The organism is Allobosea sp. LjRoot9, assembly GCF_964252745.1.
GTDB lineage: Bacteria > Pseudomonadota > Alphaproteobacteria > Rhizobiales > Beijerinckiaceae > Allobosea.
This window is the reverse complement of the sequence record NZ_CAXUPC020000012.1, coordinates 56383-112899: the sequence shown is the minus strand read 5'-3', so window position 1 is coordinate 112899 and position 56517 is coordinate 56383. Positions and strand designations below refer to the sequence as shown.

The following is a 56517-nucleotide window of genomic DNA, read 5'->3' as shown; positions in this document are numbered from 1 at the left end:
GCCATGCGCCGCGTCGCATCAAACAGACCGTTGACCGCGTGGCGCAAGCGAGGTTCGGGCGCCAGCACCGGAAGCGTGCCTTGCAGTGCCGGATCATAGGCCGAGGTCGCCAGCGCCACGAGCCCGGCAACGATCGCGAGCAGCGGCAGGCTCATCAAGCCGAGCATGCCGGCCACGGACAGGACGACAAGAAGCAGCGCCCGAATGAGGCTGGTTGCGATCATCGTCGTCTTGAAGCGCCAGCGATCGGTCAGGACGCCGCCGAACAGACTGCCTGCGAGCAGCGCTCCCGCCTGCAGCGCCGAGATGTAGCCGGCATCGCGCCCGATCAGCGAGGTCGCGATCCACACCACCGCGACCATGTAGAACTCGGCCCCGGTCGCGGAGAACAATTGGCTGCCCCACAGCAAGGCGATGCGGCGCTCTGCGAGCGGTTTGAAGACGAGCATGGAATGGCCTTGGCAGCGTGGGGCCGCGACGTTTACACCGCAGCCGGGGCGCCGCCAGCGACGTTTGAAGCCGGCTCTCGCCTGGAATACGCATGACGCCGCGCCGGTGGCCGCCTGCCGGCCTGTCCCAGCCGGTCGGAGGGCGCTGGAACGCCGCACTCGTCGCCGCCACCCGCTCCTGATATAGAGCGCTTCAAATCAATGGCCGCGAGCGGGCTTCCAGCCCAGGTGAACCGTCCCCATGCACATCAAGATAGGCACGCGGCGCAGCCCGTTGGCGATGGCGCAAACCAATTACATCATCGGCCTGATCAAGGCGAAGCACCCCGAGACCGAGTTCTCGCTGCACCCGATCGCGACGATCGCGGACAAGGACCGCGTCTCCGAATTCCACCAGTTCGGCATCATCGGCGTGTTCTCGACCGAACATGAGGAGCAATTGGTCTCCCGGGAAGTCGATATCGTCGTCCACTCCCTGAAGGATCTGCCGACGACGCTGCGCGAGGGACTGGTCCTGGCCGCCGTCCCCGAGCGGGAGGATGCGCGGGACGTTCTCTGCGGCGCGACGCTGGACAATCTCAAGCCCGGCGCCAAGGTCGGAACCGGCTCCCTGCGGCGGCGCGCCCAGATCATGAGCCTGTGTCCTGATATTGAGGTCGTACCGATCCGCGGCAATGTCGGCCCCCGGCTCGCCAAGATCGACGGGGAGCACGGCCTCAGTGCCGTGATCCTGGCCCAGGCCGGGCTTCAGCGCCTGGGCTTGGCGGGCGCCACGACGGAATTGCTGGACCCGCAGCTCTTTCCCCATGCCGTCGGCCAGGGCGCGCTCGGTATCGAGGCCAGAGGCGACGACGCCGATGTGCTGGCGATCCTGAAGGACATCGAAGATCCGAAGGCCCGCGCCGAGGTCGATTGCGAGCGAGCGATGCTGCATGCCCTGGGGGCGGGCTGCAGCCTGCCTGTCGGCGTCTGCACCAGTTGGAAGGACGGGCGCCTCGCCCTGCACGCCCAGATCACCTCGCTCGACGGGCGAGAGCGCATCGTCGCCACGCAAGAGGACACCGCCGAACGGGCCGTCGAACTCGGGCTCGCCACCGCCGAGACCTTGCGGCTTCGCGGCGGCGTCGCCATCCTCGAATCATCCTACCGAAGCTTCGGCGGCCACTTCAAATTCCTCGGTGCGTAAAAACGTCGATGCTCCCCTTCAAGACAAAAGAAAAAGGCCACCCTTGCGGACTTATACCCAACATCGACATGGTTCGTGCGTCGGCGGGTAAATGGCCAATTGTGACAGCGGGTATAGCGCCAGACCGTGCGCTTCGACAGGCCGACTGCTCCGGCAATTGCGTGCCCGCTCGTACCCTCCACGCCGTGGCGCCAGAATAGATCGGCCGCATGGTGGGACACTGCCAGCCGTACCTCTTCGATTTTCAAGCGCTCGATAATGGTCTCGGTGTCAGTTAGTGCCCGATTTGCATATGGCACTAAGTGACACGCGGCGCAGGGCCAGTCAGGCGGCGCTCGACGGCTTCGCCAAGTTCTTGAGGGTTGTCTGCTCCCTGAACCATTCGCGGGCACGTCTGGCCGGCATTCCACCCCAGCGTTCGCCAGCCGGAATATTCCTCATGAATCCAGATGCCCCGGCCAGTTGAGCGCCCCGACCGATGTGGAGATGGCCCGCAATGGCGCTTTGCCCTCCAACGGCGACGCCATCGTCCAGAACGGTCGAGCCTGCGATGCCAACCTGCGCGGCGATCACGCAGTGGCGACCGATCCGCACATTGTGAGCAACCTGCACCAGGTTATCGATTTTGGTCCCGGCTCCGATGACCGTGTCCCGCCCGCTGCCGCGATCGACCGTCGTGTTCGCGCCGATCTCGACGTCGTTTCCGATCAGGACGCGGCCGAGCTGTGGCACCTTCACATGGCCTGAAGCGCTTAGCGCGAACCCGAAGCCGTCCTGGCCGATGCGTGCCCCGGGATGGATGATCACGCGGTCGCCCATGTCGCATTGCGCGATGGTGACGCCCGCGCCGATCGAACAATCCCTGCCGATCACGACATCGGCGCCGAGCACCGTATGGGCCCCGAGCCTCGTGCCGTCTCCGACGACGACCCCGTCTCCAATGACGACGCCGGGATCGAGCACAACCCCGACACCGACCTGGGCCCCGGGATGCACGAAACACCCGAAGGCCGTGCCGGCCTGGCCCAGAACAGGCTCGGGCCGCAACGCTTCCGGGTGCAGCCGAGCGAGCAGGTTGGCATAGGCCAGGTGCGGATCCCGGACGACGATGGCGACGGTCCCGGGCGGGACAATATCGGCGAAGCGCTCCGTCACGATGCAGACGCCCGCCAGGGTGGCCCGCAACGCCTCCGCGTAGCGGCCGTGATCCATATAGGCCACATGCCACGGTTCAGCTGTCTCGAGGCTGGCTCCTCCGCTCAGCCGAACCTCGGGATTGGCGGATACCGGAAGCGATAATCCAGCCTCTTCCGCGAGTTCGGCCAAAGTTATTCCAGTAGGCTCAGAAATTTGGATCGCAGTCATGATCGCCTTCCGATAGGTCGGTTTCGGTTCGATGCCGCGCCCGTGAAGAACGTGAGCCCGCCCGCGGATGACGGATTCTGTGAAGCGGGCTACTGATTCTGCCGAACGCCCCGCATGACTTGTGATTTGCACCGTGCATTACGACGTTCGATTGTTTGAAGCGTGTCCGACCGAAGGCTTGATATTTGGAAATGTTACTAAGAGGACAGCGTGAGAGACGCGGGCGCCGCGATTGCGGTGGTGATATCGAACTGCGTGCGGGACGAACCGCTGCCTCGCGCCAATAGCTGCCGTTAGCGCTCTGCCTGGAAGCGGACATTCCTGGCTTTTGCGGTCCTGGCTTTTGCGGCGACCATCAGCTTCCGGTGATTCACCGTATGGTTCCGATCTACCCGCGGCCCTATCGAGAGAAACATCTTGAGCCGTTGGCTTCTACGCTTGCATATCCTTTGGGTACTCGCACGGGCTTAACCTGAGCCATATGACGGCTCTAAGCCCCTCACTGAGGGGCTTGGAGAACGTTAAGGTCCTGCTTTTCACCAAACTATGTACAGGAAGCTGGATGGAATAACCCGCGGGTGGCCTTTCCTCTTTCTGCGATCCTGTGCCGCCGGCGCTTAGCGCGTGGCGCGACGCGTCTCGCGCACAACCGTCGGCGCCGTGATCGCGCCAGCCGCTCCGCCGACCACCGCTCCGACAGGGCCGGCGACGACCGCGCCGGTGCCCGCGCCCACCGCCGCGCCGCCGATGCGCTGTTCCGTCCGGTTGCCGCAGGCTCCCAGCGCGAGTGCGGTCACGGCAAGCAAAGTCAGGGTCAGGGTTTTCACAATGATTTTCCCAAAAGAGATCGATGGTTGGAAACGCCTGGCGATGCCGGAAAGTTCCCTTGCCTAGAGGTTGTTAGGGACTATGGGGGCGCCATGGTTGCGTCACGCGCATGCATGCCGGCCCGGCTGCGGGACGGATAACGCCGCCGTGCTGCTGAGGCTAGCATTGCAGCCCTGCCGCCCCGGAGCGCTTGCCATGCCCCGCTTCCTCTGCCGCCAATGCGGCGCGCGCTTTCCCGATGCCCCGACACCACCTCCCGGCTGTCCGATCTGCCTCGACGAACGGCAATATGTGCGCTGGGGCGGGCAGGACTGGCTGACACCAGACGAGCTGGCCGCCGATCACCATATCGCCTGCGCGCCGGACCATGGTGTGCTCGGCCTGCGCATCCAGCCCGCCTTTGCCATCGATCAGCGCGCGCTGCTCGTCGAGGCCGAGGACGGCAATCTGCTCTGGGACTGCATCGGCCTGGTCACGCAAGCCGCGCTCGATGCGATCCGGGCGCGCGGCAAGATCATCGGCATCGCGATCTCGCATCCGCACTACTACACCGCGATGGCGGAATGGGCGCAGGCGCTCGACGTGCCGGTGCATCTCCATGCCGACGACCGGGTCTGGGTGACCGAGCCCGATCCGGCTATCAGGCACTGGGACGGCGAGGCGCTGAAGCTTGGCCCCTCGCTCACCCTCCTGCGCTGCGGCGGGCATTTTGCGGGCGCGACCGTGCTGCATCACGCGGCGGGAGCGGGCACGCTCTATACCGGCGACGTGCTGCAGGTCACCCCCGACCGCCGCCATGTCAGCGTGCTCTACTCCTATCCGAACATGATCCCGGTCAACGCCGCGACGATCCGCCGGATCGCGGCGATCCTGGAGCCTTACGCTTTCGACAAGGTCTATGGCGCCTTCGAGGGCCGGGTCATCGCCGGCGGCGCCAAGGCGGCGCTGGAGCGCTCCTTCGAGCGTTATCTGGCGGCAATCGCCTGAGGTTTTTTGGTAGCTCAAGCCGGCTTCGCCCTTGCGATATCCGGAAAAATCCGTATACAGCCGGCATCGCATCAGCCGCACCATTCGCGTGGTCGATGAGGGCCGGTCTCCGGTTCGCGTCGGAAGGCTTAGTTTTTGACCGGTTTGCCCGCAAAGGCAGATCGACGGAGTTGAGACCATGAAGATCCGCAATTCGCTGAAGTCGCTGCGCGCGCGCCATCGCGACAACCAGCTCGTGCGCCGCAAGGGCCGCGTCTACATCATCAACAAGGTCCAGAAGCGCTTCAAGGCGCGCCAGGGCTGAGATTAGGCGCGCGGCGGCTTCGTCGCGCGGCTCTCGCTCCGGTTGGACCGCATGGCGGGGCGCCCTCGGGCGTATCCCGCCTTTTTGCGTTGTGGCCAAGTCTTTGCGCGTGGCCAAGTCGCCTCTCCGTGAATTGACGCGCGCAGCAGCTCCTTTACACTGCAGTGCATGATCAATTCGCGCATGCTTCCCGTCGCTTTCGCGCTGGCGCTGGCCGCAGCCGCGCCCTTCTCGGCCGCCCCGCTGCGCGCTCAGGAAAGTCCGCCGCAGCGCCCCGGCTTCGTCCCGCCCGCCGACAAGGACGATAATCCGGTTGCGCCCACACCCGCCCCGCCAAGGACACCGGCCGCCACGCTAGACCGTCTGTTCGAGCGCCTCGCGGCCGCCAAATCGCCCGAGGAAGCCAAGGGCATCGCCAATCTGATCCAGCGCCGCTGGGCGCGCTCGGGCTCCGACACCGCCGATCTGCTGATGACGCGCGCCCAGACGGCGTTGCGCGACAAGCAGACCGAACTCGCGATCGAACTGCTCGACCGCGTCATCAGCCTGGAGCCCGACTGGGCCGAGGCCTGGAACCAGCGTGCCAATGCGCTCTTCATCGCCGGCGACCCGATTCGCTCGATGCTCGACATCGGCGAGACCTTGAAGCGCGAGCCGCGCCACTATGGCGCGATGATCGGCCTCGGCTCGATCCTGCGGCAGCAGGGCGACGACAAGCACGCCATGGTGGCCTATCGCCGCGCGCTGGCGATCTATCCACAGCTGGAAGCGATCAAGAGCGCCGTCGAATCGCTGGCGAGCGAAGTCGACGGACGCGACGCCTGAAGCACTCATCTTGATTCCTGGCGAAACCGAAGCCGGCGCGGCAACGTAAGCAAAGCATGCTGATCCGCGCCCTCGTCACCCTCGCCCTTCTCCTCGCCACCGGCGGCCTGATGCTGCGAACCGAATGGTTCGGCGCCGAGGTCGCCCGGCTCTACCCGCCCAAAGGGGCCTTCGCCGCCCTCCCCGGTGGCCGGCTGCATTACCGCGAACTCCAACCCTCCGGCGAAAGCCATGGCACGGTCGTGCTGGTCCATGGCGCCTCCTCGGACCATGCCGACCTGCTGGCGACGCTCGGACCCGAGCTCGGTCATTACCGCGTCATCGCGCTCGACCGGCCAGGCCATGGCTGGAGCGACCGGTTGGAAGGCGCGGCGATGGCCGATCCCGCACGCCAGGCTGCGGCGATCATGCAGGCGCTCGACCAGATCGCGCCCGAGCGCTTCGTGCTGGTGGCGCACTCGCTCGCCGGCGCGCTCTCGACCCGCATCGCGCTCGACCGGCCCCAGCGATTGAAGGGCCTCGTCCTGCTCGGCGGCGTCACCCATCCCTGGCCGACTGGCATCGCCTGGTATCACCACCTCGCAACATGGCCCTTGATCGGCCCGCTCTTCACCAGGCTCGTCGCCTTGCCCGCCGCGAATCTCATGCTGGACGAGGGTGCGAGCAGCGTCTTTGCACCGCGTGCGGTGACGCCTGGCTATCTCGATACGGGCGAGATCAGATTGCTGCTGCGCCCGGCCGACTTCCAGGCTAATTCGCAGGATATCGCCGCGACCCTTGATTTCGTCACAGCGCAAGCCCCGCGCTATCGCGAGCTCAAGGTGCCGGTGACGGCGATCACCGGCGACAGCGACGCCATCGTCTCGCCGACAATCCATTCCGCCGCGATCGCGCGCGAGGCGCCGCAGGGCCGGCTCATCCTGCTGCCAGGCGTCGGCCATATGCCCCACCACGCCGCGCCGGAGATCGTCGTCGAGGCGATAGACCAGATGGTCGGCCCCCGATCGGGCCTGGCGCTGAACTGACCCGCGCGACGCGGGGTGTCCCGTTCAGGCCTGCTCGACATGCTCCTTCGCCACGAAGGCGATGCGCACCATATTGGTCGCGCCCGGCGTGCCGAAGGGCACGCCGGCCACCACGATGATGCGGTCGCCGAGCTTGGCGAAGTTCTCGCGCACCGCGAATTTGCAGGCGCGCGAGGCCATGTCGTCAATGTCGCTGGCGTCCTTGGTCACCACCGCATGCACACCCCAGACCAGGGTGAGGCGGCGCGCCGTGGCCCGGTTCGGGGTCAAGGCGATCACCGTCGAATTCGGCCGCTCGCGCGCGAGCCGCATCGCCGTCGAGCCCGAAGAGGTCCAGGCGCAGACGGCCTTGAGGTTCAGCGTGTCGGCGATCTCGTGGGCAGCCTTGGCGATGGCGTCGGCGCCCGTCGCCTCGGGCTCGGCCCGCTGCGATTCCAGGATGGTGCGGTAGACCGCCTCGCTTTCGACCTCCTCGGCGATGCGGTTCATCATCGTCACCGCCTCGACCGGATATTGCCCGGCCGCGCTCTCTGCCGAGAGCATCACCGCGTCGGCGCCCTCGAACACGGCCGTAGCCACATCCGAAACCTCGGCGCGCGTCGGCACCGGGGCGGTGATCATGCTCTCCAGCATTTGCGTGGCGACGACGACCGGCTTGCCCTTGCGCCGCGCCATCCGGACGATGCGCTTCTGCGTGCCCGGCACCTTCTCCAGCGGCATCTCGACGCCGAGATCGCCGCGCGCCACCATGATCGCATCGGACGCCTCGATGATCTCCTCCAGACGCAGCAGCGCCTGGGGCTTCTCGATCTTGGCGAGCGCCAGCGCCCTGCCCTGCACGATCTTGCGCAGATCAGCCATGTCCTCGGGCCGCTGCACGAAGGAGAGCGCAATCCAGTCGACGCCGGCGGCCGCCGCAGCTTCAGCGTCCGAACGATCCTTATCCGTCATCGCCGAGACCGGGATCGTCGTATCCGGCAGGCTGACGCCCTTGCGCGAGGACAGGCGGCCGGCGATCGTGACGCGGGTCACGGCCTGGGTTGGCGTCGCCTTCTCGACCACGAGCCGAATCTTGCCGTCGTCGAGGATGAGGTTGTGGCCGGGCTCCAGCGCGGTCAGGATCTCGGGATGGGGCAGATGCACCCGCTTGAGCGTACCGGGCGCGGGGTCGGAATCGAGCGTGAACTTCGCGCCCTTCTCCAGCATCACGCCGCCATCGCCGCCGAACTGGCCGACGCGCAGCTTCGGCCCCTGCAGATCGGCGAGAATTCCGACCGGGCGGCGGAACTTCGCCTCCAGCGAGCGTAGCATCGCGATCTTCTCGGGCAGGGCCTCGCGTTGGGTATGGCTCATATTGATGCGGAAGACGTCGACGCCCGCCTCGAACAGCTTTGCGCACATCTCCTCGGTCGCGGAGGCTGGCCCCAGCGTGGCGATGATCTTGATCCGGCGTTCCCGCTTCATTCTTCTTCAATCCCTCAGGGGCGTTGCGGCGCATTGCCGGTGGTGTCGGTGAGTTGGATCGTCCAGCTTTTCTGCTCGCCCGTATCGACCTCGAAGAAGCCGGCGCGGTCGAAACCCCGCGCCAGGCAATCCTCGATGCCACGGATGGTGAATTCCTTGTTGCGCGTGCACATGACGGATTTTCCCGTCCATTCGCCACCCTTGTCGTAATCGACCGCATGCACATAGTAGAAACGCGCCGCCAAGGTGCCGCGTAGCAGCGTCTCGCAGCCCCTTGGGCTGAGGTTCCACCAGCCCTCCGTGGTCCAACCCTGCGCGTCGCGATAGCCGATCGCAACGCCGACACGGCTGCCTGTGGTGTTGCACATGCGCAGATCGGCGAAGGCGGGCGAAGCCCCGGCCACGAGGCAGGCCGCCAGCAGGCATGAACGCAAGGTCGTCGGGCTGATGCGGGTCATCTCAAGGGTCTATCAGGATCACGCGGCAATCATTCACATTGGTCAAGGTCGGCCCCGTCCGCAGCAGATCGCCAAGCGGCTCGAAGAAACCCGTCGAATCGTTGTCAGCGAGCGATTGGGCAGGAACGAGGCCGAGCGCGGCAGCGCGCGTCAAAGTCGTGGGATCGATCACCGCGCCGGCCGGATCGGTCGCCTCGCCGCCGCCGCCATCGGTACCGTCTGTATCGCCCGAGAGCGCGACAATGCCCGGTTCGCCGGCGAGCGCGATGGCGAGCGCCAGCGCATATTCCTGATTCGGCCCGCCCCGGCCTTGCCCGCGCAGCGTCACCGTCAATTCACCGCCGGACAGGATAGCGGTGCGCTTACCCTGCGCCTTCAATTTGCACGCAAGCGCCGCATGGGCGGCGGCGACATCGCGCGCCTCTCCCTCTAGATCGGCGCCAAGATCATGCACCACATAGCCTGCAGCCTCTGCAGCCTCCCGCGCCGCCGCGAGCGCATCGGCCGGGCGGGCAATGATGCGGAATTCGTTGTTGGCAAAGGCGGAATGGCCGGGCTTGGGCGTCTCGCTGGCATCGTCGTCGAGAAGCACGCGCGCGGCACGCGGCAGATCGAGCTTGTAATGGGCGACGATGGCGCGGGCCTGCGCCATCGTGGTCGGGTCGGGTACGGTCGGCCCCGAGGCAATGGCGGTCGGCTCATCGCCGGGCACGTCAGAGACCGCAAGCGTCAGCAAACGCGCCGGAGCGGCGGCGAGCGCCAGCCTGCCGCCCTTGATCCGCGAAAGCCGTTTGCGGACGATGTTCATCTCGCCGATCGGCGCACCCGAGCGCAGCAGCGCCTTGTTCACCGCCTGCTTCTCGGCCAGCGTCAGGCTGCCGGCCGGCGCGACCCAATTCGCAGAACCACCGCCCGAGAGCAGCACGAGCACGAGATCATCAGCGGCCGCGGAGGCCGCCAGCGCCAGCGCCTTCGCTGCGCTGTCGACGCTGCCCTGATCGGGCACGGGGTGGCCGGCCACGACCATCGGGATGTGGCGGGTCGCCGTCTCATAGCCATGGCGCGCGACGGCATGGCCGGTGAGCCGGTCCTGCGGGAAACCTGAATCGAGATAATGTGCCTCGGCCAGCGCGGTCATGCTGCCTGCCGCCTTGCCGGCGGCGAGCAGGATCAGGCGGCCAGAAGCCGGAGGAACCGGCAGATGCGCCGGCAGGCAGCCGGCGGGATGGGCGCGCGCGACGGCGGCATCGAAGATCGCACGGGCGGTTGCGCGAGAGCCTGCCGTATCGTCACGTCTCGCCTGCACCGCCGCCCACCTTCCGCCCGAACTTTCATGTCGATTTCATCGACTTTCGTTGCTGATTCTTTTAAGTCGCGGCCGGGCGAACGTCATCAGCCTTTTCCCGATATAATCATACTTTTTGAGGGACGCATGCGGATCGATCCGGCCGAGACCCAACCGGCCAAGACCCGACCGGCCATAGCGCCGAAGCCGGCGGTGACCCGCGCACCCGGCGAGGTCGAGGTCATTCCAGGCGATCTCGCGAGCGGCATCCTGCTGATCTGCGACCACGCCACCAACGCGATCCCGCCCGAGCTGGCATCGCTGGGCCTGCCGCCGGCCCAGCTCGAACGCCATATCGCCTATGACATCGGCGCGGCCGAAATGACCCGCGCCATGGCACGGGCGCTCGATGCGCCTGCCGTGCTGAGCAATTTCTCACGCCTGCTGATCGACCCCAATCGCGGCCTCGACGACCCGACGCTGGTGATGCGCCTCTCCGACGGCGCGATCGTGCCCGGCAACCGCCATATCGATCAAGCCGGCATCACGGAGCGCGTGGCGCGCTACTACGAGCCCTATGACGCGGCGATCAATGCGGCGGTAGAGGCTGCACTCGCCGCCGGCCACCCGCCCGCGATCGTCTCGCTGCACTCCTTCACGCCGTTCTGGAAGGCAGCAGCTCGGCCCTGGCATGTCGGCGTGCTCTGGGACGGTGAAGGCGCATTGTCGCAGCTGCTGATCGCCGCCCTGCAGCGCGAGAGCGACCTCGTGGTCGGCGACAACGAACCCTATAGCGGCGGCCTGCCCGGCGACACGATCGACCGCCACGCCACGCGCCGGGGTTTGCACGAGACGCTGATCGAGCTGCGCCAGGATCTGATCGCCAGCGACGCCACCGCACGCGACTGGGGGGAGCGACTGGCCGCAATCCTGCCCGGATGTCTTGCCTCATTGCGCGCCGGCTGAGACATCGCGGCTGTTGAGCATCCCGCGCGAAGTGCCGCTTCGCGCTTGACGCCGGCCCCCGCGCGGTGCGAACCCTCCGGCCAAATTTCCCCACCGCTTAAGGATATGCAGATGGAAGATCCGGTTGCTGGCGACCAGCTCAAGAGCATCGTCGAGCGCATCGAGCGCCTCGAGGAAGAGAAGAAGACCATCTCCGACGACATCAAGGAGGTCTATGCCGAGGCCAAGGGCAATGGCTACGACGTCAAGGTCCTGCGCAAGGTGATCGCCATCCGCAAGCGCGACGCCAATGAGCGCGCCGAGGAGGAAGCCATCCTCGACCTCTACCTGCAAGCCGTCGGCGAGAGCGCCTGAGCCTTCTATCCACCCTCAACGTCATCCCGGATCGGCGCGGCTTGTGCCGCTTGTCCGGGATGACTGAGCGGGTGTTGCCGATTTCGGAGCGCGAAGCCCCCCCTCACAGCCAGCCATTCTTTCGGAAGCGCCAATAGAGCACCGCGCAGGAGCTGACGATCAGCGCCAGGACGGTGTGATAGCCGAATTGCAGTTCGAGCTCCGGCATGTTCTTGAAGTTCATGCCATAGATGCCGGCGACTGCCGTCGGCACCGCCAGGATAGCAGCCCATGAGGCGAGTCTCTTGGTGATCGCGTTTTCCTGGCTCTGGCCGATGAGCAGGCTCACCTCGAAGGCGAAGGCGAGCACTTCGCGCAGGCTGTCGATCTTTTCCTGAACCGTGCGGACATGGTCGGTCACGTCGCGGAACATCGGCGCGAGCGTCGGGCGCACCTGCGGCACATTGGCATTGGCGAGGCGCTGGCAGACATCAACCAAAGGCGCGGCTGCATTGCGCAAGCGCAGAAGATCGCGCCGCAGCATGTAGAGCCGCTCGATGTCGTCGCGGATCATCGGCTTCGCCAGCACCTTGTCCTCGATCTCCTCGACCTCCTCATGGATCGCCTCGAGAACCGGCATGTAGTTGTCGACGATGAAATCGAGGATCGCGTAGAGGATGAAATCCTCCCCCTTCGCGAGCGAGGTCGGACAGGTCTCCCAGTGCTGTCGCACCGTCTTGTACGAGGTGGAGGCGCCGTGGCGGACGCTGACGATATAGCCGTTGCCGACGAAGATATGCGTTTCGCCAAACGCGATGCGCTTGTCGACCAGTTGGGCCGTGCGGGCGACGACGAAGAGCGCGTCGCCATATTGTTCGAGCTTCGGACGCTGATGGGCGTTCGTCGCGTCCTCGACCGCAAGCGGATGCAGGCTGAACTGCTGCTGCACGCGGTGGAGCAGATCGGCATCGGGCTCGAGCAGGCCGATCCAGACGACATGCCCGTCCTTGCGGGCCCATGCGCCCGCCTCCTCGATGGGTATGTCGGCGATGCGCACGCCATGGGCATAGACGCTGGAGGCGACGACGCCGGTCTCGTGGAGATGGCCTTGCTCGTGCACCTTGGAGGGCTCGGGCGCGGCATGCGGAAAAGACAGGGTTTCGGCGACAGACATGGGCGCACCTCGTCTACCGTGGGGGCTTGCCCCGCAGGCTAGAGCAGGATGCGAAAAAGTGGAAACCGGTTTTTCGCATCCTGCTCCATCACACCCCGTGATGCGTGAAATCACGCGAATTTGCGTGGCTTCACGCCGGCCTCACGGCATTGTTGCGGCGCACCCGAACCGGAGACCGCCATGCTGCTCGTAGGAATGCTGGACAGCCCCTATGTCCGCCGCGCTGCCGTCACGGGAAGGCTCCTGGGGCTTGATTTCGAGCACCGCTCGGTCTCGGTGTTCCGGCACATGGAGGCCTTCGCCAAGATCAACCCGCTGATCAAGGCGCCCTCGCTCGTCTGCGACGACGGCACGGTGATCACCGATTCCAATCTGATCATCCAGCATTTCGAGGATGTCGCCGGCCGCTCGCTGCGCCCAAGCGATGCAGCCGCGCGGACCCGCGATCTAGGCCTGACCGGCATCGGCATCGTCGCCGCCGACAAGGCCGTCTCGATCGAATATGAGCGCAAGCGGCCGGACGCACAGCGCTACGTGCCCTGGCAGGAGCGCATCGTCGCCCAGCTCGACACCGCGCTCGACCTGCTCGATGCCGCGGCCAAGCGCGGCGAACTCGGCGCGGGGCCGAACCTGCGGCCCGGCGACATCTCCGCCGCGATCGCCTGGGGGTTCTGCCGCTTCGTGATCCCCGATTATGCGCCGGAGGAACGCTGGCCGGCGCTGGCGGCACAGGCGCGCGCTTGCGAGGCGCTCGACGTGTTCAAGCACTGGCCGATCGACCGCGAGGAACCGTAGATCGCGCTCGCGGTTCGTTCTGGCTAGAGCGTTTTCGAGCGAAGTGGATACCGGTTCGCGTGAAGAAAACGCGTTAAAACAAAGAGCTGGAGCTGTTGAACGATCCAATTGGATCGGAAACTGCTCTAGTCGGCTGGCGTGCGAGTCGGCTGGCGTGGTTGTCGAGAACCGGAGCGGAGCGGACTAAAGTCCGTGAGCACCGGAAGCGCAGACAACCGCGTCAGACGGCCGTCAAAACGAACTGCGCTCAGTTCTGGACGAAATTCGTCGGCAGCGGCCGAATCGCCGGGCCGCTGAACGAGCCCGTCTTGGCGTCGCTCGGCTCGGCATGGCTGAAGCCGAGAGAGGCCGCCGGTCCCGGAGCCTGAATCGGTTCGGCATTGTTCGCTGGCCCGGCTTTGGTGCGGGCGGTGGCGACCGTGACCGCCTTGCCGACGGTGGCCGGGCTGCGCACAACCGTCGCGAAGAGCGAATCGAGCCCCGTCCGGTCAGCATCATATTGCGCCACGATCGGGGTCGCCGGAGCCGGACTCGGCGCATGCCGGCTGACGGAGGGCATCGACGCCAGCACAAAGCCGTCATCACGCGGACGGCCAGGCGGCAGCGGATGCGTGATCGTAACCAGACGCCCGGCCGGCTGCGCCTGCGGCGTCTCGGCGGAGGCTCCCGTCCCGCCGCGCAGATCCGCGAGCACCAGATTGGCGAAGGCGGCGGGACGGGTCGGCGGCAAAGGCGCGTTCATCGGCCTGCCTTCCACCACGGCCTCGATCAGCGAAACCATCTGGTCGGGCCGGCGCGGCGGCAACGAGGCCAGGACAAGCTTCTGGTCCTCCGCGGCCGCGCCTTGCGGGGCGAAGGCGAGCGCGCCGCCGGAGGCCGGCAAGGCTGCGACCTGGATCGAATCGCCGGGCTGCAGCGGCATGGTCAGGCCGCGCGGTCGCGCCAGTGGAATCGGCGCGTCGATCAGTCTCGGCCGCTTGTCGTCGGCCGGCGGTGCCGGTGCAGCGGCGGGCGCCACGGCGACCTGCGCCGGCTGTGGCTCGACGATTCTCGGCGCCAGCCGCTCGGAGCGCTCGCGCACGACCGTGCGGGCGGTGGGTTCGGGAGCGGGAGCCTGCACGGCAACGGCGAAGCGCCCGCCATCATTGGAATTGCTATCATCCCGGGCGGGGGCGGCATAGGCCATGACCGTCGGCTGGGGCTTTGGCGAATTGCCGCGGCCGCGCGTCGGGCGCGCATCCGCCTCCTCGTCATCGCCACCGAAAAGGGCCGCCCACAGGCTCTTGCGACCAGACGAGATCACCGCGCCTTCATCGGAATCGGCAGTTGCGTAACCGGCGACCGAGCCGCCGCGCGACAGCACATCGGCCTTGGCCAGCTCATAGCCCGCGAGCGGATGGCCATCGGCCGGCAGATGCACTGTCTTCTCGTCCGGGAACAGCCGCACCAATTGATCGCGCGTCATGCGCGGCCAGGACCGGACCGAGCCGGCGTCGAGATGGACGAAGGGCGTGTGCGCGCCGGGATAGAACCCGACGCCGCCGCGCTGCAGCCGCATGCCGGCCTCGCGGATCTTGGCTGTGGGCGTATCCGGAAGATAGAAATCCATCGCCTTGCCGAGCATGTGCTGGCTGTTCTTGGCGACGGCACGCGAGCGTCGGCGCAGCATCGAATTGGTGCCCGGCGAGCGGTAGGCCGAGACGACGTGGAAGGATTCCTGGGAACCGACCGCGCGCTGCACCTCCCAGGCAAGGTCGAACAGGCGCGGGTCCATCCGGATCGGCTCGTCGGTGCGCCAGTCGCGCAGCGCCCAGTTCAGCTTCTCCAGCGCCGCGGAATCATAGCGGCCGTCACGCTTGAAGGTGACGGTCGTCTCCTCCTTGGTGTGCATATGCGTGATGGTGATGGTGCGCGTGTCGCCATTGGCGACGGCATCCTGCGTACCGCGCACGCCGAGCATCAGAGCCGTGGCCGCCACGCTCAGCGCCAAAAACTGGCGGAAGCCCGGCTTCGGCAGCACCGAAAGCCGTCTCGAACGCGTGGCGATAGATATGCCCAATCTGCTTGACCCGTCTCGGTGCACGCCTGACGCGGCGCGATGAACGTGAACGAACAGTTGCGGAGAAGAGTTAATCCAAGGTTACTAGGTCGGCAATCGCCATACCCCGACTTTTCCGCCGAATTCCGCTAACGGCGGAACGTGGCGAAACCGTGCCCAACCCGCCGGATGGGTTCAGCCGCGCTGCTCCAGCGCCTGCCGGACGAGCCGATGGAAGCCGTAGAGATCGTCGAAAACCGTCAGATGTCCGTCGGCGCCTACGACATAGGTATTATAGACCAGATGGATCGGTAATGGCTGCGGCAGCTTGATCATGCGCTCGCCCGAGCCGATCAGGCGCTTCAGCCGCTCATGCGACCAGTCCGGCCCGAGCACCTGATCCGCCAGCAGGAAGGGATTGTCGACGCGCACGCAGCCATGGCTGAACGCGCGGCGCTCGCTGGCGAAAAGCCGGCGGTTCGGCGTGTCGTGCAGATAGACGGCATGGTCGTTGGGGAACATGAACTTGATCCAGCCGAGCGCATTGCGCTCGCCCGGGGGCTGGCGGACGGAGATGTTGTTGCCGTGCCGCGTCACCACATAGCCGCGCTTGGCGGCATAGTTCGGATCAGCGGCGAGCCCCGGCAGGAACTCCTTCTTCAGGATCGAAGGCGGCACGTTCCAGGACGGATTCACGATGACGTGGTCCATCTTGTGCGAGAAGATCGGCGTCGCCGTATCGGGCTTGCCGACAATGGCGCGGGTCTCGTGCACGATCTTGCCGTCGCGCACGACGCGGACCATGAACTCCGGCACGTTGACGATGATGTGGCTCTCGCCGAGATCGGGCGGCAGCCAGCGCCAGCGCTCCATCTGGGCGATGATGTCCTGCTCGCCGCGCGCGGTCGCCGGCGTGCCCAGCGCAGCCAGCGTGCGCTCGCTGAGCACGCCATTGGCCGGCAGCCCGGCCTTCTTCTGGAAATCGGCGAGTGCCAGCGCGGTCGAATGGTCGAAGACCGGCTCCTCTGACGGGCCCAGGCCCAGTCGCGCCCGCACCAGCGGCACGCGCTCGTCGCGCATGCCGAGCTTCAGCGGCGGGCCAGCCGGAATGCGCACCAGCGGCGTATCGTCGAGATGCTCGCGCAACTCGGCGAGCTTGGCCTTGAGACGGCGATACTGCTCATGCGGCGGATTATAGGCAGCAAGCGCTGCACCGGGATCCTGCACCGCCGTCAGTTCCGACAGCACCTCGGTAGCCGAGGGCAGATAGAGCGTCGGCGTGATCAGCTTCGACAGGCGGCGCGGATCGATGCGGCCGCCGCGCGCGTCGCGGGCATAGAGCACGGCCAACGCCGAGAGCCTGACATCGGCTTCTGCGAGCTTGCCCTTGTCGCTCGCCTCGAACACCGGCAGCGGATAATCGGTCGGCCTCAGCCCGTCCTCAGCCGCGCGGCTGAGCTGGGCGACGAGATGCCTGGCGGCCTCGCTCCAGCCCTTGCCGTCGATCCAGAGCGGCCGGTTCTCCTGCGCCTGATAGGCGGCCAGGATCTCGTTGCGCTCACGTTCGGCCAGGCGCGGCAGCGCCAGCCCCTCGGTCATGCGCGCTGCGATATCACCGGCGAGAGTGGAGCCGGAGGGCAATTCGACCACGACCTTGGGCAGGTCCGGCGGGGGGATCGTGACCTCGCTGGGCGCAGCCGAGCGCAGCGGCGCGGGCGGCGACAGCGCCGGATCGAGCGGCGGCAGATCGACGGCCGGGATGTCGGTGGCCGGACTATCGAGCGCTGCGGGACGGTCATCGACCCCGGGCGTCGTCGCAGGCGCAGGCTGCGGCTCGGACGTCACGAGATTGTTCTGCGGCACCACTGAGGGAGCGACCGTTCCCGTCACCATGCCGGGCTCTTCCCGCGAGGCCTCGGCCGGCCGCTCGTCGCGCAGGATGACCAGGGCCGGCTGCTCCGGCAACGCGATGCCGAGCGTTGGGTCCATGGTAGAAGGCGCTTGGGTAGAAGGCGCTTGCGCGCGCGCTGCCGTCAGCCCCAGCGCAAGCGCCAGAACCGAGGCTGAACCCAAGCCCGCCCAGTGGCGACGACGCATGCTCGCTATCCTCGAATGTTCGCCGAGATCTCACCGCTTCTGCGTGAGTCAGCGGATTTGGACAAGATGCGGCGGCGCAACAGCCCCCGCTATTCAGACAGTGCCGATCGGCTTTAAATTTTTAGTGTGATCTCGGCCGAAACCGACCCCGCCATTCCCAAATACGGAGTCCCTGTTCGGCCTCCTGCGTCAGGCAGCATCCTCGCCTTCAGCACCCGACTCGTTCTCGATCAGCCCGTAATCCTTGAGCTTGCGATAGAGCGTCGAGCGGCCGATGCCGAGCTTGCGCGAGATCTCCGACATGTGACCGCGATAATGCGTCAGCGCGAATTTGATGATCTCGCGCTCGAGATCATCAAGCTTGCGCATGTCGGATCCCGCGACGAGTTCGAGCGAATTGGGATCGCGCACCGGCATCTGGATGATGCGCGGCGTGTCGTTGCGCATGTCCTGGCGCATCAGCGAGGCCGATACCGGCGGAATGCGGATATCGAAGCCCTCCATCTGGGCCGCGATCTGCGGGAACTCGGCCACGGTCAATTCGTCGCCATCGGCCAGGACCACCGCGCGGAACATCGCGTTCTCGAGCTGGCGGACATTGCCCGGCCAGTCATAGCCGCTGATCAGCCCAAGCGCCTCGGCACTGAGCCCGCGCAGCTTCTTGCCTTCCTCGGCGGCGAAGCGCGCCAGGAACCCGCGCGCCAGATCGGCGATGTCCTCGCGGCGCTGGCGCAAGGGCGGCAGCGTGATCGGGAAGACGTTGAGGCGGTAATAGAGATCCTCGCGGAACTCGCCCTGCTTCACCTGGTCCAGCAGGCTCTTATTGGTCGCGGAGATGATGCGGATATCGACGCGCACCGACTTCTTGGCACCGACGGGGTCGACCTCACCCTCCTGGATGGCGCGCAGCAACTTGACCTGCGCGTCGAGCGGCAATTCGCCGACCTCGTCGAGGAAGAGCGTGCCGCCATTGGCCTCGACGAATTTGCCGATATGGCGCTCGGTCGCGCCGGTGAAGGCGCCCTTCTCATGGCCGAACAAGATCGACTCGACGAGATTATGCGGGATCGCGCCGCAATTCACCGTGACGAAGGGCTTGCCCTTGCGATCGCTGGTGCCCTGGATCGCGCGCGCCAGCACCTCCTTGCCGACGCCCGATTCACCCTCGACCAGGATCGGGATATTGGATTTGGCGGCGCGCTCGGCCAGGCGCACCACACGCGCCATGTCGGCGCTCTTGGTGGCGAGGTCGCGGAAGCCGAGCGTGCCGGACACACGCCGCTTGATGTGACGCAATTCATGTTCGAGCGCGCCCAGCTTCAGCGCGTTCTTGAGCGATATCTGCAGGCGTTCCGCACCGACCGGCTTGACCACGAAATCGACCGCGCCGGCGCGTATCGCCGAGACGACGGTCTCGATCGAGCTATGCGCCGTCTGCACGATGACCGGCGTCTCGATGCCGCGCTCGCGCAGCGCCGCGAGCACGCCCATGCCGTCGAGCTCCGGCATGACGAGGTCGAGCACCACGGCATCGAATTTCTCGCCCTCACCATGGCCAAGCAGATTGACCGCCTCGCTGCCGCTCTCGACGACGACCACGTCGTAACCAAAGCGCTTCAGCATCGCGTCGAGCAGACGGCGCTGGACGGGATCGTCGTCGACGACGAGAACGGTGGCGGACATGAAACCTCGAAGGCCAGGCAGAGCGAAAACGACATCGCGAGACGGAATCGGCTGTTCCGTTCTGGGTCATCCTCGGCCAGAACGGTTAAGCGGCGCTTAAGCGCCACAGCCTGCGTCAAACCATCTCTGCCCGACGCTCCGGCGTTGATCGCAAACGCCGCTCCGCGCATATGAGTGGGGAAGGCCCATCAGGCCAGCGAGGTGTTGCAGAGATGAATTTCGCCGTGACAGGGATGGTCGAATCCGCCGCTTTCGCCACAGCTGCCGAGCGCTCGGCGCGCAGCACCAAGGCGCTGGGCCCGCTGCCGGAATGGGATCTGAGCCATCTCTACCCGGCGATGGATTCGCCCGCCTTCAAGGCCGACCTCGAACGCGCTTTGACCGAATCGCAGCGCTTCGCCGAACTCTATCGCGGCAAGCTCGGTCCGTTCGCCCAGCGCGAGGACGCAGCGTCCGTGCTGGCCGAGGCGGTCGCCGCCTACGAGACGCTGAGCGACCTGCTCGGGCGAATCGGCGCTTATGCCGGCCTGGTCTATTCCGGCGACACCACCGACCCGCAGCGCGCGAAATTCTATGGCGACACGCAGGACCGCCTGAACGCGGCCGTGACGGAATTGCTTTTCTTCGAGCTGGAGCTGAACCGGATCGAGCCCGCGCTGATGGCCCGCATCTCGGGCCAGGCGCCGCTTTCGCATTGGAAGCCCTGGCTCGACGACCTCGCCAAGGACAAGCCGCACCAGCTCGAGGACCGGATCGAGGAATTGTTCCACGAGAAGTCGATGACCGGGCAGGCGGCCTGGAACCGGCTCTTCGACGAGACCATCGCCTCGCTGCGCTTCAAGCTCGATGGCGAGGAGCTGACGCTCGAACTGACGCTGAACAAGCTGCAGGACGCCGACGGCGCAGTCCGCAAAGCCGCCGCCGAGGCGCTGAGCGAGGTCTTCCGCGGTCAATTGCGCACCTTCGCGCTGATCACCAACACGCTCGCCAAGGACAAGGAGATTTCCGACCGCTGGCGCAAATTCGAAGATGTCGCGGATTCCCGCCATCTGGCCAATCGCGTCGAGCGCGAGGTCGTCGATGCGCTGGTCTCAGCCGTGCGCGAAGCCTATCCGCGCCTGTCGCACCGCTACTACAAGCTCAAGGCCAAATGGTTCGGCCGCGAGCAGCTCGATTTCTGGGACCGCAACGCGCCGCTGCCACAGGTCGAGCAGCGCACCATTCCCTGGACCGAGGCGCGCGACACCGTGCTCGATGCCTATCACGCCTTCTCGCCCGAGATGGCGGGCATCGCGCAGCGCTTCTTCGACGAACGCTGGATCGACGCGCCCGCCCGCCCCGGCAAGGCGCCGGGCGCGTTTGCTCACCCGACTGTGCCCTCGGCGCACCCCTATGTGCTCGTGAACTATCAAGGCAAGCCGCGCGACGTGATGACGCTGGCCCATGAGCTCGGTCACGGCGTCCACCAGGTGCTGGCCGGCCCCAATGGCGCATTGATGGCGCCGACGCCATTGACGCTGGCCGAGACCGCCAGCGTCTTCGGGGAGATGCTGACCTTCCGCCGCCTGCTCGACGGCACCAAGGACGCCAAGCAGCGCAAGGCGATGCTGGCGGCCAAGGTCGAGGACATGATCAACACGGTCGTGCGCCAGATCGCGTTCTACTCCTTCGAGCGCAAGGTCCATGAGGCGCGCAAATCAGGCGAGCTGACGGCTGAGAATCTCTGCGAACTCTGGATGAGCGTGCAGGCCGAGAGCCTGGGGCCGGCGATCAGGCTGGGATCAGGCTACGAGCCGTTCTGGTGCTACATCCCGCACTTCATCCATTCGCCGTTCTACGTCTACGCCTATGCCTTCGGCGATTGCCTGGTGAATTCGCTCTACGGCGTCTACCAGAACGCGGCGGAGGGCTTTCAGGAACGCTATTTCGCCCTGCTCTCGGCCGGCGGCACCAAGCACCATTCCGAGCTGCTCGCGCCCTTCGGCCTCGACGCACGCGATCCCGCCTTCTGGCAGATCGGGTTGAAGATGATCGAGGGGATGATCATCGAGCTGGAAGGGATGGAGTAAGGCGATTGGCGAATAGCGAGTGGCGACGAGAAATCAGATAACCATTCGCCACCCGCCATTCGCCCTAAAACTGCACCCTCAACCCCACCTGCGCGACATTGGCGGTGTAGTCCGAGCCTTGGGCGGTCGAGTTCAGGCGCTCATGGGTGAAGCTCGCGCGTACCGAGAAGGTCCGGGTCAGCTTGTACTCGACGCGAGCGCCGATGCTGGAAAGGTCCTCGCGCAGGCCCTGCCCATCATATTCGGTGCGGCCGAAATTGGCGAAGCCGGTGAGGGTCAGGTTGCGGCGCAGCGCATGCGCGATTTCCAGCGAGACGCGCCTTGCCGTCGTGCCCGACGAGCCGGCGATGGTGGTGTCGCCGAGCTCCGAGGTGCCGCGCAGGGTCACTGTCGTCAACGGCGTCGGCGACCACAGGATCGCGGCGTCGCCGATGAAGCCGCGCAGGTTCTTCAAGCGGTCGTCGTCATAGGCCCGGTCCTGATAGCCGGCCGAGACTTCGCCCGTGACCAGGCGGCTGAGCTCGAAGGTCGAGCCGACCCGCCCCGTCAAGCCGTTGGAGGAGCGCTGATAGCCTGAGGAATCGACGGACTGGTCGAATTGCCGCGTGTCGATCTCGCCCTGGATGAAGGGCTTGAAGCCCGGCGTCAGCTCATAGGCCGCGCGCAGCCTGACGCCATATTGCGTCTGGTTGCGGTCCTTCTGGCTGAGCGTCAAGCCGCTGGTGAGCTTGCCGTCCTCATAGTCGCTGCGATCGACCGAGCCGCGCAGCGTCAATTGCAGGCGGTTCATGTCATGGGTCACGCCGGCCGAGGCGCCGTATTGATAGACCAAGGGCCGGCCGGTGACCGAAGCCGTCAGATCGGGCGAGCCCGGGCGCTGCGTGTCCAGCTTGAACCGGCTCTCGAGCAGGATGCGGGTGTCGCGCGTCGCGTCCAACCGCAGATCGAGCTTGCCCTCGCCATCGGGGCGCGAGGCGTCCCTGTCGCGGAAATAATCGGAATAGCCGGCGCGCAGCGAGCCCTTCAGCTCGTTGGTATTCCAGTCCGACTGGATGGCGAGATCAGCCTCATGGCGGCTGAACGGGGAGCTGTTGCGCGCCGCTCCGCTGACCCGCTCCGGATTGCTGTCATAGCCGATCGAATTGGTGAAGCCCGGCTTCAGCGTGACATTGCCGAGCCGCAGGCCGAGCGGTGCGTAGGGGTCTTCCTCGACAGCCGTCTTGCGCCTGCGTGGCGGCGGCGGTTCGGGGGCCGGCGGCAGGCCGGTGACGATGCGCTGCGGCGCGCGGACCTGGCGCTGCGTGACGCCGCGCAGGCCACGCGCCTGCACCGGCTTGCTCGCACGCGGCGGCAGCCGGCGCGACACCACCGAATTCTGGTCCTGGATCAGGACGGCGGGATCCGCGACACCGCTTGGCGCGCTCGGCAAGCCCGATGGTGATGGCGCGGCAGGCGCCTCCTGCGCGACATAGACCGGCGTCCCGGTTCGCAAGCCCGCGCGCGTCTGCGCCTGCACGCCAGCCGTGGCGAGCACGAGGCTCGCCGCAGCGACCCCCGACAGCAGCAGGATGATGACGCGGGACACGCGCAGGCTCTCGCTCCGGACAAGGGCGGGCGCACCGGCATGGCGCGCATGGTTAAGAGAGTTAGAACGAAGAGGGTTAATGGCGCGTCAATGCACCGCTCAGTGCGACGAGGAATGGTGGCGCGGCGGCCATTCCTCGTGCTAGAGCGCCGCTCATGACGGCCGACATCCGCGCTTCCGCGCTTCGCACCATCGCAACCGAGCGCTCCGGGCTCGACACGCTTCACGAGGCGCTCGCCAATGGGCTGGGCCAGCCCTTCGCGGCAGCCGTGGAGCTGATCCGCGCCGCCAGCGGCCGCGTCGTCGTCACCGGCATGGGCAAATCCGGCCATGTCGGGCGCAAGATCGCGGCGACCCTGGCCTCGACCGGCACGCCCGCGCATTTCGTCCACCCGGCCGAAGCCAGCCATGGCGATCTCGGCATGGTCCAGCCCGAGGATGTGGTGATCGCGCTGTCCTGGTCGGGCGAGACGGCGGAGCTCGCCGCCATCGTCGGCCATACCCGGCGCTTCCGCGTCGGGCTGATCGGCCTGACCTCGAATGCCGACAGCGCGCTCGGGCGCGAGGCCGATATTGCGTTGATCCTGCCCAAGGCGGCCGAGGCCTGCCCGAATGGGCTAGCGCCGACCACATCGACGACGATGCAGATGGCACTGGGCGACGCGCTCGCCGTCGCCCTGCTGGAGGCGCGCGGCTTCTCGCGCCAGGATTTCTTCGTCTACCACCCCGGCGGCAAGCTCGGCGCCCAGCTCAAGACGGTCGAGAGCATCATGCATCGCGACGAGGCGCTGCCGCGCGTCGGGCTCGATGCTGCCGTCGCCGACGTGGTCGAGATGATCTCGGCCAAGGGTTTCGGCTGCGCCATCGTCGTCGACCCCGACGGCCGGCTGGCAGGCGTGGTCACCGATGGCGATCTGCGCCGCAAATTGACCTCGGGCAACGTCACCGCGCGCCGCGCCCGCGACGTGATGACGCCAAATCCACGCCGCATCGCCCCCGATGCGCTCGCGGTCGAGGCGCTGGAGATGGTCAACCGCCTGCGCATCACCGCGCTGATCGTCGCCGATGGCGAGGACAAGCCGGTCGGGCTCGTCCATGTCCACGACCTGCTGACGCTGGGCGTGGCGTAGCCCCCCAACCGTCATTGCGAGCGGCAGCGAAGCAATCCAGTCTCATGGAGCGCTACGCCCCCTGGATTGCTTCGTCGCTGCGCTCCTCGCAATGACGAGAGGTGCGTAGTTCACGCCCGCTGATACAAAAGCCTTGCCCTGATCGTGCCGTCGAGCGCCGCGATCTCGCGCAGGATGTCGCGCGCTTCGGGGCCGACGCTGTCGGCCTCCATCACGACATAGCCGACCTCGCCATCGGTCTGGTAGTTCTGCGCGGAGATGTTGACCTCGCGGGCGGCGAAGACGTCGTTCAGGCGCCGCAGCATGCCCGGCACATTGCGCTGGACATGGATGAAACGCGTGCCGGCGGGACGCGGCGTGAGCTGGACCTGCGGGAAATTCACGGCGCCGACGGTCGAGCCGATATCGGAATAGTCGACAAGCTTGCGCGCGACCTCGGCGCCGATGCGCTCCTGCGCCTCCTCAGTCGAGCCGCCGACATGAGGGGTGAGGATGACATTGGCCAGGCCCTGCAGCGGCGAGACGAAACGCTCGGCATTGGAGGCGGGCTCGACCGGAAAGACGTCGACGGCTGCGCCCGCAAGCCGCCCCTCGCGCAAGGCCACGGCCAGCGCCTCAAGATCGACCACCGTGCCGCGCGAATTGTTGATGAGGTAGCTGCCCGGCCGCATCTGCGCGATCTGCTCGGCCCCGATCATGCCTGCTGTCGCCGGCGTCTCCGGAACATGCAGCGAGACGATGTCGGCATTGCCGAGCAGTTCGGCGAGGCTGTCGACCGGCTCGGTGTTGCCATGGCGCAGGCGGTCGGTCTGATCGAAATAGATCACCCGCATGCCCATCGCCTCGGCGAGCGTCGAGAGCTGGCTGCCGATATTGCCGTAGCCGACGATGCCCAGCACCTTGCCGCGCACCTCGAAGGAGCCATTCGCGGATTTGTCCCAGCCGCCACCATGGGCCGAGACCGAACGGTCGGTGATCTTGCGCAGCAGCATGACGATCTCACCGATCGTCAATTCGGCGACGCTGCGGGTGTTCGAGAACGGCGCGTTGAAGACCGGCACGCCGCGCCCGCGCGCCGCCTGCAGATCGACCTGATTGGTGCCGACGGAAAAGCAGCCGACCGCGAAGAGCCGGCTCGCCTGGGCGAAGACCGGCTCCGTGAGCTGCGTGCGCGAGCGGATGCCGAGCACATGCACGCCCTCGACGGCCTTGAGCAGCGCGTCATGGTCGAGCGCCTTGGGCAGGCGGACCATATTGGTATAGCCGGCCTGGACCATCAGATCGGCGGCGGAATCATTGATGCCCTCCAGAAGCAGGACCTTGATGCGGTCCTTGGAGAGGGACAGGCGTTGCGTGCGGAGTGTCATGGAACGATCGGGCTGACGACGGAGCGTTCGCTATAGACCCGCCAGCGCGCCGGACAACCCGATTCTTTGCCTGCCGGGCGCGCGAAACCGTCGCGGCCTCAGGCCTTCTCGACCACAAGCGTCGCGCCCTCGACCCGCACCACCTTGATTTCGCTGCCCGCCAGCAATTCCGGGCCGATGACGCGCCAGGAGGAATCGCCGACGCGGATGCGGCCCTCGCCGCCGGTCATCGTCGCCTCCAATCGGAAAACCTTGCCGATGAGCTGGCGGCCGCGATCGTTGAGACCCGTCGCGGCGTCGGGCTCCTCGTCCTTGCGCAGCGTCAGGCGCCGCCCGGTGAGCACGCTGACGACGCAAAGCGCAGCGAAAACCAGCGCCGCGCTCTGCCAGCCGATGCCCAAAAGCCCGACGACGACGCCCGTCAGCAGCGCGGCGAGGCCGAGCCAGATCAGGAACACGCCCGGCGCCAGCAATTCGCCGCCGATCAGCACGAGGCCGAGCACGACCCAAGCCCAGCCGCCAAGCGAAGAAAACCAGTCCAGCAGCATGACCGGCCTCACCCGTTCGTGCGGCCGGACGGCGGAACCGAGCCGGCGCGGCGTGTCGCGACCGCCTCCTCGCCGAAGACCGCGCGGGTCAGTTGTGCGATGCCGCCGACCGTCCCTGCAAGCGCGGCAGCCTCGATCGGCACGATCACCACCTTGCTGTTATGCGAGGAGGCGATCGCCTTCAGTGCGTCGGTATAGCGCTCGGCGATGAGGAAGTTCGCCGCCTGGATATCGCCCTTGCTGATCGCCTCCGAGACCATCGCAGTCGCCGACGCCTCGGCCTGGGCCGAGCGTTCGCGCGCCTCAGCGTCGCGGAAGGCGGCCTCCTTGCGGCCCTCAGCCGCGAGGATCTGCGACTGCTTCTGGCCCTCGGCCTTGAGGATCTCGGCCTGCCTCAGCCCTTCCGCCTCCAGCACGGCGGCGCGCTTCTCGCGCTCCGCCTTCATCTGCCGGTTCATCGCGCCGGCGATATCGGCCGGCGGCAGGATGTCGCGAATCTCGATGCGCGTGACCTTGACGCCCCAGGGCGAGGCGGCGGCATCCATGACGCGCAGCAAGCGCTCATTGATCTCGTCGCGATGCGAGAGCAATTGGTCGAGATCCATCGAACCGACCACAGTGCGGATATTGGTCATGGTCAGGATCATCAGCGCCTGGCCGAGCGAGGAGACCTCGTAGCTGGCCTTGGCAGCGTCGAGCACCTGGTAGAAGGCGGCGGCGTCGATGCGCACGCCGGCATTGTCCTTGGTGATCGCCTCCTGCGAGGGAATGTCGAGCACCTGCTCCATGACATTCACCTTGTGGCCGATGCGGTCGAAAAAAGGCCAGATCAGGCCGAGCCCCGCGCTGAGCGTGCGCGAATAGCGGCCGAAGCGCTCGACGGTATAGTTGTAGCCCTGCGGCACAGTGCGCACGCCGAGCGCGATCGTCAGGATGACGAGCGCCACCAGCCCCACGACGACGATGTCGAAACCGTTGAACACCATCGCGTCAGCCCTCCCCAGGCAGTGCGCGCATTTCGCGTCGCGGCCAACAACCTGACGATTGCGACGGGCTGATGCAAGGCCGCCCACGCTGGGCTGCTCTGCCAACCCGGAGCGTTCTGTTTTTGGACGGAACCGGAGGGATCAGAATGAGAGACCTTCCCTAGCCGTGGTTTTACTCTTGCTGGCTGGCTGCGACGACAGCCCCGGCGAATGGGCCGCGATCGTCTATCCCGATCAGACCAACCGCGCCAAATTCGACGTGACGGCGCGCTTCAAGACATTCAGCTTCTGCCGCGACGCCGCGATCGAGCGGATGAAGCTGCTTCAGACCAGCCGGGGCGGCGATTACGAATGCGGCTTCAGATGCCAGCTGTCGGGCGATCCTCACAGGATGAACATCTGCGAGGAGAAGCGGAAATGATCGCGGATTCCCGTAGGCCAGGCGGGAACGGGCAAGCCGGCGATCGCGCTGGCCCTGCCCCTGACGGCTGCTCAATCGTCATTGCGAGCGCAGCGAAGCAACCCAGGAGACGTGGAGCGAGGAGAACAGGCACGGTTTTCGTGGGCGGGAACAGGTGAGAGAGTTATCCCCGTTTCTCGAAGGCCGCGACGCTCCCTTCCCTTCTCCCCTGGCGGGAGAAGGTGCCCCGGCAGGGGCGGATGAGGGGGCGCAGTGCCTTTTACGGTTGGCGTCGTGTTCCGCTAGACGGTTGAGCTCACAGCGCCCCCTCATCCGTCTCGGCTGCGCCGAGCCACCTTCTCCCGCCAGGGGAGAAGGGCTTCCAGCGCCCCGCGCCTTTACCGTCTCACACAAACTGGCCGTGGCAGTGCTTGTATTTCTTGCCGGAGCCGCAGGGGCAGGCCTCGTTGCGGCCGACCTTGCCCCAGCTCGCGGGGTCGGTCGGGTTGCGGTCGAGCACCGCCGTGTCGCCCTCGATCGCCGCATATTGCAGGCCCGTGCTGCCGTAATCGCCGCCGAAGCCGGAACCGGCTTCATCCTGCGGCGGCAGGCTGCCCGGCTCTTCCGGCGCGTCGAAACGCACCTCGATGCGCATCAGATTGCCGGTGACCTGTTCGCGCAGGCGGTCGGTCAGCGAGTCGTACAACTCGAAAGCCTCCTGCTTGTACTCGTTCAGCGGATCGCGCTGGGCATAGCCGCGCCAGCCGATGACCTGACGGAGATGGTCGAGCGTGACGAGGTGCTCGCGCCAGAGATGGTCGAGCGTCTGCAGCAGCACCTGCTTCTCGACATAGGTCATCACCTCTTCGGTGTTGCGCTCGATGCGGGCCGCGTAATCCTCGTCGGCGATCTTGCGGATGCGGTCGCGCAATTCGGTGTCGGCGATGCCCTCTTCCTTCGCCCAATCCTCGATCGGCAGATCGAGATTGAGGAACTGCATCACGCCTTCCTTGAGCGCGGCGGTGTCCCACTGCTCCGGATAGGCCTCCTCGGGGATATGACGACTGACGAGATCCTCGGCGACGCCCTGGCGCATGTCGTCGATGGTTTCGCGCACGGTCGGCTGGCGCATGAAGTCGCGGCGCTGCTCGAACACGACCTTGCGCTGGGAGTTCATGACGTCGTCGTATTTCAGGATGTTCTTGCGGACGTCGAAGTTGCGCGCCTCGACCTTCCCCTGCGCCTTCTCGACCGCCTTGTTGATCCAGGGATGGACGATCGCCTCGTCCTCCTTGAGGCCGAGCTTCTGCAGCATGCCGTCCATCCGGTCGGAGCCGAAGATGCGCATCAGGTCATCCTGCAGCGACAAGAAGAACTTGGACCGGCCCGGATCGCCCTGGCGGCCGGCGCGGCCACGCAGCTGGTTGTCGATGCGGCGGCTCTCATGGCGCTCGGTGCCGACGATGTAGAGCCCGCCCGCCTTGATCACGCGCTGCTTGAAGTCGATCACCTCGGCGCGGATGCGGTTCGCCTCGGCTTCCCGCTCCGGCCCTTCCGCCATGCCGGCGAGATCGTGGTTGATGCGCATCTCGGCATTGCCGCCGAGCTGGATATCAGTGCCGCGGCCGGCCATGTTGGTGGCGATGGTGATGGCACCGGGCACGCCGGCCTGCGCCACGATATAGGCCTCCAGCTCGTGGAAGCGGGCGTTCAGCACGGCGAAGGCGTTCGAGGGCTTGCCGGCGCGGGCCGCGGCATAGATCGGCTCCAGCCCACTGGGGTCGCTGAAATCGATCTGCTTGAAGCCTTCCTTCGCCAGCATCTCGGCGACGAGTTCCGAGCGCTCGATCGAGGTCGTGCCGACCAGCATGGGCTGGCCGCTCTCCTGCGCCGCCTTGATCTCGCGGATGACGCCGCGGACCTTCTCCTCGAAGGTGCGGTAGACCTCGTCATCCTCGTCCTTGCGGGCGACCGGGACGTTGGTCGGGATCTCGACCACTTCGAGCTTGTAGATCTCGAAAAACTCGTCGGCCTCGGTCGAAGCGGTGCCGGTCATGCCGGCGAGCTTGGAATAGAGCCGGAAATAATTCTGGAAGGTGATCGAGGCCAGCGTCGCGTTCTCGGGCTGGACGGTGACGTGCTCCTTGGCTTCGAGCGCCTGGTGCAGGCCTTCCGAATAGCGCCGGCCCGGCATCATGCGGCCGGTGAACTCGTCGATGATGACGACCTCGTCATTGCGGACGATATAGTCCTTGTCGCGCTGGAACAGCGAATGCGCCCGCAGGCCCTGGTTGACGTGGTGGACCAGGGTGACGTTCTGGGCGTCGTAGAGATCGCCCTCCTTCAGCAGGTCGGCTTCGCGCAGCAGCTCCTCGATATGCTCGTTGCCGGCTTCCGTCAGCGAGACCGCACGCTGCTTCTCGTCGACCTCGAAATCCCCGGCCACCAAGCCCGGTAGGATCTTGTCGATCGCGACATAGAGATCGGACTTGTCGTCGAGCGGTCCGGAGATGATCAGCGGCGTGCGCGCCTCATCGACCAGGATCGAGTCGACCTCGTCGACGATCGCGAAATGGTGGCCGCGCTGGGACATCTGCGCGACCTCGTATTTCATGTTGTCGCGCAGATAGTCGAAGCCGAATTCATTGTTGGTGCCGTAGGTGATGTCGCTGGCATAGGCGCGCTGGCGCTCCTCATCGTCGATGCCGTGGACGATGATGCCGACAGAAAGGCCGAGGAAGTTGTAGAGCTTGGCCATCCATTCCGCGTCGCGGCGGGCGAGGTAGTCGTTGACCGTGACGACATGCACGCCCTTGCCTTCGAGCGCGTTGAGATAGGTCGGCAGGGTCGCGACCAGCGTCTTGCCTTCGCCGGTCTTCATCTCCGCGATGGCGCCCTCATGCAGCACCATGCCGCCGATGAGCTGGACGTCATAAGGCCGCTGGCCAAGCACGCGCTTGGCCGCCTCGCGCACCGTGGCGAAGGCCGGCACCAAGAGATCGTCGAGCTTGGCGCCATTGGCGAGCTGCTGGCGGAACTCGCCGGTGCGCGCCTGCAGGGCCTCGTCGCTGAGCGCGGCGATCTCGTTTTCGAGCGCGTTGATCGCCGCGACACGAGGGCCATAGCCCTTGACCCGCCGATCATTCGACGAGCCGAAGAGTTTCTTTGCGAGCGCGCCAAGCATTGTTGGGCCTTTCGATAGTGCAGCTTTCGCCTTGCGTCCGCGGTGACCCGCGCGCGGGCGAAAGCCCGATAATTCTCAATTCGACCGCGTGTTTAGACGCGTGCGGGGGCGGGGTCCAGCACCGCTTTGCACCAAGTGCGAGCCTTGTTTGCAGCAAGCACGAGCCTTGGCCGGCGGCGGAATTCGCAACCGATGTGGGGTTTTTGTCGCGCGGTTCCAAGGGAGCCGCGCCATCGAACTGCGTAAGCCGCGCAAAGGCCGGCAAAGCATCGCGCTGCGAAAGCTTTAAACGGCGCAGCTGCCTTGCCTTTGCCGCGTTCAACTGGCAGTGCAGCGCAAATGCCCGGTTTTTGCTGCTTGCGGAAGGTTTGACCCGATGACGCTGTCACGTCTCGCCATGATGTCTCTCGGTTTCGTGCTCGCCGCGACACCCGCCGCGCTGGCTCAAGCCGACAAGATCGTGGCCAAGGTCAACGGCATCGCCATCACCGAGCGTGACGTCGCGCTGGCGACGGAGGATCTCGGCGAGCGGCTCGCGCAGGTTCCCGAGGAGCGCAAGCGCGACGAGGTGGTGAATTATCTCGTCGACCTCAAGCTCGGCGCCAAGGCCGCCACCGACGCCAAGGTCGCCGAAGGCCCCGATTTCGCAGCCCGCCTCGCCTATAACCGCGACAAGGTCCTGCTCGACGAATATCTCCAGCGCGAGGCCAAGAAGGCCGCGACCCCGGAAGCCGCCAAGAAGCTGTTCGACGACACCGTCAAGGCGCTGCCGCCCGAGGAGGAGATCCACGCGCGCCATATCCTGGTCGAGGACGAGGCCCAGGCCAAGACCGCCGCCGAGCGCGTCAAGAAGGGCGAGGATTTCGCCAAGGTCGCAGCCGAACTCTCCAAGGACCCCGGCTCCGGCAAGGAAGGCGGCGATCTCGGCTGGTTCAGCAAGGAGCGCATGGTGCCCGAATTCGCCGAGGCCGCCTTCAAGCTGCAGAAGGGCCAGATCTCCGACCCGGTGAAGAGCCAGTTCGGCTGGCATGTCATCAAGCTCGAAGACCGCCGCACCAAGCCGACGCCGGATTTCGCCGCCGTCAAGCCGCAGATCGATCAGTATCTCGAGCGCAAGGCCCAGCAGGACATCGTGCTGGCGCTGCGCGAGAAGGCCAAGGTCGAGCGGCTGGACCAGCCCGCCGCTACCACGCCTGCTCCTGCGGCCGAGCCGAAGAAGCCCTGAGAGGCTTCGGCCACGACCATCCAAGAGACAAAGAAGGGCGACGCATGCGCCGCCCTTCTTGTTTTCGTCATCGGCCTGCGGCACATGGGCTTCCTCGATCTGGAGATGCTTTCATGGCTGGCAAGGATGTCCCCGTTTCCCCGCTCGCGCCCAAGCGCCAGCCCAAGGTCCCGGCCGTGCCGGGCGTGCGCTTCGCGACCGCCGAGGCGGGCATCCGCTATAAGGGCCGCACCGATGTCGTGCTGATTCTGCTCGATCAGGGCACGCAAGCCGCGGGCGTCTTCACCCGCTCGAAATGCCCCTCCGCCCCGGTCGACTGGTGCCGCGAGAATCTGGCGCAAGGCTCGGCCCGCGCGATCGTCGTCAATTCCGGCAACGCCAACGCCTTCACCGGGCTCAAAGGCCGCGACTCGGTCAAGCTCACCGCCGAGATCGCCGCCAAGGCTGCCGGCTGCAAGCCCTCGGAAGTCTTCATCGCCTCGACCGGCGTGATCGGCGAGCCGCTCGACGCGACGAAATTCGAGGGTGTCTTGAGCGACTGCGCCAAGCGCGCCGCGGACGGCCCCTGGATCGACGCCGCCCAGGCGATCATGACCACCGACACCTTCCCCAAGGCGCTCTCGCGCAAAGCCAAGATCGACGGCAAGGAGGTCGTGCTGGCCGGAATCGCCAAAGGCGCCGGCATGATCGCGCCCGACATGGCGACGATGCTCTCCTTCGTCTTCACCGACGCACCCGTAGCCGCGCCCGTCCTGCAGGCGCTGCTCTCGAAGGGCGTGAAGGGCTCGTTCAACGCGGTCACGGTCGATAGCGACACCTCGACCTCCGACACGCTGATGCTGTTCGCCACGGGCAAGGCGGCCGAGCGCGGCGTGCCTGCGATCACCCAGGTCAACGACGCCCGCCTCTCCGGCTTCAAGCGCGCGCTGAATTCGCTGCTGCTCGAGCTCGCCCATCTCGTCTGCAAAGACGGCGAGGGCGCGCGTAAATTCGTCGAGATTCGCGTTGCGGGAGCAACCTCCGCGCGCTCGGCCAAGCGCGTCGCGCTCTCGATCGCCAATTCCCCGCTGGTCAAGACCGCCATCGCCGGCGAGGACGCCAATTGGGGCCGCATCGTCATGGCCGTCGGCAAGGCCGGCGAGCCCGCCGACCGCGACAAGCTCGACATCTCCTTCGGCGAGATCATGGTCGCCCGGCAGGGCGCGCGCGCCCCGTCCTATGACGAGCAGGCGGTCTCCGCCTACATGACCGGCGAGCACATCGTCATCACCACCGATCTCGGACTGGGCCGGGGCAAGTCCACGGTCTGGACCTGCGACCTGACCAAGGCCTATGTCGAGATCAACGGCGACTATCGCTCTTAAGAATCTAGCCTGACCCGATCGCGTACGCGCCGTCATTCCGGGCGCAGCGGCGCGGTCCATGACATCGTCACCGTGACGGGTAAGGAGACAGATCCCGTCAACGTCATCCTCTCCGGACACCGACCCCAGCGTGAAACTCCTCCTCGTCGTCGCCTGCGCCTTGATCGATTCCGACAACCGCGTCCTTGTCGCGCAACGCCCCGAGGGCAAGGCGCTGGCGGGCCTGTGGGAGTTCCCCGGCGGCAAGCTGGAGGCCGGCGAACGGCCCGAACCCGCACTGATCCGCGAGCTCTCGGAAGAGCTCGGCATCACCGTGAAGGAAGCCTGCCTCGCGCCCCTGACCTTTGCGAGCTACGCCTATCCGGACTTCCACCTGCTGATGCCGCTCTATATCTGCCGGCGCTGGGAGGGCACTGCCATCTCGCGTGAGGGACAGGCCCTTAAATGGGTCCGCGCCGGCAAGCTCAGCCAACTGGCGATGCCACCGGCCGACGAACCACTGATCCCGCATCTGATCGACCTGCTGGGGGCTTGAAGCCGCCCATTCGCGTCAATGGCTCGCCGGCAAGCCGCGCATCTCCCACTGCGCGCGCGGAACCGGATCGCCGACGCGGAATTCGAAGGCCACGACCTGCTTGCGGTCGGGCGTGAACCCACATTTGAAGCGCAGTGCGTACCAGTGCTGCTTGCTGCGGAAAGCCGCGCCTTCGGCCAGCAGCTCACGGCCGGAAAGCTTCGTGCCGGCCATGGCATAGGCGACCAGCCTGTCGGGCTCGAACTCCGCCTTCCAGGCATGGATCTGGCTCATCGCCTCGAGGCCGCAAAGCTGCTCGACGCGCTCGTCCTCGGCGAGATGCGGAAGGGCTTCCCGCGCCTGCCGGCTGAGGGGGCTGGCGAGGGCCGCCGCCGCCATGAGCCGGGAGGCCTTGATCATGGCGCCGGGTTCGAGCGGCGGCTCATTCACCCGCGGCACGGCAGCCGCGACTTCCTTCTCCGGCGCCGTTTGCGGCGCGGGCGGTTGCGGCTTCGGCGTCTCCTCGACAGGCTTCGGCCGGATCATCGCCTCGAATTGCGGAGAGCTCAGCAGCTCGACATCGACGCTGCTTTCAAGGTGCGGAGCGATCTCCTCCCTGGGACGCAGGGCCGCCAGCCCGAGCAGCGACAACAGCACCAGATGCAACAGGAGCGAGGCAGGCAAGCCGCGCGCAAACGCCCGAGAGCATTGCGCGAAAAAGCGGGTACCGGTTTTTCGCAGAAGCAATGCTCTAAGCTTTTAGAATCGATCACGTTTCTCGCACTCGGACGGAACCGTCCGAATGCGACGTGATCGAGCCTGCGGAAGCGCCCATGCCGGCCTCATTCAGGGCGCCGCGTTTGCAATCAATCGCAGAAAGGCCAGGAACTTGCTTGAGCGCACGCCTTTCGACTTCTGCCGCAGATCGACCGTCTGGACCACGACCAGCCGCTTCGACGGGATGATCGCGATGATCTGCCCGCCAAAGCCCGATGCGATGACGGCACCCGCACCCCACTCCTCCGGCGACAGCACCCACCAGAGGTAGCCATAACCGCGCCCGCTCCGGTCGGTTCGGGAATAGGCGCGCGTCGCCTCCTCGATCCAGGCGGAGGGGACGAGTTGTTGCCCTTGCCAGCGGCCGCGATTGAGGATGAGCAGACCGAACCGCGCCGCGTCGCGCGCGCTCAGGCTGAACGGGTAGGCCGGATGGGTCGACGCGCCCTCCAGCACATAGGCGCCGTCGCTGATCTGGAAATCCTCCATGCCGACCGGCTTGGCGATGCGCCTGGCGAAGCTTTGGAAAAGATCCTCGCCCGTTTCCTGCCGGTAGATCGTGCCGAGCGCGTTGAAATCCCAGTTGTTGTAGAACCAGAAACTGCCGGGGGCGTGGCTGCCGCGCTCGGGCCGCTTCTCCCGCATCTCGGTCGTCTCATAGGCGGCCGGGTGGTAGATGCCCGAACGGGCCATGAGCAGGTCGCGGATCGTGGCCTGCTTCTCGGTGTCCGTCAGGCCAGGCGCCTTGTCGTCGATGCGCAGCTGCTCCAGCGTGCTGGCAAGGTTGATCCGCCCCTCCGCAACCGCAACGCCGTAAAGCGTGCTGAGGATGCTCTTGCGGACAGAGCGCATATTCACCTTGCGGCCGGTATCGCCCCAATTGGCGATGACCCGACCGTCCTGCACGATCATGATGGCGGTCGGGCCAAGCCGTTCGAACTCGGCCTGCGCGGCCTTCAACCCTTCGACAGACCAGCCGGAGCTTGCCGGATCGGCGTTCTGCCAGGGCCCTGTGGGCTCGGCACGCGCATGAGCGGCCAGGACAACGAAGACCATGGCAACGAAGACGATCGCGAAAAGGCTCGATCTCACCGGACGGCTCCATGCGCTTGCCGTGCGGCGTTTGGCAAGACGGCGGAAGAACCCGGCATTTTTGCGGCGGGATAGGCTATCGCCCCTCGTGCAGAGGGGCTCGTCATTGCAAGGAGCGTGAGCGACGGCGTCTAGGCGCGAAGCGCGGCAATGCTCTCCTCCTCGGGCGGCACCTCTGCGAAGGCTGGCTCGCTCTCGCTGCCGAGCGCGAGCTGGAACCGCTCGAAGCGCGCCAGCTCAACCTCGATCGCCGCCTTTGCGGCCGGCGTCTCCTCACCCGCAAGCCAGCTCCATTGCTGGATCAACAGCTTGCCGGCTGCGCGGTCGGTTTTCAGGTCGAGCACCGCGACGATCCGGTCCCCGAGCAGGACCGGCAGGGCGAAATAGCCATAGACCCGCTTCTCCCGGGGCAAATAGGCCTCGAACAGATGCTGGTAGCCGAAGAACAGGTTCAGGCGCTTGCGCTGGATGATCAGGGGATCGAAAGGCGAGAGGATGTGGACGAGGCCGGCCTCGGCAGGAGCGGCTGCATCCAGCGCCTCGGGGCTTGCCCAATGCGGCGCCTTCTCGGCGCCCTCGATCCGCACCGGCACGAGCTCCTTGCGTCTGACCCGTCCCGCGATCAGCTCGGCCACCGCCTTTTTGGCGGGGGCGTCGAGATGGCAGATCGAATCGAGGCTGACCACGCCCTGCGCCCGCAGCGCCCGGTCGAGCTTATAGGCAACGACCTGGCGCTCGCTTGCGGGAGCGGGCTTCTTCTCCCAGCCGAAATGCCGGTCGAACAATTCATAGGTCTTGAGCATGCCGGCGCGTGCCGAGATGACGAGTTCGCCATCGTAGAAGGCGCGCTCCAGCAGGCCCTTCGACGGCTTCTTGCTCGCCCAGAGATGGGCCTTCTCGACCAGCACGTCGGTGTCGATGTCGCGGATGGTGAGCGCACCCTCCTTGCGGATGCGCCGGAGCAGCTTGCGCGTCTCCTCGGGCGAGCCGACGGCCGACCAGCGCTTGGGCTCCTCGCGATGCGCCTTCATCGCACCGAGGAAGAAGCGGATATCCGCAGTCGGGACATAGGAGAGCGCGTGCGTCCAGTATTCGAAGACGCTCTTCTCCAGCGTTTGCGCCTGCGCGAGATCGGAGCGGCGATAGCTCGGGATGCGGCTGTAGAGGATGTGGTGGTGGCAGCGCTCGATCACATTGATCGTGTCGATCTGGACATAGCCGAGATGCGCGACCGCGGCCCGCGTCGCCTCGGGCCCGGCGCCGAAGGGCTCCGGCTCATCGAGGCGCTGCGCGCGCAGCCAGATCCGGCGAGCCTCAACGGCGGGGAGGAGGGGCGGTGATTTCGGACGTCTGGCCATGATCCGCGCAGGCTAGCCGCGTTTCGCCCTGCTGTAGAGCCGCCGCGGCGATCTCTGCTGACAGGCTGCGTCAGCGCCGAAACATCGGCCCGACACGTGGAAGCCGGGTTACGGAACGCCTGAGGCTCAGGGCGCGATCACCTTCTGGAAGCAGCTCGATTTCGTGTCGGTGTAGCCGAGATGCTCGTAGAAGCGCTTGACCTTGTTGTTGTCACCGCGAACGAGCAATTGCATCTTCCAGACACCGCGCCCCACCAGCCAAGCTTCGGCGGCCGCCATCATCGCTCGGCCGAGACCACCTCCCTGCATCGCGGGATCAGCGGCGACATAATAGACCCAGCCGCGATGCCCGTCCTCGCCGACCATGGCGCTGGCGACGACGCAGCCTTCGATCTCGGCGAGGAGGACGGTCGAATGCGCGTCGCGGCGGGCGAAGGCGATGTCGCGCAGCGGATCGTTCCAGGGTTTTGCGACGCCTGCCGCATGCCAGAGCGCGATCACGGCATCGATATCGGCATCAGTGATTTCGCGGATCAGGGGCGTGAGGCTCATCGATGACGTTCCAGGCGGAGACAAGCCGCCACGCCTCGCATGCCATGCGCCTGCGCGTCCAGTGCCTCGGTGCGGTTGCCCTCAGCCGGCCAGGGCCGCTGCGAGCATGTCCCGGGTCGCCTCGGCCATGGCGCTCTGCAGCTTGAACGCCCTCGTCTTCGCGCCGGGGTTCATCACCAGGATCACCGTCTCGGTGCCCGGGCAGGCCGGATCGGCGCAGAGGATTTCGTTGACCGCGATCACGGCATCTTCGGCCAAGCCGAGCAGGTCGCGGACATCGACCTTGATCCGCGTCGCGGCCTCAGAAGCCACGGCCTTGTCCGCAGCGCCTTTCCCGAACAGGCCAAAGCGCATCCCGGACCCTCAGCCGGCCGGCAAGGTGAGCACGCCGGCCACACCATCCTCGGTCCCGAAGGCCAGGCGCTTGCCGAGCTTGTCCCAGGCGAAGGCGGTGACGCCGCTGCCCTTGATCGCGGGCCGCACCAGGAGCTCGGAGGCGTCGGTCAACCGGATCATCAGGATACAGCCATCGTCATAACCGACGGCCAGCACCAGAGCTTTGGGATGGAAGGCCACCCGCGTGACCTTGGCGTGGCGCGCGCCGCATTCGCGCGGCGCCTTGCCGGTCGGCCCCTCCCCCTGGAACGGCCAGACGATCGCGGCATCCGCGCCCGACGAGGCGAGCCAGAGCCCGTCATGCGACCAGGACAAGGAACGCGGCTTGGCCGGGTAGCCCGTCATGCGCATATGCGTCGGCTTGTCGCCCAGCCGCCAGCCATGCAGCGCGTTCTCCTGCATCGAGGAGACGACGAAGCGGCCATCGGGTGACCAGATCACATCGAGATGCGAGCCCTTCCACTCCAGGAATTCGGGCTTGGCCTCGGTGTTGGGATACCACAGCGAGACACCGTTCATCTGGGCGACGGCGAGACGATAGCCCTTCGGCGCGAAGACCAACCCCTGCGGCGTCGTGACGAAATCGAGCGACTTGACCCGGCCTTTGTCGTCGCGGGAATGCACGGTCTTGCCAGTGTTCCAGGCAAGGCTGCCGCTGCCAGACAGCGTCACCGCATCGATCCAGCGGCGCTTGGGATCGCGCGCGATCTCGGTCGGTTCGCCCTCGGCCCCGATCGCGACCACACGCCCGTCATCGCCGCCGGTGATCAGGCGTTCCCCATCCGAGCAGGCGCTGAGGATGCCGCCGGCATGAGGCTCGACGCTCTCAACCTCGCCATCGCGCCAGCGCAGCACGCGCCCGTCGGCAAGCGCGAGCGCCAGCGTCGATTTGAGCCAATGCGCTGCGACGACATGCGCCCCGGCTTCGACGGGGACGACATGTTCGCGCAGCGAAACGGGTTTGGTGATCGTATCCATGAGCAACGCTTTAACTTCAGCAGAGTGTTTCGCAAACCTCTGTCATTCCGGGGCGGCCCGCAGGGCCGAACCCGGAACCCACGACCAGGTACGACGCGATCCACCGGCAGAAAGACTGGCCCGGTCGTGGGTTCCGGGTTCATCGCTGCGCGATGCCCCGGAATGACATCGTCTCACGCCGCGCAGGCCAAGAATCCCTTGCGCAATTCACCCTCGTCGAGATCCCGGCCGATGAAGACGAGACGGGAATTGCGCGTCTCATCCGCCTTCCAATCGCGCTGCAGATCGCCGTCCAGGATCATGTGGACGCCCTGGAAGACGAAGCGGCGCGGCTCGTCCTTGAAGGCGAGAATGCCCTTGGAGCGCAGGATGTTGGGCCCTTGCGCCTGGCTGATGTCGTTGATCCAGGGCATGAACTTGTCGGGGTCGACATCGCCGGGAATCGTGAACGACATCGAACGCACCTCGTCGGAATGATGATGATGGTGCCCGGATTCGAGAAAATCCGGCTCGATGTCGAGGATGCGGTCGAGATCGAAGGCATTGCGGTCGAGCAACTGGTCGATCGGCAGCTCGCAGCGCGTCGTCTTGTGCAGCTTGGCGTAGGGGTTGATGGCGCGGATCGCGGCCTCGACCTCGGCCAGTTCCTCAGCGGAGACGAGATCGACCTTGTTGACGATGATGACGTCGGCGAAGGCGATCTGGTTCTTCGCCTCGGGCGCATCCTTCAGCCGCTCGGTCAGCCATTTGGCGTCCGTCACGGTGACGACGGCGTCGAGCTTGGTCGCATCGCCGACATCCTGGTCGACGAAGAAGGTCTGCGCCACCGGCGCCGGATCGGCCAAGCCCGTGGTCTCGACGATGATCGCGTCAAACTTGCCCTTGCGCTTCATCAGGCCGTCGAGGATGCGGATCAGATCGCCGCGCACGGTGCAGCAGATGCAGCCATTGTTCATCTCGAAGACTTCCTCATCGGCGCCGACGACGAGGTCGCCATCGATGCCGGTCTCGCCGAACTCGTTGACAATCACGGCGAATTTCTTGCCGTGGTCCTCGGTGAGGATGCGGTTGAGGAGCGTGGTCTTGCCGGCGCCCAGATAGCCTGTGAGCACCGTGACGGGGATTTTCTCGGACATGGGTTCGACCTGGTTATTGAACGGACAAAGCCGGAGCGCTCGATATCCGCCCCGGCCTTGGAAACCTTCAGCCCTCATCCCGGGGAGCGATCCGTAGGGACCGCGTCTCGAAGGATGCTCCAGCACGCCTTGAACCATCCTTCGAGGTGCCGCTTCGCGGCTCCTCGGGATGAGGGCTGGAGATGAGGACCGACGCTCAGGCCGGACCGGCGCCGAGCGCCTTCTCGAACTGGCTTATATTGTGTTTCATCATCGCGATGTAAGTCCCGGCCGGGCCGGAGGCTTCCGAAAGCGCATCCGAATAGACTCGGCCGCCGATCTTGGCGCCGCTCTCCCTGGCGATCTGCTCGATCAGGCGCGGATTGGTGACGTTTTCGAGGAAGACCGCCGGAATCTTCTCGGCCTTCACCTGCCGGATGATACGCCCGACATCCTTGGCCGAAGCCTCGGCCTCGGTCGAGACGCCCTGGGGTGCGATGAAGTCGATGCCATAGGCCTTGATGAAATAGCCGAAGGCGTCATGCGAGGTGATCGCCTTGCGCCGGTCGGCCGGAATGCGCGCCACCGCAGCCTTGATCTCGCCGTCGAGGGCATCGAGCTTGGCGAGATAGGCCGTCGCATTGGCCTCATAGACCGCTTTTCCCGCCGGGTCGGCCGCGCTCAGCGCGTCGCGGATATTGGCGATGTAGACCTTCGCGTTGGCGACATTCTGCCAGGCATGGGGGTCCTCGCGGCCGGCGTGATCGTGACCATGGGTGTCCTTCTTGCCGGGCTCCTCCGCCGCGGGCAGCGCCTGCGGCGTGATGCCGGTGGTCGCGACCGCGACCGTGCCCTTGGCGGCGGAGGATTTGATCAGGCGCGTCATCCAGCCCTCGAATTTGAAGCCGTTGACGACGATCAGCCTGGCGCCGGCCATGCTCTTGGCGTCGGCGGGCGTCGGCGAATAGACATGCGCATCGCCATTGGGCCCGACCAGCGTCGCCACCGAGACGCGCTCGGCCCCGATCTCCCTTACGAAATCGCCCAGGATCGAGAAGCTTGCGACGACGGGGAGCTTCTCCTGCGCCAGCGCCGTCAGGGGAGCGGCAGCGAGGATCAATCCGGCAGCAAGGCCCGCGACGAGTTCGCGACGATTCGGCATGGCTTCTCTCCAGTCATATTGAAACGCTATAACATTACTAGCGCTGGAGATGGGGTCGAGGCAAGAACCGCCGTGCAAGGCCGCCCTGCGAGCCGATCAGGAGGGAGCCGAGATAGAGCGTCCCGGCGGCGAGGATGATGGCGGGGCCAGCGGGGAGATTGCTGCCCGCCGCATAGGAGACGACCAGCCCCGCATAGCCCGAGACCATGCCGAAACCCGAGGCGAGCAGGATCAGGCGCGTGATGTCGGCGGTCCAGAACCGCGCGGCGGCGGCCGGCAGCATCATCATCCCGACCGCGAGCAAGGTGCCCAACGCATGGAAGCCGGCGACGAGATTCAGCACCACAAGCGCGAGAAAGGTCAGATGGACCCAGCCGCCGGAACGGCTGACCGAACGTAGGAAGCCGGGATCGACGCATTCCATCACCAGCGGGCGATAAAGCGCCGCCAGCAGCAGCAGCGTCAGCGTCGTCACACCAGCCAGCAGGACGAGCACGTCGTCATCGAGCGCCAGCACATTGCCGAACAGCACATGGAAGAGATCGATCGCCGAGCCGCGCAGCGAGACGATAGTGACGCCGAGCGCGAGCGAAATCAGGTAGAAGGCGGCGAGCGACGCATCCTCCTTCATCACCGTCACCCGCGCCACCGCGCCGGCCGCCAGCGCGACCGCGAAACCCGCGACGAGGCCGCCAAGCGTCATGGCCGACAGCGAGAAGCCGGCGACGAGATAGCCGATCGCAGCACCAGGCAGAATGGCATGCGCCATGGCGTCGCCGGTCAAGCTCATCCGCCGCAGCATCAGGAAGACGCCGATCGGCGCGGCTGCGACCGAGAGCACGAAGATCCCGACCAGCGCACGGCGCATGAAGTCGAACTCGGCGAAGGGGCCGATGAAAAGGTCGTAGAGTTGCGTCATGGCTGGTGTGCCCGATCAGGCGGCGTCGCGCTCGCAAGGGGCGGCATGACTGTCGAAGGCCTCGACCATCTGGCGCGCCTTCAGCAGATTGGCGGGGGTCAGCACCTCGGCAGTGGCGCCCCAGGCGACAGTCTCGCGTGCCAGCAGCAGCGTCTGCGGAAAGGCGCGGCGGACCGTCTCGATATCATGCAACACCGCGACGACGGTGCGGCTCTCACCATGCCAACGCTGCACCAGAGCGAGCAGGTCCGAGGTGGTGCGTGCATCGATCGCGGTGAAAGGCTCGTCGAGCAAGATGATGTCGGCGTCCTGCAGCAGGAGCCTGGCGAACAGCACGCGCTGCATCTGCCCGCCGGAAAGATTGCTGATCGGCCGGCGCTCGAAGCCGGTGAGGCCGACGGCCGCGATCGCCTGCTCGATCCTAGCCTTTGCGCCAAAGCCGATGCGGCCGAAAATGCCGGCCGAACCCCACAAGCCCATCGCCACGAGATCATAGACATGGATCGGGAAGGAGCGGTCGAGATCGGCCGATTGCGGCAGATAGGCAAGCCGCTTGCCCTTGGCCAACGTCAGCCCGCCATCGAGCGGTGTCAGCGCGCCGGCGATGCCCTTGAGCAAGGTCGACTTGCCGGCGCCATTGGGGCCCACGATCGCCGTCAGGCTGCCTTGGGCGATCTCGCCGCAAAGATGATGCACCGCCGGATGGCGGTCATAGCCGAGCGTCAGATCGTCGAGGCGGATAGCGGGCACGGGTGCAAACACTCTCTTCACATGATCACGGCGAGCGTCGCCGCCCAGACCAGCGCGATCACGGCGACAGCCAAGCCAAGCCGGGCCACAGCCGACAGGCGCAGCAGCGACCAGCCCGGATCCTCCGAGACGACGCGACGGGCATGGCTGTGCGACTGGCTCATATGAGATGATATAATGTTACGAACAACGGCGAGCAAGCGGAGTCTATGGATGGTCCCGGTGCTCCACCGTCATGCTCGCCCTTGTGGCGAGCATCCACGTCTTGAACACCGCTATCGAAAGGGAAGACGTGGATGGTCGGGACAAATGTTTGCTCTTGAGAGATAGCCGACCGCCATGACGGCAAAGTCAAGCCAAAGCATTTTCGAGCGAAGTGGACACCGGTTCGCGTGAAGAAAATGCAATAAAACAAAATGTTAGAGCATTTCCGCAATTCGGAGAAATGCGGAAATGCTCTAAATCGCCTCCATCAGAACGGCAGGTACTGGTAGAGCCAGGTCTCGGTCAGCACCTTGTCGCCACCGCGCATGAAGCAGCGCATCTCCACCGGCTCATTGCCCTCGACGGTGAGGTCGAACTGCGCCCGCCAATGGCCGGGCACATCGTCCGGCACGGCTTCCGCGAAGACATAGGAGAAGGTCCCGCGCGAGGCCGAGAGCACGACCTCGGGCTTGACGCCGAAGGGGATCGTCTCCAGCGCCGGCCCCAAAAACTCGACCATGAACTTGCGCACGCCCCTGGGCCGGACCGTGCCGGGCTGGCCGCCATTGCCGAGCCGGGTCGCCACGACCCGCCCGAGCGCCGGCGGGAAGGGCTCGTCGGCGAGCCAGTGCAGCTTGTAGCGGAATTCGAAGGAGGCGCCCGCCTTGGCCGGCGCAGAGGGCACCCACATGGCGACGATGTTGTCGTGGATCTCGTCGTCGGTCGGGATCTCGATCAATTGGACCGCGCCCTTGCCCCAATCGCCCTGCGTCTCGACCCAGAGGCTCGGCCGGCGCTCATAGAACACGCCGTCGAGATAATGGCCGACCTCGCGGTCGCGCTGCAGCAGGCCGAAACCGCGCGGATTCTCGTCCATGAAGGCCGAAGCCGTGGTCCGGTGGGGATTGTTGAGCGGCCGCCAGGCGCGTTCGCCCGCCCCGGTCCAGAGTGCGAGCCCGTCGGAATCATGCACTTCGGGCCGCCAGTCGACAGCGGTCGATTTAGCCGTCTCGGAGTACCAGTACATCGAGGTCAGCGGCGAAATGCACAGACGCTCGATATCCTTGCGCAGATAGAGCGCCTTCTCGATCTCCATGGTGACGCCCTTGCCGCGATGCATGCGGAAGCGATAGGCGCCCGCCACGCTGGGGCCGGAGAGCAGGGCATAGACCACGACATATTCGGCGCCGGGCTGAGGCGTCTCGAGCCAGACATGGGTGAAATCGGGGAACTCTTCCGACTTGCCGGCCACCGCCGGATCGATCGCGAGCCCGCGCGCCGAGAGGCCGTATTGGTAGAGCTCGCCGATGGCGCGGAAATAGGATGCGCCCAGGAACGCGACCCAATCGTTCTTCTGCCAGTCGAGCTTCTCGCCCTTGCGGCCGGGATGGCCCGAGCGGCTTTCCTGGAAGCGGAAACCGGCAAAGCCAGCTCCCGTCGGCAATTCGCGCGCCGGGGAATCCGCCGGCATTTCGAAATAGCTCTCGTCATAGACGATCTCGCGCGCCTGGCCGGCGTCGAGGACATGCATGCGCACTGGCTTCTGGAAGTAGCGGCCGAGATGGAAGAAGGTCACCGGCCAGGGCGACGGGCCATTCGCCCACAGCGCCATCTCCGGCTTGAACTTGATCTTGCCATGCGCGTCATAGTCGATCCGCTCCAGCACATCGGCTCGCGGGGACGGCGGGGCCTGATAGGGCCGGGATGCGAAATCGCGCGCCCGCGCCTTCAGCCCCTCGAAGCCGAACGCCTCCGCCACACCGAGTTTCAGGCCCTGCTGCGCCAGCGCGGCTGGCGAAAAGCCGAGCGCAGCCAGCGTCGCGGTGGCGCTCGCCCCGGCAAGCAAGGTGCGGCGGTCGAGGGTGGGCGCAAGGGAAGGCCTTGCTGAGGAGCGATCCTGCATGTCTGGCGAGGCTCTTTGGCTGTGCGATGGCAAAGTTGGCGATGGCAAAGTTGGCGATGGCATGGGCTGTCCGGGCTAACCTGTCCCAGAGGCCAGAGCAACCGAGGAGAGGCAACTGGCGAGAAGCGGACAGTCGGAAAGGGGGGAGGCCGTTTCAATGCATGCCAAAAGTGGCGAAAGCATCACGCAACACCGACAAAAGTAGAAAGGCCCTGTATTCCTTTGGCTTTCCTTTTGCGTTCGGCCTGACCTACAAAAGGAATAAGCACGGCCGGCACGGCCGGAAAAAATCGTCTGGGAGGACATATGAACCGCTTCATTCGCGGCCGAAGGCTTGCAGGCCTCGCCACCGCTGTTCTGCTCGCCGCCGCGCCGGTGACGGCCCGCGCCCAGGATTTCATCAACATCCTGACCGGCGGCACTTCGGGCGTCTATTATCCGATGGGCGTCGCGCTCTCGAAGATTTATGGCGAGAAGATCCCCAATGTCCGCCCGACCGTGCAGGCCACCAAGGCCTCGGTCGAGAATCTGGTCCTGCTGCAGCAGGGCCGCGGCGAGCTCGCCTTCACGCTGGGCGATTCCCTCGACGCCGCCTGGAAGGGCGATGAGGAAGCCGGCTTCAAGACTCCACTCAAGAAGCTTCGCGGCATCACCGCGATCTACCCGAACTATGTCCAGATCGTCGCCGCGAAGGATAGCGGCATCAAGACCCTGGCCGATCTCAAGGGCAAGCGCCTCTCCGTCGGCGCGCCGAAATCCGGCACCGAACTGAATGCGCGCGCCATCCTCGCCGCCGCCGGCATCACCTACAAGGATCTCGGCAAGATCGAGTATCTGCCCTTCGCCGAATCGGTCGAGCTGATGAAGAACCGCCAGCTCGACGCGACGCTGCAATCGGCCGGGCTCGGCGTCGCCTCGATCCGCGATCTCGCGGCTTCCGTCGAGATCGTCGTCGTCGAGGTGCCCAAGGCGGTGATCGACAAGGCTGGCCCCCCCTTCGTCAGCGCGCCCATCCCCGCCAACACCTATGGCGGCCAGACCGCCGATGTGAACACGGCTGCCGTCGTCAACTACCTCGTCACCCATGAGGGCGTGAAGGAGGAGACGGTCTACCAGATGACGAAGAACATCTTCGAGAATCTGGGCGAAATCGGCGCGGCGCATTCGGCCGGCAAATCGATCAAGCTCGAAAGCGCGCTGGAGGGCCTGCCGGTGCCGCTCCACCCCGGCGCCGCGCGCTATCTCAGGGAAAAGGGCCTGAAGGTCGGCTCATAAAGCGCGCCATCCCGTGCGCGCTGCGGCACGAGGTGACGCGGCGCAGACACGGGACCGTAGGACGACGAGGCGCCTCTTTTCTGAATGCGGTCCCGCATCTGCGCAGCAGCACCTCGTGCCGCAGCGCGTGCGGGATGACACCGGCAGGACACCGCAATGACCGCCCAGACCGACCAGCTGCACGAACTCTCGGGCGTGCAGCCCGTTGAGATCGAAAACCCGGCGCTCGACAATTTCGAGCACGGCTTTCCGCCCGGCTTCGGCCCGGGACGCTGGGGCCTGTTCGCCTATGCGATCGCCTTGATCTTCGCCTGTTTCCAGATCGCGATCTCGGCCTGGCATGTCCTGCCGAGCCAGGCGGTGCGCGGCATCCATGTCGGCTTCCTGCTGCTCCTGACCTTCGGCCTCGTCGCCAATTTCAAGGCGAAATCCGAAACCGGGCGCTGGATCGGCTGGGCGCTGGGCGGACTCGGCTTCTGGCTTGGGCTCTACCAGCTCGTCTTCTACCAGGACCTGATCCTGCGCGACGGAGACCCGACGGTCATCGACCTCGTCACCGGCACCCTGCTGATCGTGCTCATCTTCGAGGCCGCGCGCCGATTGATGGGCAACGCCTTGCCGATCATGTGCGGCGTCTGCCTGCTCTACTGGTTCTTCGGGCAGTACCTGCCCGCCCCCTTCAATCACCGCGGCTATGATTTCGACCAGGTCGTCAGCCACCTCTCCTTCGGCACCGAGGGCTTCTACGGCGTGCCGATCTATGTTTCGGCGACTTATATCTTCCTGTTCATCGTCTTCGGCTCCTTCCTCGAGAAGGCCGGCATGATCCATCTGTTCAACGACGTCTCGCTCGGCCTCTTCGGCGGCGCGCGCGGCGGGCCGGCCAAGGTCGCCGTCTTCTCCTCGGGATTGATGGGCACGATCTCTGGCTCGGGCGTCGCCAATGTCGTGACGGTCGGGCAGTTCACGATTCCCCTGATGATCAAGTTCGGCTATCGCCGCGCCTTCGCAGCCGGCGTCGAAGCCACAGCCTCGATGGGCGGGCAGATCATGCCGCCGGTGATGGGCGCTGCCGCCTTCATCATGGCCGAGACGCTGGGCGTCGAATATTCGGCGATCGTCAAGGCGGCCGCCATTCCCGCCATCCTCTATTTCGCCTCGGCCTTCTGGATGGTGCATCTCGAAGCCGGGAAATACGGCCTGAAGGGCGTCGAGCGGCATTTGCTCCCGAGCCCGCTGAAGGCGCTGCGCGAGCGCTGGTATCTGGCCCTGCCGCTCGCCGTCCTGGTCTTCATGCTGTTTCACGGTTTCACGCCGCTCTTCGCCGGCACGATCGGGCTTGCGCTCACGGTCGGGCTCATCCTGGGCGCCGGCATCGCGCTCGGGCTCGCGACAACGACCCTGCGCGTGATCTTCTGGGTCGGGCTCGGCCTGATCTCGGCTGCCCTGTTCCGCGAGGGCATGGATGTCAGGATCGTCGCCGGGTTGATCGCCTTGCTGATCGCCATCAACGCCTTGACCATGGGCGGGCGGGCGACCTTGGTGACCTGCCGCAACGCTCTGGCCGACAGCGCCAAGACGGCGCTTCCCGTCGGCATCGCCTGCGCCATCGTCGGCACCATCATCGGCCTGATGACTCAGACCGGCATCGGCACCACCTTCGGCGCCTGGGTCATCGGGCTCGGTCAGACCAGCCTGTTCCTGGCACTGGTGCTGACGATGGTGCTCTCGATCCTGCTCGGCACCGGCATCCCGACGATCCCGACCTATATCATCGTCGCGGCGCTGGCCGCCCCGGCCCTTGAGAAGCTCGGCGTGCCGCTGATCGTGAGCCATATGTTCGCGTTCTATTACGGCATCATGGCCGACCTCTCGCCGCCGGTGGCGCTGGCGGCATTGGCCGCCGCGCCGATCGCCAAGGAGAACCCCGACAAGATCGGCTGGGAGGCGATGCGCGTCGCGCTGGCGGGCTATGTCATCCCCTTCATCGCGGTCTATGCTCCCGCCTTGATGCTGCAGCCCGGCGACCCGCTGGCAAATGTGATCGGCTTCTGGCCGGCGGTGGTCTACGCCGTGATCAAGGCCAGCGTCGCCATCGCACTCTTCGGCATGGTGGCCATCGGCTATCTCTTCGGCCGGCTGACCCTCGTCGAGCGGCTCGTGGCCTTCATCGCCTCGGTCTTCATCCTGGGGGAGTTCGCCTATAGCGACCTGCTCGGTTACATCCTTGCCGCAGCCATGGTCGGGCGGCATTGGTGGCTCGCCCGCAATCAGCTCACCGAGAGACCTGCGTGAGCCTGTGTCTGGCAGCCGGCGCGCTCGTCATCGCGCTCGGCAGCGACGAGATCACGCTGAGTTGGCGCCATTCCGTGCAGAAGACCGTGTGGGAAGAACTCTGGCGCAATGGGCCGGACGGCATGCGGTTGATCGAGGCGCGCATCCAGGGCTCGGGAGCCGGCATGGATCCGCCCGACGGCGCGAAGCTCGTCGACGGCTTCTGGCGCTGGACGCCGAAGCTTCCCGCATTGCCGGAGGTCGTGATGCGGCGCTCGGGCGCCACCGCTGACTGGCGCGTCTGCATCGCCGGTGCCTGCCGGCCGATGGGAGCCTATTTGCCCGATGACGCCGACCCCGTCGTCCTGAGGCCCTGCGGCTGAACTGCTTGTCTCAGTTGTCGCCGATCATATGCTCGACCTTGAGCACGCGGCGCATCAGGTTGATCATGGCGTAGCCGGCCACGACCGAGAACAGCGCCATCAGCACATAGCCGACGACATGGCCGAGATCGAGCAGGCCGGCGAGCGCCCAGCCCGAGGCCAGCGCGACGCCGAACAATTCGACCGCGATCAGGATGCCCAGCGATATCACCATGATCAGGGTGCGCCAGTTGGTGCGCCTTACGGCCATCGGTCCATTCCTCAAACGCTCATGCACGGGACGGCCTAGCGGAGGCCGCAGCGGCATGCAACAAAATCGCGCGCCCCGTCACAAGGCAGAAGCTCTGCTTTTGGCGAAATAGTCCCGACCGCCCAGCTTGAAAAGACCCCGATGATCGAGACACCCGTCTTTGGTGCCAGTGCCGCCGCCGCGCCCCACCATCTCGCCTCCGAGGCCGGGCGCGCCGTGCTGGCTGAGGGCGGCAACGCGATCGAGGCGATGGTCGCCATGGCCGCGACGATCGCGGTGGTCTACCCGCATATGAACGCCATCGGTGGTGACGGCTTCTGGCTGGTGCATGAGCCCGGCGGCAAGGGCCGAGTTCATGCGATCGAGGCCTGCGGCCCGGCCGGTGCGCTTGCGACGATCGAGCGTTATCGCGAGATGGGCCATGACACGATTCCCGCGCGCGGACCCGACGCCGCCGTAACGGTCGCCGGCGCGATCGGCGGCTGGCAGACGGCTCTGGAGCTCTCCAGGAGCCTGGGCGGCAGGATGCCGCTCAAGGACCTGCTCACCAATGCGATCGCCCATTGCGATGCAGGCTATGCGATCTCGGATTCGGAGCTGCGCACCTGGCCCCAGCAGGTCGAGGCGGCCAAGCTCGCGCCCGGCTTCAGCGAGTTCTTCTGGCCGGGCGGCGAGCAGCCCAAGGCGGGCGCGCGCCGCAAGCCCGAAGCGCTCGGCGCCACCTTCAAGCAACTCGCCGATGCCGGCCTCGACGATTTCTACCGTGGCGACATCGGCCGCGAGATCGGTGCCGACCTCGCGGCAATGGACGCGCCTGTGACGCGCCAGGACATGGCTGCCTTCAAGGCGCCCCTCGTCCAGCCGCTCGCCATCCAATTGCCGGGTCTGGCCGTCTACAACTTCCCGCCGCCGACGCAGGGGCTCGCCTCGCTCCTGATCCTCGGCATCTTCGAGAAGCTCGGCATCGAACGGGCCGAAGGCTTCGACCATCATCACGGGCTGGTCGAGGCGACCAAGCGCGCCTTCGCCATCCGCGACCGCTATGTCACCGACCCGGCGCATCTGCAGATCGATCCCGCGAGCCTCCTCAACGACACCGTCTTCGCCCGCGAGGCCGCCGCGATCGACCGCAAGCGCGCAGCAAGCTGGCCGTTCAAGACGGGTGATGGCGACACGGTCTGGATGGGCGCAATCGACGCCTCCGGCATGGCGGTGTCCTATATCCAGTCGATCTATTGGGAGTACGGCTCCGGCTGCATCCTGCCCAGGACCGGCGTGAACTGGCAGAACCGCGGCGTCTCCTTCTCGCTCGACAAGCGCGCGCTGAACCCGCTCGCGCCCGGCCGCAAGCCCTTCCATACGCTCAACCCCGCCTTCGCGCGCTTTGCCGACGGGCGCATCGTCTCCTATGGCGCGATGGGCGGCGACGGCCAGCCGCAATTCCAGGCGCAGATCCTGACGCGCTACCGCTTCGGTCAGAACCCGGCGGCGGCGGTCGATGCGCCACGCTGGCTCTTCGGCCGCAGTTGGGGGGCGGGCTCGCTCTCGCTGAAGCTGGAGAGCCGCTTCGACCCGATGCTGCTCGCCAGGCTGGCCGCCGCCGGCCACCCGGTCGAGGAATACAGCGAAGCCTATTCCGATCAGTTCGGCCATGCCGGCATGCTGGTGAAGCATCCCAAGGGCCATGTCGAAGCCACCCACGATCCACGTTCAGACGGCGACGCAAGAGGACTTTGACGCCTATGCCTATCGAAGACCCCTTCCGCTGCTTCGTTCCCTATCCGGATGCGCCGGTGAAGAACGCCGCCTTCGGCCCGCTCGCCGGGCTGACGCTGGCGGTGAAAGACCTGTTCGACGTCAAGGGCTATCCGACGGGGGCGGGCTCGCCGACCGTGCTGGCCCAGTCCGGCATCAAGACCAGGACCGCGCCGATCGTGAGGACGCTGCTCGATGCCGGAGCGCGCTTCGTCGGCAAGACCCATACCGATGAACTCGCCTTCTCGCTCAACGGCAAGAACGCCCATTTCGGCGCACCGATCAATCCGTCCGCGCCCGATCGCATCACCGGCGGATCGTCCTCGGGTTCGATGGCGGCCGTCGCCGGCCGCCTCGCCGATATCGCTATTGGTTCCGACACTGGCGGCTCGGTGCGTGCGCCGGCAAGCTATGGCGGGCTCTTCGGCATCCGTCCGAGCCATGGCCGGCTCTCACTCAAGCATGCCTGGCCGCTGGCACAGAGCCTGGACACGCCGGGCTGGTTCGCCCGCGACGGCGAAACCTTCGCCCGCGTCGCTGAGGTCGTCTTCGGCAAGGATCGCATCGCCCTGCCCGAGATCCCGCGCATGCTGCTGGCAGACGACATGTTCTCCCAGGCCGTGCCGGACGCCGAGAACATCCTGCGCAATGTCGTCCAGCGCGCCGTGCCCGCGCTCGGCCAGCCCGAAAGCATCAAGGTCGCGCGCGATCTCGACGCGCTCTATTGGACCTTCCGCTGGGTGCAGGGCCGCGAGGCCTGGATCGCCGATGGGCCGATGATCGAGCGCTTCGCGCCGCCGCTCGGACCAGGCGTCGCCGAACGCTTCGCCTTCTCGAAATCCGTGACGGACGCCGAATACGCCAAGGCCGAGACCACCCGGAAGAACTTCCGCGCCAAGCTCGCGCGCTGGCTTGGGCGGGATGGCGTGCTGATCCTGCCGACCGTGCCCGACATCGCCCCGCTCGTCAGCGCACAGGAGCCTGAGCTCGACGATTTCCGCAACCGGGCGCTGCGCCTGCTCTGCCTTGCCGGGCTGTCGGGCTTTCCGCAGGTGACGATGCCGGTGGCACAGCGCGAGGGCGCACCGCTCGGCCTGTCGCTGATCGGGCCGAAGGGCTCGGACAAATCCCTTATCGCCTTCGCAGTGAAATTCGAGCGGGCGGCGCGGATCCGGATCGCATGAGGAGGCGGCCATGAGCGGTCATCATCACCACCACGACCACGATCATGATCACGACAACCACTTCACCCCGATCGAAGCGCGGGTGAAGGCGCTGGAATCGCTGATGGTCGCCAAGGGCTATGTCGACCCGGCCGCGCTCGACGCGATCATCGACACCTATGAGACCAAGATCGGCCCGCGCAACGGCGCCCGCGTCGTCGCAAGAGCCTGGAGCGACCCGGCCTTCGCCGCAAGACTGAAGGCGGACGGCTCGGCGGCTGTCGCCGAGCTCGGCTATGGCGGGCGCGGCGGCGAACATATCGTCGCGGTGTTCAACACGCCTGAGGAACACAACCTAATCGTCTGCACGCTGTGCTCCTGCTATCCATGGCCGGTGCTCGGCCTGCCGCCGGTCTGGTACAAATCCCCGCCCTATCGCTCCAAGGCGGTGATCGATCCGCGCGGCGTGCTGGCCGATTTCGGCGTCACGCTTCCGCAAGGCCAGAACATCCGCGTCTGGGATTCGACCGCCGAGACACGCTTCATCGTCATCCCGATGCGCCCAGTCGGCACCGAGGGGTGGTCGGAGGAGCAGCTTGCCGCCATCGTCAGCCGCGATTCAATGATCGGCACCGGGCTGGCCGTCGCGGAGGCCCAGTCATGAATGGCGGGCAGGATCTCGGCGGCCAGATGGGTTTTGGCCCGGTCAGGCCCGAGCCGAACGAGCCGATCTTCCATGGCGACTGGGAAAAGCGCGTGCTGGCGCTCAATGTCGCCGCCGGCGCGATGGGGCAATGGAGCATCGACGAAAGCCGGCATGCCCGCGAGAGCATTCCCCCGGCCGATTATCTCTCCTTCTCCTATTACCAGATCTGGCTCGCGGGCTTGCAGAACCTGCTGCTGCTGCATGGCTTCGTCACGCAAGGCGAGCTCACCGAGGGCAAGCCCTCCGCGCCGCCAAGGCCGCCCAAGCGCGTGCTGAAGGGCGAGGACGTCGCGGCCGTGCTGCGGCGCGGTTTTCCCTATGAGCGCGAAGCGCAGGCGCCGGCGAAATTCAGCGTCGGCGACAGCGTCCGCACCATCGTGATCCATCCGCAGCACCATACCCGCCTGCCGCGCTATGCCCGGGGCAAGCTGGGGGTGATCGAGCGCGTCAGCGGCTGCCATGTCTTCCCCGACACCGGGGCACAGGGCCAGCCCGAGACGGCGCAATGGCTCTACACCGTGGTCTTCACCGGCCCGGAGCTATGGGGCCGCGACGCCGACCCGACCACACGCGTCAGCATCGAGGCCTGGGAGAGCTATCTTGAACCGGCCTGATCTCGTCGCTGCGCTGGCTGCCGATACGCCGATCCCGCGCGATGCCGACGGCCCGGTCTTCGCCGAGCCCTGGCAGGCGCAGGCCTTCGCATTGGTCGTCGCGCTGCAGAACAAGGGCGTCTTCACGGCCGATGAATGGGCCCAGGCGCTGGGCGCCGAAATCGCCGAGGCGGTGGCCGAAGGCGGCTGCCGCGACGGCTCGGATTACTACGAGCGCTGGTGCGAGGCGCTGGAACACCTGCTGATCGACAAGGGCCTGACCTCGCATGCGGGTGTCGATGCGCTCGCCGCCTCCTGGGCGCGCGCGGCGGAGGCTACGCCGCATGGCAAGCCGATCATGCTGGAGAATGATCCGGAGCGGGGGCGATAGCGGGCTGCGGTTCATGAGACGGATGGGCCCCATAGCGGTCACCAATGAAAATGAGTTGGCAGGACCAAACAGCTCCCAGCCTTCGTCGACGACCGCTCGGTCTTTGCGGTGGAACTCATAGAATACCGATCCTGCTTGAGAGCACACCTCTCGCCGGCTAATATCAAACCGCTTGGCGCTAAAGCGGTCGGGTGTCGCAGGCGCCGATGTCGTATGGGTGTCACCAGGAATCGGTCAGCCTGCCCTATGGCACTGGCGCGAGCGCTGCTCCGGACAAGGCCGCACAGCGGAGCCGGGAGATATCATGAAAACCGCCTTTGCAGGGCTACTCGGCGCAGCCGCCATCGCGCTCGCATATCCGACGCAAGCCGCCGATCCGGCGCTCAACACACTGATCCCGAAACTGACGCGCGCGACGCAATGGAAGCAGACCGCCGCGATCCCGATCCAGTTCCCGACTTTTCATCCGCAAGGCATGTTGAAGATCGGCGACGCCTTCTTCGTCTCTTCCGTCGATATCCGGAAGGCGACGACCCGCTATCCGGCCCTCCAGGACGGCTATGATCGCGATACCGGCGAAGGCGTTGGCCATCTTTTCAAGATCGACGCCGACGGCAAGCTGCTCCAGGACATCACGCTGGGCGAAGGGTCGGTCTATCATCCCGGCGGTATGGATTTCGACGGGAAAGACATCTGGGTGCCCGTTGCCGAGTACCGGCCCAACAGCCAGTCGATCGTCTACAAGGTCGACCCCGAGACGATGAAGGCGACCGAGGTATTCCGCTTCAAGGATCATGTCGGTGGCATCGTCCATAATACGGACGACAAGTCGCTGCACGGGGTCAGTTGGGGCTCGCGCCGCTTCTACGCCTGGCCGCTCGATGGGGCGGGCAAGGTGACCAACGCGGCAACACCGCCGGAGCAGCTCCGCGTCATCAATCCCGCACTCTATATCGACTATCAGGATTGCCATTTCATCGGCATGAGCCGGATGCTCTGCTCCGGGCTCAACAACTACCGTACCTCGCCGGATGGGCCGATTTTCCGCCTCGGTGGCTTCGAGATCGTCGATCTCAAGGACAACCGGCCCGTCTATCAGGTGCCAGTCGAACTCTGGTCTCCATCGGGGCTGCCGATGACCCAGAACCCGTTCTGGGTCGAGCCTATGGAGCAGGGCGTGCGGGCCTATTTCATGCCCGATGACGACAAATCGACACTGTTCGTCTACGAGGCCGCGACGAAATAGGCTGAACGGGCGGAGGCCAGGCTAACTCCCCGCCCCGCTCGCCCACATCCCGAGGAACAGCGCCGTCCCCATTACCACCTCGCATGCGGGTGTCGATGCGCTTGCCGCCTCCTGGCGAGCGCGGCGGAGGCGACGCCGCATGGCAAGCGATCCTGCTGGAGAACGATCCGGAGCGGGGCGGTAGCGGGCTGCGACTCCTAGGGCAGCCAACGAGCCCTGCCCGGCTTCGTCAGAACTCTTCCCAACCCGCGTCGTTGGCGCGCGCGTTTGCGACCTTCCTGGCGGGCGTCGGAGCCTGTCGCGGCGCTGTCGCTACCGTGGCAGGCCTGGGGCTCTGCCCGAAGGCGGCTTCGGCGAGCTTACGCAGGCGCGCGGGCTCCGAGCCATGACTGGCCGGTGAGGCAGCTGCGCCCTCAGGCCCCGTCCTGAAGGTGGCGACGAGGTCGTTGAGCTGGACGATGCGGCCCGAGAGCGAACCGGCCGAGGCCGCGCTCTGTTCGGCGAGCGCCGCATTGGCCTGCGTCATCTCGTCGAGATGGGCGACGGCCTGGCTCATCTCGTCGATGCCATTGGCCTGCTCGCCAGACGCCGCCGAGATCTCGGCGATGGTGGCCGCGACCTTTTGCGAGGCGGCCAGGATCTGGGTCAGGGCGTCGCCGGCCTGGCGGACCAGCGTGACGCCCGCGCCGACCTCGGCATTGGAGGAGGAGATCAGGCCCGAGATGTCCTTGGCGGCGGCACCCGAGCGCTGCGCCAGCGTGCGCACTTCCGAGGCGACGACAGCAAAGCCCTTGCCGGCATCACCGGCGCGCGCCGCTTCCACCGCCGCGTTCAGCGCCAGCAGATTGGTCTGGAAGGCGATGTCGTCGATCACCCGGATGATGTCGGAGATCTTCTGCGAGGCGCTCTCGATGCGCGCCATTGCAGCCACCGCTTCGGTCGCGATCGTGCCGCCGGTCTGCGCCGCCTGCATCGCCTCGGTTGCGATCGCGGCTGCCTGCTTCGAGGCCTGGGCCGAGGCCTTCACCGAGGCTGCGAGCTCCTCGGTCGTGGCGGCGGTCTCCTCCAGCGAACTCGCCTGCTCCTCGGTGCGCTTGGAGAGATCATCGGCGCCCATGGTGATCTCGCGGGCGGCCAAGCCCACATCCGCGGAGGTCGTCTGGATCGTGCGCACCGTCGAGGACAGGCGATCCACCGTCTCGTTGATTGCGCCCTTGAGCTCGGCGAACTTGCCGCGATAGGCGGTCTCGATCCGGGAGGTCAGGTCGCCGCCGGCCACCGCCTGCAGGGCGGCCGCGAACTCGGATGTGGCGCTGTCGACCACCGCATTGATCTCGTTGATCCCCGCCACCAGCTTCTGCATCTGCTCGTCGGCATGTTCGATCTGCAGCCGCGCCGAGAAATCCCCCGATGCCGCAGCCGCGACCACATCGCCGACATCGGAGACCACCGCCTCCATCGACTGCGCCCGCGCCAGGCGAGCGGCGGAGGCGATACGCTCCTGCTCTTCCAGAGCCCGAACCTTGACGAGATTTTCGCGATAGGCCTCAAGCGCGTTGCCAAGCGCCCCAACTTCGTCGGGACAGGGCGCGGCGGGAACAGCCTCGTCGATATCGCCGGCCTGCATGCGCGCAAGCGCGA

52 protein-coding genes (2 of these 52 cut by a window edge) are annotated in these 56517 nt (G+C 66.2%); 23 read left to right on the top strand and 29 right to left on the bottom strand.

Annotated features, from left to right (window positions below; translation table 11 throughout):
- Positions 1–449, bottom strand: the 5' end (the start) of a protein-coding gene (locus ACSQ3P_RS29000) for an MFS transporter (RefSeq protein WP_436168899.1). Its footprint begins 754 nt before the window's first position; 449 of the gene's 1203 nt are visible here — the first part of the coding sequence; it begins with the start codon at positions 447–449; the stop codon falls past the left edge of the window.
- 241 nt (positions 450–690) lie between these two features.
- On the opposite strand from ACSQ3P_RS29000, the gene hemC reads away from it, so the two are divergent.
- The gene (gene hemC, locus ACSQ3P_RS28995; protein WP_436168898.1) at positions 691–1635 is read left to right on the top strand and encodes a hydroxymethylbilane synthase; all 945 of its coding nucleotides are present in this window, start codon (positions 691–693) and stop codon (positions 1633–1635) included.
- A 324-nt stretch (positions 1636–1959) separates the two neighbouring features.
- Here the strand turns inward: hemC and lpxD are convergent, their stop codons facing one another.
- On the bottom strand, positions 1960–3003 hold the full coding sequence (gene lpxD, locus ACSQ3P_RS28990) for a UDP-3-O-(3-hydroxymyristoyl)glucosamine N-acyltransferase (RefSeq protein ID WP_436168979.1): 1044 nt from the start codon (positions 3001–3003) through the stop codon (positions 1960–1962).
- A gap of 614 nt (positions 3004–3617) precedes the next feature.
- Positions 3618–3827 carry a hypothetical protein gene (locus ACSQ3P_RS28985; protein ID WP_436168897.1) on the bottom strand — a complete coding sequence of 70 codons (210 nt, stop codon included), beginning with the start codon at positions 3825–3827 and terminating at the stop codon, positions 3618–3620.
- 196 nt (positions 3828–4023) lie between these two features.
- Between ACSQ3P_RS28985 and ACSQ3P_RS28980 the strand changes: the two genes are divergently transcribed.
- From ACSQ3P_RS28980 to ACSQ3P_RS28965, 4 genes are all read left to right on the top strand, one after another.
- On the top strand, positions 4024–4815 hold the full coding sequence (locus ACSQ3P_RS28980; protein ID WP_436168896.1) for an MBL fold metallo-hydrolase: 792 nt from the start codon (positions 4024–4026) through the stop codon (positions 4813–4815).
- A 178-nt stretch (positions 4816–4993) separates the two neighbouring features.
- Complete coding sequence (gene ykgO, locus ACSQ3P_RS28975) at positions 4994–5119, top strand: type B 50S ribosomal protein L36 (RefSeq protein ID WP_038363015.1); 126 nt, start codon at positions 4994–4996, stop codon at positions 5117–5119.
- Positions 5120–5302: 183 nt separating this feature from the next.
- Complete coding sequence (locus ACSQ3P_RS28970; protein ID WP_436168895.1) at positions 5303–5944, top strand: tetratricopeptide repeat protein; 642 nt, start codon at positions 5303–5305, stop codon at positions 5942–5944.
- A gap of 56 nt (positions 5945–6000) precedes the next feature.
- Complete coding sequence (locus ACSQ3P_RS28965; protein WP_436168894.1) at positions 6001–6969, top strand: alpha/beta fold hydrolase; 969 nt, start codon at positions 6001–6003, stop codon at positions 6967–6969.
- 24 nt (positions 6970–6993) lie between these two features.
- Here ACSQ3P_RS28965 and pyk read toward each other — a convergent pair whose 3' ends face one another.
- The 3 genes from pyk to ACSQ3P_RS28950 are packed head-to-tail and all read right to left on the bottom strand — an operon-like array spanning position 6994 to position 10197.
- Positions 6994–8433 carry a pyruvate kinase gene (gene pyk / locus ACSQ3P_RS28960; RefSeq protein ID WP_436168893.1) on the bottom strand — a complete coding sequence of 480 codons (1440 nt, stop codon included), beginning with the start codon at positions 8431–8433 and terminating at the stop codon, positions 6994–6996.
- A gap of 14 nt (positions 8434–8447) precedes the next feature.
- Positions 8448–8891 (bottom strand): DUF1036 domain-containing protein, encoded by a 444-nt coding sequence (locus ACSQ3P_RS28955; RefSeq protein ID WP_436168892.1) that lies wholly within the window; start codon positions 8889–8891, stop codon positions 8448–8450.
- Between the two features lies 1 nt (position 8892).
- Positions 8893–10197: a glycerate kinase type-2 family protein gene (locus tag ACSQ3P_RS28950; protein ID WP_436168891.1), complete on the bottom strand. Its 1305-nt coding sequence runs from the start codon at positions 10195–10197 to the stop codon at positions 8893–8895.
- A 126-nt stretch (positions 10198–10323) separates the two neighbouring features.
- On the opposite strand from ACSQ3P_RS28950, the gene ACSQ3P_RS28945 reads away from it, so the two are divergent.
- Both ACSQ3P_RS28945 and ACSQ3P_RS28940 read left to right on the top strand, forming a co-directional pair.
- Complete coding sequence (locus ACSQ3P_RS28945) at positions 10324–11142, top strand: N-formylglutamate amidohydrolase (RefSeq protein WP_436168890.1); 819 nt, start codon at positions 10324–10326, stop codon at positions 11140–11142.
- Positions 11143–11253: 111 nt separating this feature from the next.
- Positions 11254–11496 carry a DUF2312 domain-containing protein gene (locus ACSQ3P_RS28940; protein ID WP_069688540.1) on the top strand — a complete coding sequence of 81 codons (243 nt, stop codon included), beginning with the start codon at positions 11254–11256 and terminating at the stop codon, positions 11494–11496.
- A 103-nt stretch (positions 11497–11599) separates the two neighbouring features.
- Here the strand turns inward: ACSQ3P_RS28940 and corA are convergent, their stop codons facing one another.
- Positions 11600–12649 carry a magnesium/cobalt transporter CorA gene (gene corA / locus ACSQ3P_RS28935; RefSeq protein ID WP_436168889.1) on the bottom strand — a complete coding sequence of 350 codons (1050 nt, stop codon included), beginning with the start codon at positions 12647–12649 and terminating at the stop codon, positions 11600–11602.
- 180 nt (positions 12650–12829) lie between these two features.
- Here corA and ACSQ3P_RS28930 point away from each other — a divergent pair, with 180 nt between their 5' ends.
- Positions 12830–13444 carry a glutathione S-transferase family protein gene (locus tag ACSQ3P_RS28930; protein ID WP_436168888.1) on the top strand — a complete coding sequence of 205 codons (615 nt, stop codon included), beginning with the start codon at positions 12830–12832 and terminating at the stop codon, positions 13442–13444.
- 247 nt (positions 13445–13691) lie between these two features.
- Here the strand turns inward: ACSQ3P_RS28930 and ACSQ3P_RS28925 are convergent, their stop codons facing one another.
- From ACSQ3P_RS28925 to ACSQ3P_RS28915, 3 genes are all read right to left on the bottom strand, one after another.
- Entirely contained in the window at positions 13692–15464 is a 1773-nt protein-coding gene (locus tag ACSQ3P_RS28925; protein ID WP_436168887.1) for a DUF882 domain-containing protein, read from the bottom strand.
- 213 nt (positions 15465–15677) lie between these two features.
- On the bottom strand, positions 15678–17471 hold the full coding sequence (locus ACSQ3P_RS28920; protein WP_436168886.1) for a L,D-transpeptidase family protein: 1794 nt from the start codon (positions 17469–17471) through the stop codon (positions 15678–15680).
- 297 nt (positions 17472–17768) lie between these two features.
- Positions 17769–19262: a sigma-54-dependent transcriptional regulator gene (locus tag ACSQ3P_RS28915; RefSeq protein ID WP_436168885.1), complete on the bottom strand. Its 1494-nt coding sequence runs from the start codon at positions 19260–19262 to the stop codon at positions 17769–17771.
- Positions 19263–19495: 233 nt separating this feature from the next.
- Between ACSQ3P_RS28915 and ACSQ3P_RS28910 the strand changes: the two genes are divergently transcribed.
- Positions 19496–21331 (top strand): M3 family oligoendopeptidase, encoded by a 1836-nt coding sequence (locus ACSQ3P_RS28910; protein WP_436168978.1) that lies wholly within the window; start codon positions 19496–19498, stop codon positions 21329–21331.
- Between the two features lie 64 nt (positions 21332–21395).
- On the opposite strand, the gene ACSQ3P_RS28905 is transcribed toward ACSQ3P_RS28910, so the two are convergent.
- Entirely contained in the window at positions 21396–22916 is a 1521-nt protein-coding gene (locus tag ACSQ3P_RS28905) for an outer membrane beta-barrel protein (protein WP_436168884.1), read from the bottom strand.
- Between the two features lie 155 nt (positions 22917–23071).
- On the opposite strand from ACSQ3P_RS28905, the gene ACSQ3P_RS28900 reads away from it, so the two are divergent.
- Entirely contained in the window at positions 23072–24046 is a 975-nt protein-coding gene (locus ACSQ3P_RS28900; protein ID WP_436168883.1) for a KpsF/GutQ family sugar-phosphate isomerase, read from the top strand.
- Positions 24047–24156: 110 nt separating this feature from the next.
- Here ACSQ3P_RS28900 and serA read toward each other — a convergent pair whose 3' ends face one another.
- From serA to ACSQ3P_RS28885, 3 genes are all read right to left on the bottom strand, one after another.
- Entirely contained in the window at positions 24157–25413 is a 1257-nt protein-coding gene (gene serA, locus ACSQ3P_RS28895) for a phosphoglycerate dehydrogenase (RefSeq protein WP_436168882.1), read from the bottom strand.
- A 98-nt stretch (positions 25414–25511) separates the two neighbouring features.
- Positions 25512–25961: an NfeD family protein gene (locus ACSQ3P_RS28890; protein ID WP_436168881.1), complete on the bottom strand. Its 450-nt coding sequence runs from the start codon at positions 25959–25961 to the stop codon at positions 25512–25514.
- Between the two features lie 8 nt (positions 25962–25969).
- Positions 25970–26947 carry an SPFH domain-containing protein gene (locus ACSQ3P_RS28885; RefSeq protein ID WP_436168880.1) on the bottom strand — a complete coding sequence of 326 codons (978 nt, stop codon included), beginning with the start codon at positions 26945–26947 and terminating at the stop codon, positions 25970–25972.
- A 166-nt stretch (positions 26948–27113) separates the two neighbouring features.
- Between ACSQ3P_RS28885 and ACSQ3P_RS28880 the strand changes: the two genes are divergently transcribed.
- The gene (locus ACSQ3P_RS28880) at positions 27114–27368 is read left to right on the top strand and encodes a hypothetical protein (RefSeq protein ID WP_436168879.1); all 255 of its coding nucleotides are present in this window, start codon (positions 27114–27116) and stop codon (positions 27366–27368) included.
- Positions 27369–27753: 385 nt separating this feature from the next.
- On the opposite strand, the gene secA is transcribed toward ACSQ3P_RS28880, so the two are convergent.
- Positions 27754–30531 carry a preprotein translocase subunit SecA gene (gene secA / locus ACSQ3P_RS28875; protein ID WP_436168878.1) on the bottom strand — a complete coding sequence of 926 codons (2778 nt, stop codon included), beginning with the start codon at positions 30529–30531 and terminating at the stop codon, positions 27754–27756.
- Positions 30532–30907: 376 nt separating this feature from the next.
- Between secA and ACSQ3P_RS28870 the strand changes: the two genes are divergently transcribed.
- From ACSQ3P_RS28870 to mutT, 3 genes are all read left to right on the top strand, one after another.
- A complete protein-coding gene (locus ACSQ3P_RS28870; RefSeq protein ID WP_436168877.1) occupies positions 30908–31756 on the top strand; it encodes a peptidylprolyl isomerase in 849 nt (282 codons plus the stop codon).
- A 113-nt stretch (positions 31757–31869) separates the two neighbouring features.
- The gene (gene argJ, locus ACSQ3P_RS28865) at positions 31870–33120 is read left to right on the top strand and encodes a bifunctional glutamate N-acetyltransferase/amino-acid acetyltransferase ArgJ (RefSeq protein ID WP_436168876.1); all 1251 of its coding nucleotides are present in this window, start codon (positions 31870–31872) and stop codon (positions 33118–33120) included.
- Positions 33121–33250: 130 nt separating this feature from the next.
- Complete coding sequence (gene mutT, locus ACSQ3P_RS28860) at positions 33251–33655, top strand: 8-oxo-dGTP diphosphatase MutT (protein WP_103718889.1); 405 nt, start codon at positions 33251–33253, stop codon at positions 33653–33655.
- 15 nt (positions 33656–33670) lie between these two features.
- On the opposite strand, the gene ACSQ3P_RS28855 is transcribed toward mutT, so the two are convergent.
- From ACSQ3P_RS28855 to ACSQ3P_RS28800, 12 genes are all read right to left on the bottom strand, one after another.
- Complete coding sequence (locus ACSQ3P_RS28855) at positions 33671–34318, bottom strand: DUF930 domain-containing protein (RefSeq protein WP_436168875.1); 648 nt, start codon at positions 34316–34318, stop codon at positions 33671–33673.
- A gap of 162 nt (positions 34319–34480) precedes the next feature.
- Positions 34481–35503, bottom strand: coding sequence for a serine hydrolase domain-containing protein (locus ACSQ3P_RS28850; protein WP_436168874.1), 1023 nt, complete (start codon positions 35501–35503; stop codon positions 34481–34483).
- Between the two features lie 131 nt (positions 35504–35634).
- The gene (locus ACSQ3P_RS28845; protein ID WP_436168873.1) at positions 35635–36861 is read right to left on the bottom strand and encodes a winged helix-turn-helix domain-containing protein; all 1227 of its coding nucleotides are present in this window, start codon (positions 36859–36861) and stop codon (positions 35635–35637) included.
- Positions 36862–36987: 126 nt separating this feature from the next.
- A complete protein-coding gene (locus tag ACSQ3P_RS28840) occupies positions 36988–37413 on the bottom strand; it encodes a GNAT family acetyltransferase (RefSeq protein WP_436168872.1) in 426 nt (141 codons plus the stop codon).
- 81 nt (positions 37414–37494) lie between these two features.
- Positions 37495–37725, bottom strand: coding sequence for a hypothetical protein (locus ACSQ3P_RS28835; protein WP_436168871.1), 231 nt, complete (start codon positions 37723–37725; stop codon positions 37495–37497).
- Between the two features lie 51 nt (positions 37726–37776).
- Positions 37777–38787 (bottom strand): WD40 repeat domain-containing protein, encoded by a 1011-nt coding sequence (locus ACSQ3P_RS28830; RefSeq protein ID WP_436168870.1) that lies wholly within the window; start codon positions 38785–38787, stop codon positions 37777–37779.
- Between the two features lie 173 nt (positions 38788–38960).
- Positions 38961–39923, bottom strand: a complete 963-nt coding sequence (locus ACSQ3P_RS28825; protein WP_436168869.1) for a CobW family GTP-binding protein — start codon at positions 39921–39923, stop codon at positions 38961–38963.
- Positions 39924–40119: 196 nt separating this feature from the next.
- Positions 40120–41064, bottom strand: a complete 945-nt coding sequence (locus tag ACSQ3P_RS28820) for a metal ABC transporter substrate-binding protein (protein WP_436168868.1) — start codon at positions 41062–41064, stop codon at positions 40120–40122.
- Positions 41065–41101: 37 nt separating this feature from the next.
- On the bottom strand, positions 41102–41983 hold the full coding sequence (locus ACSQ3P_RS28815) for a metal ABC transporter permease (RefSeq protein ID WP_436168867.1): 882 nt from the start codon (positions 41981–41983) through the stop codon (positions 41102–41104).
- Between the two features lie 15 nt (positions 41984–41998).
- Positions 41999–42733 carry a zinc ABC transporter ATP-binding protein AztA gene (gene aztA / locus ACSQ3P_RS28810; RefSeq protein ID WP_311912853.1) on the bottom strand — a complete coding sequence of 245 codons (735 nt, stop codon included), beginning with the start codon at positions 42731–42733 and terminating at the stop codon, positions 41999–42001.
- A 17-nt stretch (positions 42734–42750) separates the two neighbouring features.
- Positions 42751–42897: a hypothetical protein gene (locus ACSQ3P_RS28805; RefSeq protein ID WP_436168866.1), complete on the bottom strand. Its 147-nt coding sequence runs from the start codon at positions 42895–42897 to the stop codon at positions 42751–42753.
- 308 nt (positions 42898–43205) lie between these two features.
- Positions 43206–44840 carry a glucan biosynthesis protein gene (locus ACSQ3P_RS28800; protein WP_436168865.1) on the bottom strand — a complete coding sequence of 545 codons (1635 nt, stop codon included), beginning with the start codon at positions 44838–44840 and terminating at the stop codon, positions 43206–43208.
- Between the two features lie 306 nt (positions 44841–45146).
- On the opposite strand from ACSQ3P_RS28800, the gene ACSQ3P_RS28795 reads away from it, so the two are divergent.
- From ACSQ3P_RS28795 to ACSQ3P_RS28785, 3 genes are all read left to right on the top strand, one after another.
- On the top strand, positions 45147–46115 hold the full coding sequence (locus ACSQ3P_RS28795) for a TAXI family TRAP transporter solute-binding subunit (protein WP_436168864.1): 969 nt from the start codon (positions 45147–45149) through the stop codon (positions 46113–46115).
- Between the two features lie 156 nt (positions 46116–46271).
- Positions 46272–48410 (top strand): TRAP transporter permease, encoded by a 2139-nt coding sequence (locus tag ACSQ3P_RS28790; RefSeq protein WP_436168863.1) that lies wholly within the window; start codon positions 46272–46274, stop codon positions 48408–48410.
- Positions 48407–48772 (top strand): DUF1850 domain-containing protein, encoded by a 366-nt coding sequence (locus tag ACSQ3P_RS28785; RefSeq protein WP_436168862.1) that lies wholly within the window; start codon positions 48407–48409, stop codon positions 48770–48772. The genes ACSQ3P_RS28790 and ACSQ3P_RS28785 overlap by 4 nt, the downstream gene beginning before the upstream one ends.
- Positions 48773–48782: 10 nt before the next feature.
- On the opposite strand, the gene ACSQ3P_RS28780 is transcribed toward ACSQ3P_RS28785, so the two are convergent.
- Entirely contained in the window at positions 48783–49022 is a 240-nt protein-coding gene (locus ACSQ3P_RS28780; RefSeq protein ID WP_092175382.1) for a hypothetical protein, read from the bottom strand.
- 141 nt (positions 49023–49163) lie between these two features.
- Here ACSQ3P_RS28780 and ACSQ3P_RS28775 point away from each other — a divergent pair, with 141 nt between their 5' ends.
- The 6 genes from ACSQ3P_RS28775 (at position 49164) to ACSQ3P_RS28750 (ending at position 54876) form a co-directional block, all read left to right on the top strand.
- A complete protein-coding gene (locus ACSQ3P_RS28775; protein WP_436168861.1) occupies positions 49164–50759 on the top strand; it encodes a gamma-glutamyltransferase family protein in 1596 nt (531 codons plus the stop codon).
- Between the two features lie 5 nt (positions 50760–50764).
- The gene (locus tag ACSQ3P_RS28770) at positions 50765–51961 is read left to right on the top strand and encodes an amidase (RefSeq protein ID WP_436168860.1); all 1197 of its coding nucleotides are present in this window, start codon (positions 50765–50767) and stop codon (positions 51959–51961) included.
- Between the two features lie 10 nt (positions 51962–51971).
- Positions 51972–52604, top strand: a complete 633-nt coding sequence (nthA, locus tag ACSQ3P_RS28765) for a nitrile hydratase subunit alpha (RefSeq protein WP_436168859.1) — start codon at positions 51972–51974, stop codon at positions 52602–52604.
- A complete protein-coding gene (gene nthB, locus ACSQ3P_RS28760) occupies positions 52601–53260 on the top strand; it encodes a nitrile hydratase subunit beta (RefSeq protein ID WP_436168858.1) in 660 nt (219 codons plus the stop codon). Before nthA ends, nthB begins: the two co-directional genes overlap by 4 nt.
- A complete protein-coding gene (locus tag ACSQ3P_RS28755) occupies positions 53247–53630 on the top strand; it encodes a nitrile hydratase accessory protein (RefSeq protein WP_436168857.1) in 384 nt (127 codons plus the stop codon). Before nthB ends, ACSQ3P_RS28755 begins: the two co-directional genes overlap by 14 nt.
- A 304-nt stretch (positions 53631–53934) precedes the next feature.
- Positions 53935–54876, top strand: coding sequence for a DUF6454 family protein (locus tag ACSQ3P_RS28750; protein ID WP_436168856.1), 942 nt, complete (start codon positions 53935–53937; stop codon positions 54874–54876).
- 229 nt (positions 54877–55105) lie between these two features.
- On the opposite strand, the gene ACSQ3P_RS28745 is transcribed toward ACSQ3P_RS28750, so the two are convergent.
- Positions 55106–56517, bottom strand: the 3' portion of a protein-coding gene (locus ACSQ3P_RS28745) for a methyl-accepting chemotaxis protein (protein WP_436168855.1). The gene runs 1060 nt beyond the window's last position; the window shows 1412 of its 2472 coding nt (coding positions 1061–2472); the start codon falls outside the window, past its right edge — the gene reads right to left on this strand; its stop codon occupies positions 55106–55108.

What these genes read in the sequence shown, in the direction of transcription:
- hemC (WP_436168898.1), top strand. Translation starts at nt 691, where the DNA reads ATGCACATCAAGATAGGCACGCGGCGCAGCCCGTTGGCGATGGCGCAA.
- ACSQ3P_RS28980 (WP_436168896.1), top strand. Translation starts at nt 4,024, where the DNA reads ATGCCCCGCTTCCTCTGCCGCCAATGCGGCGCGCGCTTTCCCGATGCC.
- ykgO (WP_038363015.1), top strand. Translation starts at nt 4,994, where the DNA reads ATGAAGATCCGCAATTCGCTGAAGTCGCTGCGCGCGCGCCATCGCGAC.
- ACSQ3P_RS28970 (WP_436168895.1), top strand. Translation starts at nt 5,303, where the DNA reads ATGCTTCCCGTCGCTTTCGCGCTGGCGCTGGCCGCAGCCGCGCCCTTC.
- ACSQ3P_RS28965 (WP_436168894.1), top strand. Translation starts at nt 6,001, where the DNA reads ATGCTGATCCGCGCCCTCGTCACCCTCGCCCTTCTCCTCGCCACCGGC.
- pyk (WP_436168893.1), bottom strand. Translation starts at nt 8,433, where the DNA reads ATGAAGCGGGAACGCCGGATCAAGATCATCGCCACGCTGGGGCCAGCC.
- ACSQ3P_RS28955 (WP_436168892.1), bottom strand. Translation starts at nt 8,891, where the DNA reads ATGACCCGCATCAGCCCGACGACCTTGCGTTCATGCCTGCTGGCGGCC.
- ACSQ3P_RS28945 (WP_436168890.1), top strand. Translation starts at nt 10,324, where the DNA reads ATGCGGATCGATCCGGCCGAGACCCAACCGGCCAAGACCCGACCGGCC.
- ACSQ3P_RS28940 (WP_069688540.1), top strand. Translation starts at nt 11,254, where the DNA reads ATGGAAGATCCGGTTGCTGGCGACCAGCTCAAGAGCATCGTCGAGCGC.
- corA (WP_436168889.1), bottom strand. Translation starts at nt 12,649, where the DNA reads ATGTCTGTCGCCGAAACCCTGTCTTTTCCGCATGCCGCGCCCGAGCCC.
- ACSQ3P_RS28930 (WP_436168888.1), top strand. Translation starts at nt 12,830, where the DNA reads ATGCTGCTCGTAGGAATGCTGGACAGCCCCTATGTCCGCCGCGCTGCC.
- ACSQ3P_RS28920 (WP_436168886.1), bottom strand. Translation starts at nt 17,471, where the DNA reads ATGGACCCAACGCTCGGCATCGCGTTGCCGGAGCAGCCGGCCCTGGTC.
- ACSQ3P_RS28915 (WP_436168885.1), bottom strand. Translation starts at nt 19,262, where the DNA reads ATGTCCGCCACCGTTCTCGTCGTCGACGACGATCCCGTCCAGCGCCGT.
- ACSQ3P_RS28910 (WP_436168978.1), top strand. Translation starts at nt 19,496, where the DNA reads ATGGTCGAATCCGCCGCTTTCGCCACAGCTGCCGAGCGCTCGGCGCGC.
- ACSQ3P_RS28900 (WP_436168883.1), top strand. Translation starts at nt 23,072, where the DNA reads ATGACGGCCGACATCCGCGCTTCCGCGCTTCGCACCATCGCAACCGAG.
- serA (WP_436168882.1), bottom strand. Translation starts at nt 25,413, where the DNA reads ATGACACTCCGCACGCAACGCCTGTCCCTCTCCAAGGACCGCATCAAG.
- ACSQ3P_RS28890 (WP_436168881.1), bottom strand. Translation starts at nt 25,961, where the DNA reads ATGCTGCTGGACTGGTTTTCTTCGCTTGGCGGCTGGGCTTGGGTCGTG.
- ACSQ3P_RS28885 (WP_436168880.1), bottom strand. Translation starts at nt 26,947, where the DNA reads ATGGTGTTCAACGGTTTCGACATCGTCGTCGTGGGGCTGGTGGCGCTC.
- secA (WP_436168878.1), bottom strand. Translation starts at nt 30,531, where the DNA reads ATGCTTGGCGCGCTCGCAAAGAAACTCTTCGGCTCGTCGAATGATCGG.
- ACSQ3P_RS28870 (WP_436168877.1), top strand. Translation starts at nt 30,908, where the DNA reads ATGACGCTGTCACGTCTCGCCATGATGTCTCTCGGTTTCGTGCTCGCC.
- argJ (WP_436168876.1), top strand. Translation starts at nt 31,870, where the DNA reads ATGGCTGGCAAGGATGTCCCCGTTTCCCCGCTCGCGCCCAAGCGCCAG.
- ACSQ3P_RS28845 (WP_436168873.1), bottom strand. Translation starts at nt 36,861, where the DNA reads ATGGCCAGACGTCCGAAATCACCGCCCCTCCTCCCCGCCGTTGAGGCT.
- ACSQ3P_RS28840 (WP_436168872.1), bottom strand. Translation starts at nt 37,413, where the DNA reads ATGAGCCTCACGCCCCTGATCCGCGAAATCACTGATGCCGATATCGAT.
- ACSQ3P_RS28830 (WP_436168870.1), bottom strand. Translation starts at nt 38,787, where the DNA reads ATGGATACGATCACCAAACCCGTTTCGCTGCGCGAACATGTCGTCCCC.
- ACSQ3P_RS28825 (WP_436168869.1), bottom strand. Translation starts at nt 39,923, where the DNA reads ATGTCCGAGAAAATCCCCGTCACGGTGCTCACAGGCTATCTGGGCGCC.
- ACSQ3P_RS28820 (WP_436168868.1), bottom strand. Translation starts at nt 41,064, where the DNA reads ATGCCGAATCGTCGCGAACTCGTCGCGGGCCTTGCTGCCGGATTGATC.
- ACSQ3P_RS28815 (WP_436168867.1), bottom strand. Translation starts at nt 41,983, where the DNA reads ATGACGCAACTCTACGACCTTTTCATCGGCCCCTTCGCCGAGTTCGAC.
- ACSQ3P_RS28805 (WP_436168866.1), bottom strand. Translation starts at nt 42,897, where the DNA reads ATGAGCCAGTCGCACAGCCATGCCCGTCGCGTCGTCTCGGAGGATCCG.
- ACSQ3P_RS28800 (WP_436168865.1), bottom strand. Translation starts at nt 44,840, where the DNA reads ATGCAGGATCGCTCCTCAGCAAGGCCTTCCCTTGCGCCCACCCTCGAC.
- ACSQ3P_RS28795 (WP_436168864.1), top strand. Translation starts at nt 45,147, where the DNA reads ATGAACCGCTTCATTCGCGGCCGAAGGCTTGCAGGCCTCGCCACCGCT.
- ACSQ3P_RS28790 (WP_436168863.1), top strand. Translation starts at nt 46,272, where the DNA reads ATGACCGCCCAGACCGACCAGCTGCACGAACTCTCGGGCGTGCAGCCC.
- ACSQ3P_RS28780 (WP_092175382.1), bottom strand. Translation starts at nt 49,022, where the DNA reads ATGGCCGTAAGGCGCACCAACTGGCGCACCCTGATCATGGTGATATCG.
- ACSQ3P_RS28775 (WP_436168861.1), top strand. Translation starts at nt 49,164, where the DNA reads ATGATCGAGACACCCGTCTTTGGTGCCAGTGCCGCCGCCGCGCCCCAC.
- ACSQ3P_RS28770 (WP_436168860.1), top strand. Translation starts at nt 50,765, where the DNA reads ATGCCTATCGAAGACCCCTTCCGCTGCTTCGTTCCCTATCCGGATGCG.
- nthA (WP_436168859.1), top strand. Translation starts at nt 51,972, where the DNA reads ATGAGCGGTCATCATCACCACCACGACCACGATCATGATCACGACAAC.
- nthB (WP_436168858.1), top strand. Translation starts at nt 52,601, where the DNA reads ATGAATGGCGGGCAGGATCTCGGCGGCCAGATGGGTTTTGGCCCGGTC.
- ACSQ3P_RS28750 (WP_436168856.1), top strand. Translation starts at nt 53,935, where the DNA reads ATGAAAACCGCCTTTGCAGGGCTACTCGGCGCAGCCGCCATCGCGCTC.